Genomic DNA, 57,671 nt, shown 5'->3' with positions numbered 1-57,671 from the left:
ATTAGCAGGAATAAACTTCATCTTTCTAATTTCGACCTTGTATTTTTTTGGAGTGCCTTGAGCGATGGCAGGAATTCCGATTCCAAGAACAAATACGAATTGTAACAATCTTTTTGTTTTTAGTGAGATCATAATCCTTTTTATTTAAATTTCAATATCACAAGATTACAATTGTTTTTGTACCATTTCAGCGTGACCCAAATGTGCTTCTAGTGCCGGTAAAACAGCTTCTAGTAATTCTTTAAGCTCGTTGTTGTCGGACTCGGGAATTAGCAAGTTTTTTACTGCGGCAATAACTGCTTTATGATATTCCACTTCATTATCTATATAGAGTTTATCAAATTCCTTAGTTTTAGCTTGGCGTAGTTTCTTTTTAGTTTTTTCAGCATTTTCCAATAATGATTTACTTACTGCGTTATCTTTTGGCGTAACGCTGAGCCTTGTTACAAGATCAACTGCCTGTTGTATGACGGCATTATGATCTGTTATCATTCGATTTGCAAACTCCAGAATTTTCTTATTTTTTGACTTTTTAAGTGCAATTTCCGCGTAGTTAATATCAATTTGGTTTGCAACAACAGCCACCGAAGCTACTTCTGGGTCTGATAATTCATTTTTTTGCTGAGCAAAGGAGATAAGACAAGTTAATCCAAAGAACAGTGTACATACTAGTGTTTTCATATTAAAGTTTTTATATTTAGTGCCCTTTGGATGCCGAAAATGAACAACGGTTACAAAAAAGTAAAAAATTATGAAATAGTCTTTTTGTCAATATTGATAGACTTTTCCTTTAACCGCTGTCTGGTTTATATAAGCCCTAGTATCTTATGCACCATTTATTTGCTGAAAGATTTTTTAGGTTATACTGATAATGCACACAATAAATACACAATTAAAAATATCATTATCACAAAAGGATATTGATACCGTATTTATTTTTTAGAGATATTTTTGTAACCTAATTGTTCTGAATACATCTAAAGATAAAACCTCGAACATGGCAGAAGAGAATACAGTTAAGAAAAAAGACGTTATTATAGATAATTTAATGCCAGATATTGTTGTTATACAAAGAATTCTGGAAGGTCAAACAGAAATGTTTGAGATATTGATGAGACGCTATAATGAGCTTCTATATAGAACCATCCGAAGCTATATAGATATTGATGCGGATGTTGAGGATACTATACAGGATACATACGTAAAAGCGTTTCAAAAGTTATATCAATTTAAAAATGAGGCTTTGTTCTCAACTTGGTTAATAAGGATTGGAATTAATGAAGCTTTGCAACGTATTCGAAAATCCAAAAAACATAAAACAGTGGATATTACTAATGAAAATGGCACACTTCAAATTGCCGATATGTCTTTTATGAATCCAGAAAGCAATTCTATTTATAAGGATTCCAAGGCTTTTATTGAAAAAGCCGTTGATGCGTTGCCACATAAGTACAAAATAGTATACATGCTTAAAGAAGTGGAAGGAATGGAAATTTCTGAAATTTCAAAAGGTCTTGACCTGTCCAATAGCAATGTAAAAGTAAGACTCCATAGAGCGAGAAATATGATGAAAGATTATATTCTAAACGCTACAAACACGCAGGATATTTTTGAATTTGGGAATTCCAAATGCGATAGAGTTGTCGAAAATGTAATGCGCCGAATACAAAACCTAGAAACCAATAAATAATTCCTTTACTATTTACTTTCTCGTTTTCATTTTACTTCTTACAGAGAGCGAGTTTTTTTATGATAATGTAAATTTTGTGACATTCTTGTTCAATATTTATGGTTCATAGGCTATTTTATTTTTCATTCTTCATATTTACGCTGATTCAAAATGATCTGGAATTAAAGAGAGTAGAGAAGAAAATAATACTAAAAACTTACTCTAGAAATGATAATTAAGGTTTATTTAAATAAACATTTAATATGGCATCATCTCTAATATAATTGAAAGAATTATTAAAATGTTTTTAGTTTTCATTTTATACACTACTTGCAAGATGTATGGCGCTTTGGATTGAAGGGTCTATTAAAATAATTTTAGTTTCTATCTTTAAAACCTTTTAAATCATCAAGAATCATATATGGTGAATCTGTGATTTGTAATTAACTTAAAGATTCTCTTTAAACTTGGCATTTGCTATCAGTCAAATTCTTAATTGCATCAACCACTCAAGGATTTGTATTCTAAATCTATCAATAAACAACAAGGATTGTTTTATAAAAAAGTGGAGCTACTAAATATAGCTCCACTTATATTTTTGCGTAAGGAAATGGAATTATTAATTTTTTACAAACCGTTTTATAAAACTGTCACCTTTGGTATTCTGGATAGAAATAAAGTAAATGCCACTTTCCAAATCTTCTACTTTAATTTGTTTTTCTGAGAGATTACCCATTACTCGTTGACCTTTAGCGTTATAAATATCGATAGATTTCACTTTATCGCCGTTTTCTTGAATTTTTAATATATCCTGAACAGGATTAGGGTAAACAATAAATGAGTTTATATTTTGTGAGGTGTTCGACATACCTAAGGTCATTAAATCAATTGTGTGTTTAACGAGGCCTAAATCTATTGTTGCCATATAAACATTCACACTACTTTCATTAAATTGATAGCCCATACTAAAGCTTCCTACATGCTTAGTAGCCTCTAAAGGAACTTCATTCCACGACATTCCGCCATCTGTAGTATATATAATTTGTGCATCTATGGAATCACCAAACAATGGTTGTCTGGTCATTCTAGATGCTACTGCGTGTAATTCATTATACTGAGAATAAGCTATCTTTTTTAAGTGAACTCCTTGATAAGTTTGGAACCAATTTTCTCCTTGATCAATCGTTTTAAAAATACCGACTTCGGTTGCTATCGTATATTCATTTGTATTAAAAGGACTTTGTTCAATATCGTAAACAATATTGTTTTCTGGTAGCCCATTACTTCTTTCAACCCACGAATTACCATAGTCGTTAGACAGATATACTTTAGGCCCTAAAGCAATAAAAACCAAATCTGAATTAATATCATCAAAAAGAACATCAAGTACGGGTTCAGATCTTGGAAGAATTACTTCTGTTTGAATGACATTATTTAGGTCCGTAAAATCTAAAATTACAGTACCTCCGTTTAAAAATGAAGCCCAAACGACATTTGAATTTCTCAGATTTTGATTTATACTCATTATATCATCAAAAAAATTGGTGAATAGTACGTCATAACTCCTTCCAAAATCACTACTTACACTCAAATCTGAACCTATGAAAGAAGAGGTGTATCGGTAAACTCGCCCCATCATTGATTTATGAATATGGTAAAATGGAGGAGGGTCATTACTAAAAATGCCTAAAGGTATAATGTCCATAGCCTCAACCTCATTGGTTTGCATATCTTGATGAATCAACCCTTGTTGGGCTCCGTAATATAGATGAGTTTCTGTATCTTCTTGTATCTCAGTAAAATTTGACGGGAAAAATGGATTTAAAAATTGAATAAAACTTGCACCATAATCCGTAGACCATAATGGGTAAAAATCACTGTTTATAAATACTTCCCCCTCCACAATAGGATTAAATGAAGCATGTAACCCGTAATAATAACCGGTAGAAGAACCAATTGGATGTAGGTATTTATTAAATGTTTGCCAGTCATCTCTCGTAACTACTATTTCATTTTCCTCTAAAACTATAGTGGTAGTAGGATTTTGAGGATTAATTACAATAGCGTTTATATTATCAAGTATACCGTTCTCCCAAGAAATTGGTATAATGTTCCAGGATGTGCCTCCATCTACTGACTTATATAAGTTCTCTGAATGGCTACTATTCCTGCGTCCAATAGCAGTTCCTAAAAAAATTGTATCGCTGTTTTGTGGATGAAAAGTGATAGGATTAAATGTAATGCCAGGCATTTTTTCTTCCCAAGTTAGGCCGGCGTCATGCGATATAAATAACCCCCCGAAAGTTTCATTCGGACTCTGGCCACGAGCGATAAATAGATTTTCAGGATCTGTAGGATTAATTGCTACATTATTTACAGCTACGAGATTATAGCTATCGGCTGAGTAAATTTCAGACCAGTTTTCACCACTATCGCTAGTATAATATACTAGCTTGTAACCTGTGCCATACAATCTATATTCCAAAGACAACATTGCAATAGACGGATCTTGTTTATAAATAGAATAAGAATTTAAAAAAATATTTTCTGCATCAGAAGGTACAGGCGCAAGGTATTTTGAGACAGCGCCATTTGCAATATCTAATAGATAGATACCATTGTCTTCAAGGAAAGTTGGTGACTCTACAAGAAAACTAAGCATACCATTTAGTGTGTATTCTAAACGCTTAAAATGATTAGAGTTCCCTTCTTGACTATAAATAATTTCCCAAGTTTCTCCTTTGTCATTAGATTGTAAAATATGATTCATTTGTGAAAGTGCATATATCCTATTTTCTACCGTAGGATCAAAAGTGATATCGTATATCCTTCCGTACTCGCCAACACTCTCCAAAGAAATTTGTGATTGGACATTTTTGCTGCAGAAGAATACTGCAAGCATCATAATAACTGCCGTAAAATTTTTCATAATAGTTTATTTTAAGTTTGGTTCAAAAGAAACTATTAGGCATATGAAGCACAAATTATAAAACCTAAAAACTGTGACCCTATGAAATAATAGTGTGACTCAATTATAAAAGCCTGATATGTAGTCATATAAAGTGGAGCTGTCATTTAAATTCATTTTTTTGGAAATACGTTCTCGTCGTTTTCTACATGCTTCATAGGTAATATTAAAAACAGTAGCTATTTCTTTATTTGTTAATTTCATAAAAACATAGCTTATAAATCGAAGATCATTCACGTTCAAATTTGGATGCTCTTTTTTGATGGCACTTATAAAATTATGGTTTACTTCTTCAAAATGGTCGATAAAATCTTTCCACTCTTCCTCAGATTGTACGATATTCTTTAATTTAGTAATGTAATCTTTCAAATTTCCTGGTTGCTGTCCATTCTGTACTTGTTGTTCCAAGTCTGTAATAATAGATTGAAGCAATTCATTTCGTTGAATTAAATGAAGTGCCTTAACTGAAAGTTTTCGGTTGCGGAAATCTATTTCATTTTTAAGACGCTCTTCTTCAAGCAGCGATCTGACCTCTTCTTCATTTAACTTCTTTTCTAAAAGAAGTTTCTCATTTTTCTCTTTTTCAAGTTCTAAAGCCATAACTTCCTCATTTCTAGAATGTATAATTTTTCGCTGTTTTCCTTGGATATAAGTTGTGCGTAATGCCAAAGCTATTAGCAGAATTATTAATACTGAAGCTACCAATAAAGTTTGAAATTTTTTTTTGCTTGTCTTCATTTCTTCTTGATTAGCCTTTAATTGACTCTGATAGTTTTGAACTTCAAATTTAATCTGATTTGTTTCAAAGAGACGACCATTTTTAATTTCATTCCATCGATTTGAAACAGATAAAACAGAATCTTTCGCAATAAGAGCGAGCTCCAATTTGCCAGTTTTGGTGTAGATTTTTGATAACTGCATATAGGCATCTAAACGAGATTCAATTTGGTTAGAATATTTCAGCATAGCATCAGCGCGCTCTACAGCTAAGAACATATTATTTTGATTATACGCAATATTTGAAAGCAATAGCAAGACGTCTGTAACCAAATCTTCATTACCATGCATTCTTAATTCAGGTAAAATTTGCAGTAGGTTATTCTTTGCTTCTTTATACAAGCCCAAAAGGCTCAATGTTTCTGCCTGCCCAACTAACGCTTGTTGTAATATTCTTGGATTTTCATTTAATAGCGGAATTGCCTCCTGAAAATATGCCAGCGCTTTATCTAACTCGCCAGTTCGGTTCGCAACCAAACCTAAATTTACAGCATACAATCCTTTCTTTTTAACCTCTTTATTTTCGATTGCTATTTTATATGCCTTATTAAAATATTCGTACGATTTGCCATATTTTTTTTCCTTTGAATACAAAATTGCAATGTTGTTGAGAACGATCATTTCATATTTGCTACTCAATTCATGAATGGCTATAGAGTAGGCTTTTAAATAGTTATTTAAAGCTTCGCCATAGTCAAACAGAGAATAATAATTTGCTCCAATATTATTGAAAGCCAAAAATTGTTGTTTGTCCCATTTATTTTCGGTTGCTAGTGATTTAGCTTCTATGAGTAATTCAAGTGATTGAGTATACTTGCCTTTATTAAGTAGACTTACTCCATTTTTTATCAGATTATCACAATATGATAAATTTCCATCCTGTCCTTGAATAGTTCCATACATAATCATGAGGAATAGGAACATCAATATTTTTTTGTACATATTTTATTGATTAAAAATAGAGTTTATACCTTCTAGTTAGTATTGAAGAAAATTATTTTGATTTGGTATCGTCAAATTTCAAATCCTTACATCTGAATTATTTGAACGATTTATATAACTTCATTAATTTCTTTTGAAATCCGTTTCGCTGAAGGGCACAAGAGACCTTAAAAATTTATTCTTACATAAAAACACTTACAATATTTTAATTGAGCCTGGTTAATTATATTGTTCTCTTTAGAGAAAAAAAACTTATTAATGTTACAACTGAGTATAATTATTGAAATCTGCTGTTGTTATAGATAAGTCATCTGCTATAAATAGGAAGCAATTAAATTGTAACCTTACTTCATTTTTTTAATCCAATAGTAAAGCATTTCTGGTTGTATACGGAATCATAAAAGCTAAGAGAATCCAAAACTTCGCTTTTATAGTAAGCTATAACAATAGGTGCTGTATTATAAAATTGTATATAATCAAAATATTTATGAAAAAGTTCTGGATTCTAACAGCGGTGGCTTTTTTGGTAGTTCTAGGATATAGCTATCTATACAAAGACCATCAGAATATAGAAGTTGAAGCCGCCGAAATTTCATTGTCAGCCCAACAAATTCATTCAGAATTGAGCCATGAACCTTTAACTTCAATAAATACTTATGAGAATAAAGTTATAGAAATCTATGGCTTTGTATCAGAAATAAGCGAAACCGCAATCACGATAGATGACAGGGTATTTTGTCAATTTTCAAAGCTGATTTCCCAACAGGAAATAGCGCTACATTCAAAAGTTACCATAAAAGGACGGTTTATAGGATATGACAATTTATTAGAGAAGGTAAGACTTGACCAGTGTATTATTAATTAATTTAAATATATAACAATGAAAGCAAAATTATTATTTCTAGCCTTTTTGGGCTTTTTAACAACAAGTGCACAAAACACCTACAACCTAGATTGGCGAATGGGTATGGGCAGCAATGTAAATTTAACTATTGATCAGGGGGACACCGTTATTTGGACTTGGAAAGATTCGTCGCCCCATACAGTAGAGAATGAAGTGGGAAACTCTGTAGAAACATTCAATAGTGGAGTTATTTCCGGAATGGGAGAAACCTATGCCTATACATTTACGGTAGCAGGCGATAACAGATACTTTTGTGGAGTCCATGGAGCCAATAGCATGTCGGGCACAATTACGGTTAATGAAGTTTTAAGTATAGAAGAAAACGAACTAAATAAAATACATATCTATCCAAATCCTTCGACATCAACTTTAAATATAGTACTTCCAAAAAGTATTGAGACTGGACACATAACTGTATTTGACATAACAGCTAAACAAATTTATTCAAAAGATTTTAATACTAATACGGATGTTTCAATAAATATTGTGAATTGGAGTCCTGGAAGCTATTACGTGAAGGTTATTTCAGGTGATCATACGTTAACTAAGAACTTTATTAAAAACTGATCCCTTTGCAAAAATTTTTACTACTAATTTTGTGGATACCGCTTTTTGGCACTGCCCAAGAAGAACTCCTCGCCGAAATTGACACCAATTCAATTACCGATGATGATGCGACCGCCGTGTTTAAAGGACTTAAAATTGTAAATTTTGAATCCACAAAATTAGTAGCTAAAAAAGAATTCACCCTTGTAATTTCACATAGGTTTGGAAGTATTGAAAATGGTTTCGACAGCTTCTTTGGCCTTGATGATGCCGTTACCAGAATAAATTTTATTTATGGCATTGCAGAAGGGTGGAATATTGGTGTATCACGTAGTTCCTACCACAAAATTTACGAAGGTTCCTTAAAATACAGATTGGTGAAACAACAGAAAAATGGATTTCCATTTAGTATTGTTGGATATAATTCTGTGATGATCAATACAGGTTTAGATTCAGAAAACCTTCCACAATTGAAATTTAAACACCGCTTAGCGTATGCCACACAAATATTAATCTCCCGAAAAGTTAATTCCCGTTTTTCTATGGAAATGATGCCTACTTATTTTCACGATAATTATGTGGTGGTTAATGAGCAAAGCAACGCCCAGTTTGCTATTGGACTTGGAGGTCGATATAAATTGGGAAAGCGATGGTCTCTAAATATGGATTACGGCCTGCATGTAAATCGAGCTAGCAATTCACCCTTCAAAAACCCACTATCGATAGGCGTCGATCTTGAAACGGGAGGTCATGTTTTTCAGATGCACTTTACCAATGCCCAACCTATGAATACCAATGGATTTTTGGGCCAAGCCACAGGCGATTGGACCAATGGGAATGTCTATTTCGGGTTTAATTTGAGCAGGGTATTTTAACGCAATAAGTATGAAAAATAATTTGTTTCTAATAACACTACTAAGTTTAACAATGCTTATAATTAGTTGTACTAGTGCTAGTGAAGACGATTTAATTAATACAACGCCAATGCCCGAAGTAATAACTTATGAGGCAAATGTAAAGTTCATTATAGACAATAACTGTATAGTATGTCATTCCAATCCGCCACAAAATGGTGCGCCTAAGCCTTTAGTTTTTTACGAGAATGTAAAGGAAGCAGTTGAAAACAGAAATCTCATCGGGAGAATTTCAAGTGAAGATCCTTCATTTTTAATGCCGCTTGGAGGCCCTAGATTACCTCAAAATTTGATAGATATTATCATTCAATGGAATGAAGATGGATTAATTAAAGAATGAAAATTATGAAAAATACTGTCATTATCTTTTTAATTTTTACCTCCATTGCAATTGGTCAAAATAAATTTATAACCAAAACCGGAACAATAAATTTTGAAGCTTCCGTACCCTCTTTTGAAAGGGTGGCAGCAACTAACAATTCGGCAACTGCAATAATTAATAGTGAAAATGGCGAACTTGCCGTGCTCGCATTTGTAAAAGCTTTTCGATTTGAAAATGCTTTAATGGAGGAGCACTTCAATGAAAATTATGCAGAATCAGACAAGTTTCCAAAAGCTACTTTTAAAGGTAAAATTCTCGATTTCATTTTTGATAATCTCAATGGCACTACCAATTTACTTGTTCAAGGTGATCTTGAATTTCATAATGAAACCAAACACTTCGCACAAATTCCAATTAGTCTAAAATTAAAAAACAATAAAATTTATTTATCGGGAAGATTTAGCGTACTAGCTTCAGATTTTAAGATTAAGATTCCCAAGATTGTACAAACTAAAGTTTCAAACACTGTTGAGGTAGTCTTCAATTTCGAACTTTATAAAAAACAATAATTTCAGTTGCATAGAGCGATTACCATATTATTAGTTATTTGTTTGCATTTACAGCCTCTCAATAATGTATGTGTTGTGATTAATTATATAATTAATCAAGACTATATTAAAGAATACTTATGTATAAATAGAGACAGAGAAGACCTGCAATGTAATGGAAAATGTTATTTAATTAAGCAACTGAAACAAACTGAGTCCAAAAATGAAACAGATGGCCAATTTCCTTATCTGAAAATTACTAAAATGGAATATGTTAAATTCTCATTTTTGAGTGATAACTATTTACACAAAGTGATTCCATTATTTGAAAATAAACACAGTCATTATTTTCTAAGTACTTATTTTCAGATAAACGGGGAAATCTTCCACCCACCAAGAGTTTAATTCTATATATCAGTAAAAATACTTCAACCCTCGGACATTTTTTTAAACCTAATGTACTACCGGGCTAATTTTTAATATAGACTTAAACGATGAAAACAAATATATTGGCAACCCTTTGGGTATGCATATGTGTACAGTTTTGCTATGCACAAAAGTTAACGGGTACCGTTACAAATGAAGACGGTACTCCTCTAAAGGACGTAAACATTTCAATTCTTGAATCAAATAAAGGAACCACCACAAATGAAGATGGATACTTCGAATTAAATTTAGTAAAAGGAAACTATGATGTATACATTTCTTTTATTGGTTACAAGTCTCAAACTTTTACTAAAACTATTACAAATAAAAATCTAAGTGTTAAAGTTCAGCTGGAACGTGACTTTTCGATTTTGAACGAAGTGGTGGTTTCGGCAAGTAGAGAAGAACAACTGAGGACGGAAGTCCCGGCAGCTATCGGAATCATAGATGATAAATCCATCGCAGAGACAAAAGCGTTTGGTATTGATCAATTGGTCAATCAAGTGTCGGGTGTATTTATGTCTACCTCGCGCGCAGCGAGTAACGAACAACATTTTATGACTGTACGTTCACCTATTTCAACAAAAGCGCTTTTTCTCTATCTGGAAGATGGTCTTCAAATTAGGCCGACATCCGTTTTTAATCACAATGCTTTGCTTGAAATGAACGATATTTCATATAAGAGAATTGAAGTACTAAAAGGGCCTGCATCAAGTATTTATGGAAGTGAAGCTATAGGTGGTAGTTTCAATTTTATAACAAAATCACCGACGCCAGAGCTTACTGCCACTTTAGGATATCAAGTCAATGACATCGGTTTAAGTCGATACGAGATTGAAATTTCGGATAAAACCAGCGAAAAATTTGGTCTTTATCTAGGTTCACATTTTGTGAACCGGACCGACGGCCCCATTGAACATAGTGATTATGAAAAGTTCGCGGTGACTTTTAAAACGGTTTATGATATTTCGGATAGATTAAACTGGAGACATGTTTTTGACCTTATTGATTATCGTTCAGACATGACCGGTTCACTTACAGAAGACGATTATTTTAAGGGAAACTTTGAAAGTGACCAAACGTTTACCGAGAGAGATGTACTTTCGTTTAGAATGCGCAGTACATTAACCGCAAGATGGAACGACCATCAAAAAACCACCTTCAATACTCTTTATCGAAATAACAAAATTGATCAAAACCCATCCTATCGCATTCGTCAATTTCGAGAAATGGGGCAATTAACGGGTTTGGGTTTAGGTGAGATAAATTCTAATCAATTCAATAGTTATATGGCTTTGGTACAACATAAAGTACGATTGGGTTTCAAAACCTCATCACTAATTGTCGGAGCTACAATAGATTATTCCCCACAAGATTATGTTGCAGAAAATATAGATGTTATCGTTGATACAAAAACAGGGCGAAATATTGATTTCAGTATACGCGAAAATGATTTTATTCTAAACTACAAAGCTGATATCCTGAACTATGCGGGGTTTTTTCAATATGAAATCGAACCTTTGGAGCATTTTAGGGTTACTGCCGCATTGCGCTATGATGCATTTAAGTATGATTATCAAAATCGTTCCGAACATTTAGGTGTACCCTCATCTAAAGACACTTATGATAATTGGGCACCAAAATTAGGAGTTAATTATAATTTTGAAAACGGTAACGGCTTATATGCGAACTACTCACGTGGTTTCACACCGCCACAAGTTTCCACATTGTACCGCAATAGAAATGGGCTCATAGATATAAAGCCAAGTATCTATGACAACTACGAAATTGGAGGTTACTTTAGATTCAATGACAAATGGAAGTTGGATGCTGCCATTTATTTATTAGAGGGAAAGAATACGCTAATCACGCTACGTGATGAGCAAGATAACTTTTTCAATACCAATGCTGGTAAAACAAGATCCTATGGTATAGAGTACGGTATCACTTATTTCCCATTTAAAAAATTGTCTATCTCACATAATGGAAGTTATGCCATCCATCGCTATGTCCAGTTTTTTGACGCCGGTGTAGAATATTCGAATACTGATAGGGAGTCTGCACCCAATTTATTGGGTACCTCATTGATAACATACAGACCGTTCAAGGATTTCAGTATAGCCACGGAGCATGAGCTGGTAGGCAATTATAATACCAGTTTTGAAAACCAGGTAATTAATGATAAAGAAGTTAGGAAAACAGCAACCTATAATGGTCATAACATTTTTAATATTAGAGCAATCTATAGATATGGGAAAATAGAAGTTTGGGCACATTTACTCAATGTTTTTGACAAACTCTATGCAACAGAAGCATCCTATAACCAATTTAGGCAAGGAAATAATTATACCATTGGTAACCCTCGTGCTTTTCATTTAGGTGTGCGATTGCACTTGTAAAAAAGGAACATATTAAAAACTACTTATCTGTAAAATGTAGGTTTAATACTTTAAAAAATGAAAAACAAAAAGTTAAATCAATGGCTCTGGAAATGGCATGTAATCGCAGGTCTTATTTCAGCACCTTTCATCGTATTATTGGCAATAACAGGAGGCATCTATTTGTTTAAAGATACTTATGAAAAAGGAGGGAAAGATAACATAGTTAAGGTAATACCTTCAAATTATGTTCATTCATATGAAGAACAGCGAAACGTTGCGGATTCAATTTTAGGAAAAGCCCATTCAGCAATGATAGTTTCTTTCAACGATTCGCTTGCTACACAATTTATATCTGGAAACTTTGGAGATAGAAAGAGTATTTATATAGATCCTTATTCGAATAAAACTACAGGTATTATCGCTGACACTGAAGGTGTTATGTACAATATTCGAAAAATGCATGGTGAACTATTATTGGGTACAGTGGGTACGCTAATTGTAGAACTTATTGCAAGTTGGATGGTCGTTCTTCTAATTACGGGAATGTTTGTATGGTGGCCTTTGCGAAAGTGGAAGATACAGGGTTTTTTAGTACCTAGATTCAATATGGGAAAAAAAATTTTGTTCCGTGATTTACACGCCATTATAGCATTTTGGATTTCTACTCTTTTACTACTTGTTCTAGCTGGCGCTTTTCCTTGGACGGAGATTGTGGGATTTAATTTTAAAAAAGTACAGGAAATAACAAATACAGGATTTCCTAAATCTTGGATGGGCAATGAGCTTTCCAAGCCTTCAAATCAAGATATAATTCCATTAGATAAGATCGTTTCAATAGCGAGTGAATTAAACTTGCCAGGTGAAGTAAAAATAGACTTCCCAAGAGGACCAGCTGGTGTCTACAGTATAGGAAACACCTATTATACCGATTTAAGTTTACAACAAAAATTTCATTACAATCAATACTCTGGCGAACTTATATTGCATCAAAATTGGGAAGATGTTGGTATTCTTATGCGAGGAAGGATGTGGGTTATGGCATTTCATCAAGGTCAATTTGGCGCGTGGAATTGGTGGCTGATGTTATTTATAGCAGTTTTTCTTGCATTAACGACTTTGGCTGCAATTCTATCTTATTTCTCAAAAAAACCAAAAAATAAATGGATTATCCCTAAAGTTCCGAGAAGTTTTAACGTTACGCCGGGGCTAGTGGTTCTTATCGTATTACTTGGTTTACTTTTTCCATTATTCGGAATTTCCGTACTTATAATTGTTTTTTTAGAGAAAATTAAAAAGTTTAGACAATCTAATTTAAATGGAGAAAGGGCATTGTAAATACTAAAACTGTAATATGCAAATTTGCCTAGTCATTTTGAAATTTTCTTTATCTAGTAAAACTAAAACGACTGGGTTATAGTCCGCCGGATGGACTCTCTTCTTGAATTGAAATTTATTTCAGCGGCCAATGAATAAGGAGTGACATATTATATGCTAGAGAATTCTTCCGATTCTACCATAATTAATATAAAATGGTTTATAATTTCGGGCGTGTGACTTAATAGCTTTATTTATCCTTACACTTACCACTAGTAGAAAAGAGATAAAGAATACCCTTCAAAATTTTAAGATTGTTAAAGTGCCTAAAATTTTCTAATTTGGAAACTTTACCAACAAATACCTAAATCCCTGAATGACAAATCAAGAGCTTAAAAAACTGAATGAGAATTTATGGAGTGCTGCAACAAAAATGCGTGCAGATTCAGATTTAAAACTCAATGAGATAGATACTCCTCTCCTAGGACTGATTTTCTTAAAGTTTGCAGACAATAAATACTCTCTTATTGAGAGTGAAATAGAAGCAGAACTAAAAGCTCAAGAGGATAGTAGACGGCAACGGCCCGTTCACGAAATAGCAATAGAAAAGTGTGGTTTTTACCTTCCTAGAAAAGCACGGTACAACTATCTATTAAACTTGCCTGAAGAAGAAGACATTGCCAAAGCAATAAAAGAGGCAATGGATGAGATTGAAAGTTATAAACCAGAGCTTAAAGATGTCCTTCCGCAAGATGAATATTTTGCTCTTTCTAGAATTGATAGTTCCTTATTAAAGACACTGCTTAAAAACTTTTCTGATATTCCCGTTACTGCATCTGGAGATATATTCGGAAAAATCTATGAGTTTTTCTTAGGCAAATTTGCAATGTCTGAAGGTCAAGGAGGTGGTGAGTTTTACACACCTACTTCAGTAGTAAAATATATGGTGGAGGTTCTGGAGCCTTATGAAGGAACTGTTTTTGATCCTGCCTGTGGTTCTGGGGGAATGTTTGTTCAATGTTCCAATTTCGTGGATAGAAGAAAAAACGGCCAAGCAATGGGAGCAGAGAAGAACCTGTTTGTCTATGGCGCAGAAAAGACCTTAGCGACTGTTAAGTTAGCAAAAATGAATATTGTGGTAAACGGCCTGCGCGGAGATATAAAGCAAGCCAATGCCTACTATGAAGATGCCCACGACTCATTTGGAAAGTTTGATTACGTAATGGCTAATCCTCCTTTTAATGTTAAGGATGTGAATTATGATCGAATTAAGGATGATAAGCGGTTTAATACTTACGGTATACCACAAAACAAATCGGCTAAAGCAAAGAAAACCAAGGATGGGGACGTAAACTTTGTGCCTAACGGAAATTATCTCTGGATAAATCTTTTTGCTACTTCTTTAAAGCCAAACGGAAAAGCTGCTTTGGTTATGGCAAATTCGGCTTCTGATGCCAGACATTCGGAAAGAGATATTAGAGAGACTTTGGTTAAAAAGGGGTTGATTTCCCAAATGGTTACAATGTCATCTAATATGTTTTCTACTGTTACACTTCCAGCTTCATTGTGGTTTTTTGACAAATCCAAGGAGGTATTGGATTTCGAAACTGAAAAAGAAAATATCAAAATCCTTTTTATCGATGCTCGCAATGTTTACCGGCAAGTAGACAGAGCACATAGGGAATTTACTCAAGAGCAAATCTGGAATTTAGGGGTTATCAGTCGCTTATATGAAGGCCAAGAAAACAGATTTATTGAACTTGTTGATTTGTACTTGAAAAATGTCAATGATCTTTTACCAAACTGCTTGAGCAGTTTTCAAACTGTTATTGATTCTTATAACACATTTTTTAGTTCATTTAAGAAGTGGTTTGAAAGCAAGGAGTTTAGTAAGGAGGAAGCTCTTCACGATGAATTTGAAGGACTGTTGGATTTTTTCACTTCAGAAGGATTACCTAAAAATCATTTTGTTCAACAATACGAAAGGGTATTTACAGCTCTTAATACTTATTTTGAAAAAGGATTGTCAACTAACAAAGCGCAGAGCGAGGTTGAGTTAGTTTTGAAAGATTTTGAAGAAGAAAAACGCACTGTAAAAAAAGCAATTGAAAAGGCATTTCGAGCTTTAGAGAAAAATTATAAAATTGCAGATAAGGGTTTTAAAGAGAAAGATGAAAAACTCTGGAAAAAGATTGAAAACTTTAGAAACCTCACTACCAGCTTAGAAAGGTTTATTGAGCACACGAACGAGCGTATAAATTCAGAACCCGTTTTTACAGAAGACACGGAAGGTAAGTCTGCTATTTATTTTATCAAACAAATCCAATGGTTGCAAGAACGTTTTCCAGAGGGGAAATATGAAGATGTAATTGGGCTTTGTAAAGTAGCGAATTATGAAGAAGTTAAAGAACAGGATTTCTCTCTTAATACTGGTCGTTATGTAGGAGTAGTTATTGAAGAGGATGGGATGACAGAGGAAGAGTTTGTTGAAGAAATGATTCGACTGAACACTGAACTCAATGTGGAAAGTGTAACTTCCTTAGAGTTGTTAAGTACGATAAATAAAAACCTGGATAATTTAACTGATGCTTATGAGGTATAATGACCAATTTAAAAAGTTAGATGATGTTGGATTTATAGGGAGAGGAAAATCCAAACACCGACCTAGGAATGATGAGAGTTTGTATGGCGGGAATTATCCATTTGTTCAAACTGGTGATGTTAGAAAAGCGGAATACTATTTAACAGAATACTCCCAGACTTATAACGATAAAGGGCTTGCCCAAAGTAAATTATGGAACGAGGGAACCCTTTGTATCACCATAGCAGCTAATATAGCTGAAACAGCTGTGTTAGGAATAAAAGCCTGTTTTCCAGATAGTATAATTGGTTTTATTCCAGATGAAGAGAAAGCAGATGTAAGGTTTATAAAATACTGTCTTGAAACGTATAAGATTCAAATGCAATCTATCTCGCAAGGTGCTACACAGGACAATTTAAGCCTTGAAAAACTTCGCTCTATTAATTTTTCAATTCCAGAGCTTAAAATACAGCAGGACATTGCCGAAGTTCTATATTCTTATGATAAACTAATTGAAAATAACACCAAACGCATATCCATTCACGAACAAATGGCAGAGCAGCTTTATAAAGAATGGTTTGTTAGAATGCGTTTTCCTGGTTATGAAAAAGCAAAGTTTGTTAAGGGGATTCCTGAAGGATGGTTTTTGAAGAAAGCAAAAAGTATTTTCAATATAAATATAGGTAAAACACCACCTAGAAGTCAACCTAAATGGTTTACTAATAATGGTCAAGGGACTAAATGGGTTTCCATTAGTGATCTTAGTAAATCATCGTTATTTGTGTATTCAACTAATGAAGAAATTACAAGTGAAGGTGTTGCGAGACTCAATATGAGAAAAGCAAAGAGGAATACTGTTATTTTAAGCTTTAAGCTTTCTGTTGGAAAGGTTGCTATAACTGCGTGTGATATGGTTACCAATGAGGCTATAGCACATTTTAATAAATCGAAAGACTATGGTTATGTCAATAAGGAATACACCTATTTGTATCTTAAAAATTTCGCCTATGCTGAATTAGGAAACACTTCTTCCATAGGAATTGCGTTGAACTCAAAGATTATTAAAGATATGCCCTTTGTAATTCCAGCAAGAGAATTGTTAGAGGATTTTGAAAGAATTGTATTGCCGTTATTTAATAATATCGATCAACTCAATTTGCAAAACAACAATCTTCGAAAAACAAGAGATCTATTGCTTCCGCGTTTAATCAGTGGCAAACTTCAAATTAATACCGAAAGTAAAAAGTTAAACCAAGAAGCAAATACCTAATGGCAAAAGAAATTCGATTGTTCAATGATTATCATACCAAGGAAAACATTCTTTCCAATCATTGTGGTGTAATGTTGAAAATGCTATATGAGGAAAATCCCAAGAGTTTTGAGGAGGTGATTTCTGTATTGTCGGGATTGGATTTTGCAGTTACGCCATCCTTTGAACAACAGATAAAAAAGAGTAATAGCTATCCAGACATTGTGATAGAGCAACCTTCATTTGCGATATTTTTTGAAACTAAAAGAACCAATTGGTTTCACGATCCTCAAATAGAGAGACATTTAAAAAGTCTTCATAAAAACAGAGATCACAATATTCTATTTCTCCTTTCCAACTTTGAAGAAGATAGGCCGGAAGAAATTTTTAAAATGCAAATTGCAGATGCTTATGAGAAGTATGACATTCATATTGTACCCATTACTTTTGAGCAATTGGTTGAAACTTTAGAGACCACTGAGCATTCTGATAATTATAATCGATATTTGGATGAGTTTCGAGATTTCCTCGATCGGAATAATTACTTGCCTACTTGGAAGTATATGCTTGACGTAGTTAACTGTGCGAGTACAATTAATGAAGTCCACGATTATAATGTATATATGTGTCCAGCTACGGGTGGTAAGTATAAGCACCGACGCGGGAAGTATTTTGGGGGGTATAAGCAGAAAAATGTAAAATATATTCACGAAATAAAGGCTTTGGTTATTGCCGAGGAAGGTGGGGAAAATGCAGTGGTGGAATGGAACAACTTTAATTTTGATGAAAAGGAACTTATTACAGAGGCTTTGGAAAAAGTCAATTTACTACGAAAGGAAGAGGTTATGAATCGAAATATGCAGGTTTTTTTATTACAAAACCCTGCTGAGGTTAATTTTAGAAAGGACTCTGATGGTGGGTTATATTCGAGTAAGAAATACTTTAAAAATATCGCACAGAAATTTCCTTCTGAAAGCTCAAAAGAATTAGCTGAACAGCTACAGGGAAAAACTTGGGAAGAGGTTGAGAAGATGATTTGATAAACAATGGATATTAGAGTGGATTAGTATGAGAAATTTTTTATCTGAAGATGACATAGAAATTGCAGTAATGCAAACATTGGGAAATCAAGATTCGCCTTGGCGCCAGCTTAATTGCTATACTGCCAATGCGGAAGATCTTAATGATAGGTCCAATCGATCAGATAAAAGTGAGGTGGTTTTTAGGGATATACTATTGGACCGCTTACGCTATCTTAATAAAGGTATTCCGGAAGAAGGCATCCAACAAGCTCTGTCTGTGCTCACAAGCGGGAAACGGGCGATGAGTTTGATTAATGCGAATATTGAAATCTACAACTACATACGAAACGGGATTCAAGTAACTTTCGATAATGCCACGGGAAAAGAGGAGAAGGTCACATTAAGAGTAATCGATTTCAACAAATCTTCAGAAAACGATTTCTTGGCTGTACAGCAACTTTGGATAAAAGGAGAGTTAGGATACAGAAGACCAGATGTTATTCTATATATCAACGGTCTGCCTTTGGTTCTTATAGAGCTTAAAAACAATAATGTTTCTATTAAAAATGCCTATTCAGATAACCTTACCAATTATAAAAAAGAGTTGCCACAACTTTTTTGGTATAATGCGATCACGATATTATCTAATGGAAAAGAAACCCGGCTAGGATCTTACACAGCTCCTTGGGGGCATTTTGGCGAATGGTTACGGAAAGAAGATGAGAAGGAGCGCCCAGACAAGAAGAGTATAGCTCAGAGCGGTGTAAGTTTAAAATACACGGTAAACGGATTGTGTACCCATTCAAACCTTTTGGATTACATAGAAAGTTTTATAATGTATTTTAATTCAGCCTATAAAATTTGTGCTAAAAACCACCAATTTTTAGGGGTGAATAAGGTGATAGATTCTTTTACCGAAAGGGAAGAGCGGGATGGGAAATTAGGCGTTTTCTGGCATACACAAGGAAGTGGAAAATCTTATTCGATGGTTTTCTTTACCCGTAAGGTGTTTCGGAAATTCACAGGGAATTTCACGTTTTTGGTTATTACCGATCGCAAGGATCTAAACACTCAGATTTACAGAAATTTTGTTGATATGGGAGCGTGTAAAGAAGCAGATACTTCCTTGCCAAATAATAGCACCGAATTACGTGACGTATTAAAAACGAATAAGAAATATATTTTCACTCTAATCCATAAGTTCAGATATGACAAGGGAAAAGAATATCCCTTAATATCTGATAGGAATGATATAGTAGTTATTGTAGATGAAGCTCACCGTACTCAATACGCTTCATTGGCGGAGAATATGCGAATAGGGTTGCCTAATGCTCAATTTATCGCTTTTACAGGTACACCTTTATTGGGAAAAGAACGAAAAACAAACGCTTGGTTTGGGGAATATGTTTCCGAATACAATTTTGCCCAGGCTATTAGTGATGGAGCCACGGTACCTCTATACTACGATAAGAGACTACCGGAAGTGCATATAGTGAATGACGATCTCGACGAAGATTTAGCGGAAATACTGGAGGACGAAAACCTGGATGAGCAACAACAACAAAAACTTGAAAATAAGTTCTCTAAAGAGATGGAGGTCATTAAAAGAGATGACCGTTTAGAAACCATTGCTCACGATATTGCCTATCATTTTCCGAGAAGAGGTTATTTAGGGAAAGGGATGGTAATTTGTGTAGATAAGTTTACTGCTGTCAGAATGTATGACAAAGTTGACAAGCATATCAAGGAACAATTAAAAAGACTTAGAAAAGAACATAAGGATGCATTATCCAATGAAAAGAAACAGGAACTAAGGAGGGTAATCGACTTCTTGAATAGGCTTGAAATGGCGGTGGTTATCAGTGAAGATGCAAATGAGAATGAAGTCTTTGATGATAAAGGATTGAATATTCAGTTTCATAGGGACAAATTAAATTCACTAGATGAGCACCAAAACAGTGTAGAAGACAATTTTAAAAATGAAGATAATCCATTACAATTAGTTTTTGTGTGCGCAATGTGGCTAACTGGCTTTGATGCACCCACTGTTTCGACACTTTATTTGGACAAACCAATGCGGAACCATACGCTTATGCAAACCATCGCGCGAGCGAATCGAGTAGCGCCAGCGATAGATGGAGTAGAGAAGCGAAATGGGTTGGTAGTGGATTATTACAACGTATTTCGGAATATAAAAAGGGCACTTGTTGATTACGGAAATGGAGAGGATGCAGATGGGGACCAAAATCCAGAAGGAGAGGATCCTGTACAGGATTTCGCACAGCTTTATGTATTGTTAGATGAAACTATAGCACTATGTGAAAGCTTTTGTTTGTCGCAAGGCATTAATTTGCGAACCATTGTTGAGAGCGGAGAGACATTCTCTAAATTAGAATTGTTTGATGACTTCGCAAATATTTTGTTGGGCAATGATGATTTAAGAAAGGAGTTCAATGTTTATGACAATACGGTTGTTGGGCTTTATGAGGCCTGCCGACCAGACATTTTGAAATATCGCGCAAAATATGCTATTGTTGAGGTGATTCATTATTTGCGAGGCGTTATAGATTCCCATATTGGCTTTGCCAATATTGAAAGAGCTGAGGATAGGATTTCCGAGCTTTTGGATCAAAGTGTATTAATAAGCGAAGATGCTAAAGGTTTGTATCCCTCAAATGAAGAAGGTGCAAAGTATCAAATCAAAGCTTATAAAAAGGAACTCAATTTATCGACGCTCAATTTTGAAAAGTTAAGAGAGGAGTTTCCAAAGACAAAGCATAAGAATATTGAAATCGCAGATTTAAAGTCATTTTTGGAGAGTAAGCTTGTTGCAATGCTTGATGATAATGTAACTCGAATTCCTTTTGCGGAACGATTTCAAGCCATTATTGAACGATACAATGCAGGCGGTAGAATGACTGAGGATTATTTTGAAGACTTGATGAATTTTGCAGAGAATCTTAGGGCTGAAGAGGAAAGAGCTATTCGAATGGAGCTCAGCGAAAGTGAATTGGAACTTTTTGATCTAATTCAGAAAAAGAAGTTGACTAAGAAGGAGGAGCAGGATGTCAAGAATGCCGCAAGGCAACTATTAAAGCGCTTGAAAGAAAAAAAACCTTCAGTGCTCATTCAAGACTGGTATAAGGATACGGTAACTCAGTTGAGGGTTAAAAGTGCTATAGAGGAACTTTTGGATACGGACTTGCCTAAGAGCTATGATAGAAAAGATTTTTCTAATGTTTGTAACCGGGTTTATAATCACGTTTTTTTACAGGCTTCGAAAGGGAAGGGATGGGTAGCGGCTTAGGTGAGGGTTGGAGTTTAAATTTTATTTTAACTTAGTGACTATGCTTCCCAAATTAGGCTTATTATTGTTTTATACTGCTTTGTAGGAATACAGTACTCATAAAAATCAATATCGTCTTCCTGATAGTTAAGTTTGAACCAAGTGGATTTACTTATTAACTGTGCTTTTTCAGCCCCCTTGTATATAAAGTCATAATCGGCTTCTAGATACTCCATAGCTACAGAGTTTTCGGGTGGTGGAAGTTTTGTTATATCGGGTATCCAAACTTTTAAATCATTTGATTTTCGCCAATAGTGAATTTTGCCATTAGAAATAAATACCACAAAAACTGGTACAATATCTAGAGTTAAAAGCCTGAAAATAACAGAGGTTATACTTGTTTTAAATCTGGTGCTAATATCTTTTATTAATTGTGGACTAAAGGGTTTATTGATAATATACTTTCGAAATGCGTTTTCCGGCATTAATAGCTCACTAGCAAAGTCATTTGCTTCATACTCTTGGACTCCTTTTTGAGCTTGTTTTTCAATATTGAACCAATTAAGGGTCTTTGCATTATCGTTATGTAACTCTAGTTTTTTATGTAAGAAATGGTGACCTAATTCGTGAGCAGCCACAAATCTTTTTCGTTGCTCACTTATAAGAGATTTATTGACCTTTATTAAAGTTCTGAAATTTCCTCTTACAATTTTGCCATCAGAATTATGTAGGTCTTCTTCCTTGTAGATTATGTCAAAACCACTCATTAAATCTTCCATTGAAATATCGCTTATATCCTCACAACCGATTAAATCCAGGATTTCTTTGGCTTTATTACTTCCCTTCTGATTCACTCTCAATCATTTCAATTATTTCGATCAAATTATGATCTTTGATTATCTCTTTTATCCCTTCTTCATTGATTTCCTTCAGTTTACTGTATTGAAATTTAACCTTGTTCTGATTAATTAAATTATTTAAAAAAGCAATTGGTTTATCTAGGCCTTTGTTTAACGCATCTTGAAAATATTGCGTAGCAGTAAGTAATAATTCTTCCTGTTTTTCACGGTTAGCTTTTGCCCTTAATTTAAATTTTAATTGTTTGATAAATTTGTCTTGATAAGCATTTCGGGTATCTAAATCGACACCTGCTTCCGCAAGAGATTCTCTTACAGCCTCAATAGGATAAGACTGCTCAAAGTTCCTGATGCTATCTTTTATTGTTTTTTTAAGCTTATCCATTGTGTATCTAGTTTAATTGTTTTTCTTCTCAATCTTTTATAGATATTGTTGATTTCTTTTATGGGTAGACTCATATATTCCGCTACCTCTTTGGGGGTTTTAATACCGGCAGTCCAACATTCGAAAACTTCTATCTCCAAATTGTCCGAACCTTGCTCTTTCAGTGAAGATATCCACCTTTGAATATTAGTGTCGTCATCAATTTTGTCAAAGCTTTTATCGATAACACCTTGCTCTATATCCTCGGAATAATAAACGTCTGTTATATAGCTTTCTTCCGAATATTCAGAATCATCTTCCTCATTGTCGTCATCATCCGGTCTAACCTTACCTTTTTTGAAAAAATAATTCAGATCACTTCTTAAGGTTCCGAATATAAAATTTTCAAATGAACCCTTTCCCATATCCCATTTTCGAGTTCCATCACACGCTTTCATTAAAACAGTTTGACAGAAATCTTGGAATTGTAGACCGTTTTTATTTTGATCAGTCTTATCATAAAACCTTCCACGAACGTAATCCTCCATCTTATCTAAAAGATCTTTTAGATCAAGATTTTCAAGAGTTTCTAGTATTTGAGAAGTTGTTGCGATGGCCATTCAATGTAAATATGCTTAAAAAAACTAAAATTTTGCCATATGGTGGCAAAAAATATTAATAAAAGAGCATATAACATTAGTAACACTAAACTTTAATATATGGCAACAAATAAACCAACTGGAGACAATGCTCGAAAGGGAGCTGTAAAACAGAGGTCACAAGTACTCAATCCAAAGACTAACTTGTTTGTGAAAAGGGATAACGAAACAGGACGCTTTATGGATGTAAAGACAACTGGAGGAAAATTTAAAGGAGTTCGTAAGGAAAAATAAATATTATGATGACCACATTTCAAAATTCACCATCCCTATTTGCTGGTGACGTGCTAGTAGCAAAAAAGCGAAAAGGGCTGGGGAGAATCCTTAACCATTATATCGTTTATGCTGGGATGAACACTTTTGTAGGAAACCTTTTTGATGGCGTTAAGATTTTGTCTGACCGAGAGCTAATGGAATTATTAAGAGAATACGAGCCAGTCAGTGTACGAAGGTTTATAGGTTCGTTTCATCAGCGAAATGAAGCTGTCAATAGAGCATACTCTATGTTAGGAGCACGGTATAGTCTCTTAAACTTCAACTGTGAGCACTTTGCAAATTGGGTGCAGTTTGGAAAATGTGAAAGTGGTCAAGTGAAAACTGGATATGCTCTACTTGGAAGTTTAATTTTATTAAAATTACTTTTTTCCGATGAGTAATGATTTAAAAAGATTTTTCGGGTATTGTGCTCTCTTTATAGTGGCATTGGGATATCTCGTTTATAGGTATGTTTTTTTGGAATCTGTAACAGTACTCCATACGGAATTATTAGTGCCCATATCGGTGACCTTAATGACGACTTGTGCCATAGGTGTTTATGAAACGATAAAATGTCAAGGTAAATACTTTTGGACTGCTGTAAAGTGTTCTCTATTTATTCCTAATAAGAAAACCTATGTGTCCCTAAGTTATTTATTAAGGATAAAGATTTCAGGATCCGAAGGGTATTTCTTGGTTAAGGGATCCAAGGTTGAGCAGTATCAGCCAGTTGGCGGGGTTTATAAACTAGTAGGTAACAAGGATATCTACAAGGAATGGGAAGCTCATCCAAAACCAGATAAAAAAAATAGTAAGGATTTGCGTTTTTTTGTTAAGGCCAAGCACATTCCCGATATAATAAGATGGTTCAAGTCGCGGAAAGATAGGGAGACTGGCGCTTGGAGGGAGTTTTATGAGGAAGTTTTGGAAACGGAAATTTTAACAAAAGAAAATTTCCAAACCATTCGCACTGAATACTTGTATTCCCACGAAAATATCCTTAGTAAACAAAATAGATTCGAAGATGAACAGTACCACACTCTGATCTATGACATATTTCAGATTGAGTTAAATATGAATCAGCTACGGGAGTTAAAAGCATTATTCGCAAGGGATACGTTTACGAACCAGTATGCATTTGTCACCAAAGATGAAATTGAAAAGGAATGCTTTCAGGATCACAAACTAAGAATAGGACAACACACTAAATTTATAATATAGATGAACTTTCAAGAATACTTATACAATCACGGCTTCCAAAGGGAAGATTTGCTCGCCAGGCTAGCGGAATCACTGGAGTTGGGCGAAACACGCTCCAAGAAAATGGAGACTGCATACAATGCAATTTATGACCTTTTAAAAGGAGATCCAGTTTTTTTCTCAAAGATTGATTTTGTTGTCTATCCCCAGGGATCGAAGGCTATTGGAACTACTACAAAGCCTATTGGAAAAGATGAGTTTGATTTGGACATTGTAGTACAGATTAGAGATCTGTATTATAAATATAGTTCGTCAGAGATTTATAATCATTTAATTCGAGTGTTTACTGAAAACGAAGTTTATCGTATTAAACTGGAACCTAAGAACCGTTGCGCTCGTATAAATTATTCGGGGGATTTTCATCTTGATGTACTTCCCGGATGCATTATCATCGAGAATGGAGACAGATTGAAAGTCCCAGATAGAGAGTTGGCATCTTGGACTTCTTCATTTCCAAAGGGCTATTCTGGCTGGTTTTTAGATAGGGCTCGAGATGTGAGACAGCCTATTTTATTGAGAAAGGCCTTTAGTGATTTTGTTTCCTTAAATGAAGCGAAAGCAGAGCAGGAAGATTTGCCCAGTGAGAATATTTATTTAAAAGAGCCTTTGAAAAGAGCTGTTCAACTTACAAAGCGTTATCGTGATGTATATTTTAGTGAGAAGCCTAAGTATAGAACGTCAAGTATAATATTGACAACTATTTTTGCACAGTTTTATCAAGGGGAAGCTTCAATTTATGAAACCATCGACAATGTTCTTAATCGTATTTTGGAGCATTATTCTGAATATCAACAACTTTTTGAAAGCAGAGGTGTTTACAAAAGGATTAAGGTGCTTAATCCAGTTGATCCTGAAGAGGACTTTACTGATAAATGGGACAAGGATAATGAATATTATATCCAGTTTATAGCTTTTGCAAAAAGCTATAAAGAGAAATGGGAACGTCTTAAAAAGGGGGATTTTGGAATTGCTGAAGAATTGTTTGGAAGCACAAGAACCAAGACTATTTTAAAAGCGCAAATGGAAGATTTTTCTAGAGGCCAAGGCGATACCCTTGAAAAAGCGGGTCTTACGATATTGACAGGGAATAACTATGTTGATTCCAGAGGTAATATAACCGAAAATAAGGGCTATAAGAGTGCGCCAAACCGTAATTACGGGGGTCTTGAATTAAAACTTAACCAAGGCAACCTTATCAAAGACTCCAAAAACTATATTGCTGCGCATATACAAAAACAGTTTATTGAAGATAATTTTCCTTGGTTGTGGACTATGGTGAAAGACGGTAAACTATTAGGTAAAGGAAAAATAAAGCCAAATGGTTGTAAGAAAGAATATGAATTGTTGGTAGAATATGATATAAATAGAACAGGTAGAAAGGAAAGAGTTTTTGTTCTCAATGACAATAAAATACAATTTGGGAATACACCTCACTTATATCCTGGCAATAGTCTATGCCTTTACTATCCTAAAGATCTTCCACTTTTCTTGGATTTAAATTTTGTGGATGTTATTCCTTGGATTTCGGAGTGGCTTGTTATGTACGAGTTATGGAATAAATATGGGGTGTGGCTGGCGGATGAGGTTAAACACTAACTTTACTTTTTTGCTTTAGTTATTGTTTCCGATCCATAACGGAATTTAGATTGAAGGAGAGTAGCACTGGATGGAGACTACGACAATAGTTTTTCATACTAAAATTTGCTTGCTCGCCAGCGGTCAAAGTTCCTCCAAATACATTTTGAGTTCATAGAGCTCAAAAATTTCTTCGTCTTCAGGGATTTTTGAATGGACGATAAAATCTTCGATATAATGATTATACGTTGATTCTCCTAGGGTGTCGATAAGAACGATGCGCACGATTTGGCGTAATAAATCTGGATCAATGTTATCAATTGGGAAATCGAGAATAATTCCTAAAATGAATTGTTTTTTCTTTATATCGATAGATTCGCCCCAAAATTTGATGTTGGAGGGTTTCAAGGTAATTCCGTTTAAACAGTATTCCTTATCAAAATAGTCTGGATCATCTGCCAGCGAGGTTAAGGATGCAGCGATGATCCAGTTTTTGTATGTGGGAGCTTCTGCCATTAGACTTAGAATTAGACTACGCACTTCGGGATCGCCACAGATTGAAAAGGAGAGAGTGGGTTTTTCGATTCCATTTGGAGGAATAATAAGGCGGTGGCCAATTTTGAGGCTATAGTATTTGAGGTGTTGTGAGAGCCAGAATTGGAGTTCTGTTCGTTCCGAATCGGTTAGATTGTGAATGTTTCGGAGTTTGTTTTCGTTGGCGGTGAATCATTGCCAGAAGGATGATGAGGTCATATTTTTTATTTTAAGAGTTTAAAGGTTTGTGAGTTTTTAAGTTTAGGAGTTTATAAGTTTAAGAGTTGTAGATTTGACAATTTAAGGGGTTGGACTGCGCTCACCCTGACATTATCTTCTGTTTTGATTTTCGGTTAATTGTTGTCGATTTTTTGTTTTCTGTTTTCTGTTTTCGGTTTAAGGAGTTCAACTGCTCTTCGACGAGCTAAGGACAGGCTTTTCAGGGTGATACTTAGACAAGCTCAGCACGGGCTCTATTTTCTTTTGTCTTTTGTGTTTTTGTCGAAGCCTATTACGTTTACCATTTCGCGGAGGCGGCTACGAACTCTATTGCCATAACGCTCTTCAATTTCTTCGGCGTTGAGGTTTGTGGTTATGTGGGTTGTCCTTCGACTACCCTTCGACACTTCGACTCCGCTCAGGGCAGGCTGCTTGGGGACGGTCCTTCGACTGCCCTTCGACAGGCTCAGGACTGGCTGCTCAGCCCTTTGACTGCGCTCAGGAGGACATTGGGTAAATAATTCGTGGCGAGAGAGGAGGATTTCTCCCATTACATTACAGTCTTTTCCAAAATGTTTTCCTTCGGGTTCTACACCTAGGTCGTCGAAACAGTAAAAATTACTGTTGCCGTATTGTTCGATTATTGAATAGCCTAGATTATTAAAACCGAAAACAATATTGCGAGTGGGAATGATTTCATAGGGACGGTGGTGGGGAACGAGGTGGCGTAATAATTTCATGAGCGTCGTTTTACCACAACCTACAGGTCCACTGAGCATTATTCCTTTGTTTGGGTCGATATTGAATTTTTCACAACTGATTTCATCTTTTATAAAATAGACACAGAGCTGATAAAGAATTTCATGGTCTTCTTCGTGAATCTTGAATTTTTTCCCGAACAACAATTTTCCTTTGGCATCCAGATAGCGGAGCATCTTTGGGAAATCGTATAGGATTGTGTCTCCTTTCTTTTTTCCCAAATGAAATTCTATCCCGCCTTCGATGAGGATATGGGGGGTGGAGGGGTGGAATGTGGTTTCAAGTTTCATGTTGTCTGTTGTCTGTTGTCTGTTGTCGGTTTTCGGTTTTCGGTTGTCGGTTTTCGGTTGTGGTTTTAAAAGGGTTCGACTGCCCTTCGACAAGCTCAGGACACGCTACTCAAGGTGACGAAAAATTTATATTATAAGGGTTCACAATAGTTTTTTGATTTGGTGGTTTTTAGGTTGTCTTTGTTTTGGGACTGGGGGAGTGGGGTTTGTTTTAGTTGGAGCTCTTCGACTTTTAGCATCCAACTTTTGGCGGAGGCGTGCCAATCCATCATTTTTATTTTTCCGCCAATGCGCCATCCAATAGCGCTGTAATGGGCATAGAATTTTTGGCCCTCTATTTTTGGCCAATCATTTTCTAGAAAAAAGACAATTACTTTTTCTTCATTGCTCGGGAGCTCCCGTTTTAATAGGTTTTGATTTTGTTTTTTATTGTTTATATATGGTACTAAGGGTTGTACCTGATTTGGGACGGCTGAGTCCAAGGGTTGTTTAGAGGTTGTCCCGAAAATGAACAAGCTAACCCTACTGCCCTTAAAGGAATTGTGGGAAGGAATATACCGGATATATTTCCAGGCATCCAGTTGTTTTAGGCAACGGTGGTATGTTGACTTGGAACCGATTTTTGACAGCTTCATAATTTCATCGCGGATTATGATAAAGTCTTCTGGAAAGCGGTTGATATTCCATATGTTGAAGAGGGCCATATAAAGGCTTATGTGGGTTGGGTTAAGGCGGGAATCTTTGGCGATAGTCATAAAGAAAGCGTTTAGGTGTGCGATGTAGTTGACATTGGACATTGGTTTGTATTATAATAATATTCGCAAACTGATTGAGAGCGATTTAATAGCTTGAAACTTTATTTTCTTCCATTACCCGTTCAATTTCTTTTAATTCATATAGAATTATTCCTCCAATTTTTGAGTAGGGTAGCGTACCATTAATTCGGAGATTCTGAAGAGTTCCTGGACTGATGGAGAGCATTTCCATTACCTCAGCCGATTTGAGATATACTTTTGTTTCTGAAGGAGCAGATAGTTGATCTACTAATTTTTTGATTTCATCGAGAAGTTCGAGTTTGAATTCTATTAAATCTTCCGTTGTAATAATAGTAGCTGGCATAAAGATTAGATTTTAGATAAGAAAAAATCCCCGCTTGAAGGCGGGGATTCTAAAAAGCTACCAAAGGTTATGGCTTTTTAGATTGGTAACTTTTTCCACGATTTGACCTTCGTGGGACAAAGATTTAAAGATTGAGGAGATAAAATTCACAAGGTATGCCCAAGGTGGGTGTTTTTAGTAGTGAGTAGGTAGTAGTGAGTAGTGAGAAGTGAGAAGTGAGAAGTGAGAAGTGACAGCTTGTAGTGTGATTGTTATTTACTGATCTGCATCGGCCATTTTTTTCTCTAGATTTTTTTTCATTCGGTCCAGGAATTTGGTTTGGTTGATTTTGCGGGAGCGAATTTCTATGTAGGTGCGGTAGTATTCACCAAGGTCAATATTAAGAACTTGCTGAAATAGGTCTGCCAAATCTTTTATATCTGTACTGCCGTTGTTGATGCTTCCCGTTTCGTGGAGTGCATAAATTAATTCAATTAAATCTGATTTTGTTCCTGTCCAGTTCATATCTGATGCGATGGAAGGAGCTTCTGTAGTGATAGGCTTATTTAGATTTTTCAACTCATTATTGAGTCTTTCGATAAGCAACTTATGTGCGAAAATTTTTGCTGCAATAAAATCGTGGGAGGTCGAAAAACCTTCGTCGATACAATAGGATAAAGCATCTGGATGAAACTTTATTATGCCGTTGTGACGAAAAAAATATTCTATATCCCTATCCGTTCTTTTTCGTTCTAGATATTGATAGAATGCTTTATGTTCCATAAAATAGCTTTGATATAGCATTATGTGGTTTTCGATATGTTTTTTAATCATTTTATTACTGTTTTGTGGCCGGCTTGTTTGAAAGTTAGCCAGCATGAGATAATATATTAAGTATCCCAGGGGCTTTGGTTTTATGGTCTTAAAGAATAGGCATTCATCTTCAGGAGATAAAAATCCTTCAGTTGTGATTTTGGCACGTAGTGTTTTCAATGTTTTTTTACTGTGGAAGATTCCCAATTCGATTTCCTCAAAAACATTTTTGGAGTCGGAATTTATTTTTTGAATTTTCCGTTCCAAATTTGCTACAATTCGGTTACAGTATTTCATGGTAGGTTAGCGGTTGAAATATTTTTAGTTTTAGATAGTTAGGGAGTTCTATCAAAACTAAGATAGCAGGACAAAAAGAATAAACGAGAGGGCTTTTCCTTACAAAAAGTAAGGCGAAACCCTACTTCTTTTTTTATGAAAGTGAATATTATTATTGAACTGGAAAATTACAGTTTTGATAACCATCTATTCAATTTCTAACGATTCAAAACTTGACGGTTATATGTCGGAATTTTGTTTAAATTCTCCGGATTATAAAATGGTGGGCAAATCAATGGATTTGCATTGTTCCTTAGCGTCTCTAATGACTTATGATCCACGTATTATCCTGCTGGATTTGGATATTTTAGACATTGACTTTCAAGAAGAAAATATACTGAACAGTAAGTTTTTTAAGAGTGCCTGTGTTGTAGGTCTGACTTCCGATTATAAAAAGGCATTTTATGCTCTTAAAAAAGGTTTTACTGATGTTAGAATGAAGCCTTACTCAAGGGAAGCATTATTTGAATCCTTATCAATCTGCAGAAATCAAATTATTAAGAAGGATAGGATTTTGACAATTTCTTCACCAAAGGAGGCGTACTACCTTAATGTATCTGATATTCTTTATTTGAAAGCAGATAACAACAATGTTGATATCCATTTAAAAGATGGGAGGATACTACCTGTTTTTAATTCCCTTAAACATTTTGAAAATAGACTTTCGGCTCCATTTGTGCGGATTCAAAAGAGCTATATCATAAATGCTTCCCAGATTTTTAGAATTAATCACTGTAAACAGTTTATAATGTTGAAGAGAAGAAAGGAACGGATTCCATTTTCGGAGAAATATTTAAATAATATGGAAGTGTTGGAACGCTTAATAGGAAATCGTTCATTTTAAGTTTTACCATGAGAAATGGAGGTTATACCATGGGGAGTTATGGTTTCACAAAAAGCAGTTTAAAATTTACTTATTTAATAGACCTATTATTTTATTTTCGATTTAAGGAAGTTGCTCTCCTTGCTGGTATTCCCCGACCGGCTTTCCTTGTGCACAAGTGAATATAGATCATCAAAGCGGTGATCTGAACTATCTATTATTTCACTTAAATAATTTTATCATGAAAATTTTATCACTTTTATGTCTGATACTACTATTATCAGGATTATTTGTCTCGTGCACACCTACTGCATTAACTGAAACCAACGAAGTACGAACAGTTGTAAACACAGGAGATGATGACAGTGTAAGGCCCGATAACGATAAGGACTAAAGTATGACCTGCAAAGTAGAGCCTTTTCTTAAATGGAAAGGCTTTACTAAATTTGTGTTACCCCAAATATGAATTGTTTTGAAAGCGTATCCTTCTTTTCTTATTCGCGGCATAGCAGTAGTTACTTTAAGCACATTCATTTTAAATTGTAATGAAAGATCTTCTGGAGTTGTGCCAGCTACGACAAAAATAGATTCCCTTCTTGTTAAGGCAAAGGATTCAAGATTAATGCCCGAAGAAAGATTGAAAAACCTAAGAGCTGCCTATCACCAAAATATTTTTACTAAAGATGATAGTCTGCGAATGGCTTATTATAGCAAAATTTCATATTTGGCTGCTTCCCAAAGTGATACTGCGCTATTTTTAGATTCCGGTAAAAATGGAATGTTATTAGCCAAAAAGCGGAATGATTCCCTGGCATTAGGAAATGTTCATTGGAATTATGGAATTTATTTTTTGGAGAGAAATAAACTTGACAGCAGCTATTTTCATTATCGGAAAGCATACAGGTTTTTTCAAGATAGCAATGATTACTACGCTGGAAAAATGCTATATAATATGGCTTTTATCAGCGGACGATTGAAAGAGTACACTGCCAGCGAAAACTTACTATATCAGGCCATTGCTCTATTTGAAAAAGACAAGAAGTACACTCAATTATATTTATGCTATAACCATTTGGGGGTAGTCCATAAAAATTTAGGGGAATATGATGAGGCACTTCGGAATTATGATACTGCTTTAAATTATTGGGAAAAAACATCGCGTAACCCAATTTACTATTTTGACACCCAAAATAATATTGGGATGGTATATCAGAAAACAGGAAATCAAAAGGAAGCCATAGAGGCATTTGATCGCGTTGTTTCCAATAAAGAGATCGGAAACTTGGATCCTGCATTATATGCCAGAATTTTGGATAATAGGTCTATGAGTTTGCTATTATTAAGGGAGTTTGAAACGTTGCCAAGTCCATTCTATAAAGCGTTACAGCTACGCGATAGTATTGGAAATCAAGAAGGGCGTGTGATGAGCTATATCCATCTTTCACAATATTATTTGGCTGTAAAAGATACAGTAAAGGCCAGGGCTAATGCTGAAACTGCTTTTGATTTGGCGAATAAAATTGATTTAAAGCGGGACGCTTTGGATGCGCTTTTACTTTTAGCGAAAACGAATACGGAGGGGCGAAACTTTTATTTGAAAAAACATATATCGTTAACTGAAGAATTGAATCAAGAAGAAAGAAAAGTTCGAAATAAATTTGCTCGAATACACTATGAAACCGATAGTTACATTCATAAAAACGAGAGATTGGAACGAACACGATTGTGGATAGTTATTGGTAGTATTTTTTTGATAACAATTTTAATTTTAATTGTAGTGCTTCTTAGGCAACGATCTAAAAATAAGGCATTGGAATTTGAGGTTAAACAGCAACAAGCGGATGAACAGATTTATTTATTGACTTTAAAGGAAATAGCAAGCGCTGAGAAAGCGAAGCTTGAGGAAAGACGCAGAATTTCGGAAGAGCTACACGATGGGATTCTCGCAAGAATTTTAGGGATTAGATTGAATTGGGAGCGTTTAAAGCTAGAAGGGGAAAGGGAGGTTATAGAAGCGCATCTGAAGTTGTTAAATCATTTAGATTTGGTGGAAAGGGAAATTAGAAGAATTAGCCACGACTTACAAAATGAGATTATGCTGAGTGATACACGATTTATTCGATGGATGGAACAGTTAATTAAAGAGAGGGCCGATAGTGGCGGTTTTGAATATGAATATTATGCAGACCCTTGTGTAGATTGGGAGGGCTTTGATGATTATTTTAAAACCAATATTTATAGAATTTTGGAGGAGGCGTTACAAAATTGCATAAAACATGCGGAAGCCAAACTAGTTAGTGTTTCCCTTAGAAAAGAAGGTGATTTTGTTGAATTGAAAATAAGTGATACTGGAAAAGGTTTCACGAGATCCATTCACACTAGTGGGATTGGTTTGCGCAATATGAAATCCCGAACAAAAAAGTTAAAAGGAATATTTAATATTTCCAGTGAGGTAGGAAAGGGGACGGTTATCTCCGTAACAATTCCAAATGATGAAAAATTATGAGTACAAAAAACTTGAATACTATAATTATAGATGACCATCCATTGCTTATTGAAGCTTATAGAAATTCTTTAATGGATATTGAGGCAGCGAATGCTACATTGAACTTTACTATTTCGGAAGCAAATAGTTGCGATACTGCATTGGAACTTCTTGACAGGATTCAATCTACTGGACAGCATATTGATTTGGTTTTTTTGGACATAAAAATTCCAGAGTCGAAAGATGGGACTCATTTATCTGGAGAAGATATTGGTTTAGAGATTAGAGACCGTTTTCCAAATTCAAAGATTATTATAGCGACTACGTTTAATAATAATTACAGAATACACACCATTTTTAAAAGTATTAATCCGGATGGTTTTTTAATCAAGGGTGATATTAGTACGGGCATTTTATTACCGGCAATTTTAGAGGTTTTGAAAGATCCTCCTTTCTACAGTAAAAGTGTACTGAAATCCTTGCGGAAATCTATAAGTCATGATTTTTTACTTGATAAATGGGATAGGATGTTATTGTATGAACTATCGCAGGGTATAAAAATGAAAGAGCTACCGGAAATCTTACCTTTTTCTATTGCGGCCATCGAAAAAAGGAAGCGGCATATAAAATTACTTTTTGATATAGAAGAAGCGGATGATCGACAACTTTTATTAAAGGCCCGGGAGCTTGGGTTTATTTGAATTGTTCTATCGCAAATTTTTAAGGTTTAATAATATTTAGAATTGTGAATGTAGGACCCTTAGACATAAGATATAAGACTTCAAAAATTATTTAAGACTCCTTACTTTTTCGTTATCTCAATTTTACTTTTGGCGGAAATTCCTTACAAACTGAAAGGTTAAACCCTCTATATAGTAAGGCAGAAACAACCTATGTTCGTTCTCTAGTTGGTTAATTTTGTGGATGTTAAGTAAAGCATAGACTTAAATTCAAAAAATGACCTTTGTAAAATCCATATTGATATTTCTCAAAAAGCACTTCGTAGGTGGAGTATCTTATTTATTTGTCTTGTTGTTTGTTTATGCTGCAGTAAGTAAAGCTTTGGATTTTGAGACTTTTAGCGTGCAGTTGGCGCAGTCGCCCTTGCTCAGTGCATATGCCGGGATTATTGCCTGGGCAGTTCCAGGTCTGGAAATACTCATTGCCATTTTATTAACAATTCCCAAATATAGAATCCCTGCCCTTTATGCTGCCTTTACCTTAATGGTGATGTTTACGGCCTATATCTATATCATTCTTAATTTCTCCGAATTTATACCCTGTTCCTGTGGTGGGGTACTCGAAAAACTTAGCTGGACGCAACATCTTATTTTTAATATTGTTTTTATAATCCTGGCGGGGGTGGCGGTCTTTTTATCCTTGCAAGAAAAACCTAAAAAGACTTTGGTAATGCTGGCCACCCTTGTCATTTTTGGTATTGGTACTGTTACGCTATTGTTTGCCTTTTCGGAGAAGAAGATGCATCGGAACAATGCGTTTCAGCGGAGGTATCCGCATCAACCTGCAAATGAGTTGCAGCGATTTGATATTAAATATAATTCATATTATATCGCTGGAATTACCGAGGATAGTATTTATCTGGGCAACATCTCGGCACCCTTACATATTTTGGCGGTAGGTAAGGAATTGCGGGATACTGTGTTCCATCTGATTAAATTGTCCAACAAAGAACTCCCTTACCGTTCCATTACTACACTGGTTGAAGACACGGTCTTTTACACTTTGGATGGTACTGTGCCCATAATTTTTAAAGGCAAATCTACTGACTTTATTGCCTCTAATAATTTTATGGGAAAGGAACAATTTCTTAGGGCTAAATATCTTAGTGATAATCACTTTGCCATTCGTTTATTCAATCCAAAAACTACTGCCAATATTTTAGGAATGCAAACTATTGGAGACACGACCATAACCCATGTATATCCAAATCTTTTAGAAGCGGATGGAGATCCCTTTTTTGATACCGATGGGCTTCTACTCTACAATAGGCAATTGCAAAAAATAATTTACGTGTATTTCTATAGAAATGAATTTATGGTCGCAAATAATGATTTTTCCCTTGACTATATCGGAACGACCATTGATACCATTTCCCGAGCCCAATTAGATGTGCGTACTCTTTCTTCCAAGAATCAGAAGAAATTAGGTAAAAACCCAATTTTGGTCAATTTGTGGGCCGCCACATATGGCAATTTCCTTTTTATCCAAAGTGACCGTTTGGGGAAATATGAATCCGATGAAATTATAAATGTTGCCTCCATTATTGACGTATATGACCTTTCTGACCAAACCTATAAATTCAGTTTTTATCTATACCATCTGGGTCTAAATAAACTGAGGGAATTTGAAGTTAAAAATCTGCATTTGTACGCTTTAATTGATAATTATTTAATTACCTATAAACTGAAAGAAAAAAATTTTACCCTTGCTAAGGACGAATAGAAAATACTGTACGGTGACAGGGATGAGATCGAAAACCTGTATAAGAGAGTAGATCATAATTTTAATTCAAATATTTATATTATGAAAAAAATGAGAAACAAATTACTATTGCCAATTTTGGCCGTGGTAATTGCAGTTGGTAGTGCTTTTGCAAGCCAAATTGAAACCGAGGACACCCTTTGGGCTCCAGGTTACATTAGCGTTAATACGCCTTGTGATACCGAGGTACATTGTGGTATTTCTGGTACTCGTGGATGTACAGCCCCTAATGGAATGACAGCTTTTGAATTAAAAGCCACTTGCGGACTTCCGGCGTTTAAATTAAATTAATTTAATTTAAAACGGAAAAGGCTAGCCTAAATTGGGCTAGCCTTTTTTTAATGTACCTTCTTCATCCAAGGTGCTGCAGGTGCATCCTTTAAATAAAAATTAAACCAATCTTCCAATTTATGGGTAAGATCCAATTGATTCTTTGGATTTCCCATGTAGTGTCCCTCATTTGGATACAACAACATAATATTTTCTTTATCGAGCTTTCTTAGCGCAAGAAAAAACTCCAAGGTCTGTTCCCAATTCACATTTCCGTCCAATTTGCCCGCCCAACTCAATAAAGGGGTTGTAATATTTGGCGCATTTAGAATGGGCGAATTGTTATTGTATGCCTTTGGATTGTTAAAATACGTATCCCCCATTCGCCACTGTTGCTTTTCAAAACGCCAGGACTGAGGCCTATGCCAAACCCAGGCCATCGAAAAGTAAAAACTAAGCAAATTACTGGAACCTGCTCCCGCTACTGCGGTGGCAAAAATATCGGTTTGGGTAATAGTAAACATAGTTTCATATCCTCCAAAAGAATGGCCCTGCAATCCTATTTTTGTACCATCAATGAAGGAGTATTTCTTTACCTTTTCTACACCGGCTATCATGCATTCAACCGCCGACATCCCTGTATCCCCAATTTTATATAAAATATCGGGTAGAAAAATAAAATATCCTTGATTGGTAAAATTTGGAATATTGAAGCCCGTTGAGTCATATTCTGATGGATTATAGTAGGTGTAGAGTCCATCAGATTGTATTTCATAACAGGATACTATGAGGGGATATTTTTTTTTCGGATCAAAATTGGCGGGATAATAAAGTATTCCTTTAAGCGCAGTGCCATTTGGGGTATTAAAATGCACCAACTCTTCATGGCCCCAGCGATAATCAAAATGCTGTGGATTGGATTGATAAAGAACTTTTCTTTCCTTTCCATCAAGATGTTGCGAATAAATAGTACGCGGGTGGTCATACCGTTCCTCGGTATATACGATTGTGTTACCATCTTCTGACAAGCGTAAATTAGAGATCAAGGCATCCTTTTGAACAATCTTGTACATTCCATTCTTAAATGTATAGAAAGCATATCCTGTACTGCCGTCATCATTGTTTTGGATGTTCAGAATAATTCCTTCACTTAGGTCAAAACTATAACCGGCATGCATTGTTCCAAAAGGAATATTTTCGTAAAAATCATTGGTGAAGTTATGGATGCGATATTTTGTATTAGTTTCCCTTCCCTTGGTTAAACGCTTTATTATGGATCCCGTTGGGGATATGGCCCATACATCGAATTCATCATATAAGATTATTTCCTTTTCATTTTTGCTCCATCCAGGATTCCCGTAGGAACTATTTGGAATTTCTTTATTAAGAAGCGTATCTACAAAAGATACTCCCAAGCGTGAGGTTATATCGGTATAAGTATCTTTTTCTGCATCATAGATATTCCAATTTCCATTTTGAACATATGCCAAATATCTTCCAGAGGGCGATACCTTATACTCGGTTTTTGTTATCCTTTCAAGAACAGGTTTGCGTTTGCCAGTGAGAAGATCAGTAACAAATATTTGTGAGGGAACGTCTTTATCTACAGCAGCCATGATTGTCTCCTTAAAACTATAGGTATAGACGAAACGATTCCCATCTCCAAAGACAATCCTATTGGTCTCTGGGGTGCCTATGTGCTGCCATTTGTTTTTTTCCCATGCAACAGTAAGGCTGGTGTTATTTAAATTTTTTGTATAATTTTCAAAAGCCGGATGCAAAAACTCGTCCTTACTATTCCATATTTCTACCTCTGTTGGCACCCCACTTGCGAATGCCTTTTCGATGTCGGCTTTTACATTGGTCTGGAAGAATAACATTTTTCCATTGGCAGAGAACATAGGTTGGGTATGGGCGGTTTCATTGAAAAATAAATTCTTGGAAGTTGTTCCAAACTTCATTAAACTGCTGGAATCCTTAATATCGACCCACCAATAAACTTCATTGTTTCCATTTTCCAGTTTCTCAAAAAAGGCGATCCCCTTGCTGTCGGGCGACCAAAGTATTTTTGAAATGGAATTATTTAAATGGTAAACATTGATTGGTTTTTTGGTATTCATATTAATTATTGAAAGTTTATAGCCATCCAAATCTTTCTTAACGAGGGCCAAATATGCTGCATTTGGCGAAATCTCATAACTGTTAACCATTTCAAACTTTTCATTAGATCCATTCTTTAAATTTTCCAAAAAGAGGGTAGAGGTATTACTGGAAATTTTCTTTAAATAGGCAAGCCATTTGGAGTCCTTAGATATTTGAAAGTTGGATATTTTAGAGCTCTCTTCTTTTATTCTCTTTTCTAGATTCATTTTCACAAATAGGGAGTCTGAATTTAAGGCTACAAACCATTTGCCATCTCCGGAAAAGGTGTGTTTATAACAATTGGAAACCCTCAACTTTTCTCCTGTGAAAATATTTTGAACCAGCATATCATATTGGTCTTTAGAATCCCTGATTCCATAGGAAGTCCATTTTCCATCGAAGGAGATTTTATGGGGAAGTGCAGTTTCCCATAGCCCATAATCCTTTTTTTCTAACGCCCTTTGGCCGACTTGCCCCCAAAGGGGACAGGCCGACAGCAAAAGGATGAAAAAAATTACTGGGTACTTGCTAATCCAAAGTAATTTGATGTTTTTTATTTCTCTATCCATTTCAATATCCTTCATTTTGAGGTTGTAAGTTGGGGTTTAAAAGGATTTCCCTTTCGGGAATTGGAAGGAGCCGGTCATTGCTTTCCCATCCTGGCTTGAAGGAAAGGGCCGAATCTAGGTTTCCCGTTCTTTTAAGGTCAAAGAAGCGATGTCCATGTTCACTGAATAATTCGGTCATCCTTTCGTGGAGAATGGCTTCGAGCATTTCGCCTTGGGAAACGGCTGTGGTATTGCCAAGATCTGCACGGGATCGAATCTTATTGAGATCTGCTTTTGCCGTCTCCATATCACCCAACATTGTTGTTGCTTCTGCGCGTATTAAATATTGTTCTGCCATGCGAAACACTATTGAGTATTCCTGCGGATTGTTACCCCCTATGCCAATTTTATATTTATATGGAAAATACCAAGATTGTGTGCCATCAGAAATTTCCCCGACCCAATTCTCCTTGCGTAAATCGCCTTCTTCAAAGGCCTGAATTATCTGAGTACTGAGCACTCTTTCGTTGGGCGGAGCATAAGGGATTACGAAAATTTCACCTTCATGGGTTGGGTCTCCCTCCCTGTTGGGAGAGAATTGCCAAAGGGTGGAGGGGCTGCTTTTAATAAAAACATTCTCCACGTTAGGTTCCCACCCATTATTTTCTATTACCTCTGTAGCAAATTGTTGGGCTAAGGTCCATTGTTTGGTATAAAGGTATGCTCTGGCAAGAAGGGCGGAAGCAACATATTTTGTGGGTCGTACATGTTCACCCGTGGAATCGGTGAGGGGTAGCAAATCCCTGGCCTGTAATAAGTCCGTTATAATATGATCATACACCTCATTTGCGGGTGAACGGGACACCGATTTGTTTACCACATAATTGGTGGTAGTTATATAAGGAATATCTCCAAATAGGTTTAGAAGGTAAAAATGCACCAACGATCTTACAAAGAGCGCCTCCCCAGTATACAGATCGCGTTCCTCCTCGGTAAAATACTCAGCGTTTTGTACGCCTTCAACAATGGCGTTGGCGGCATAAATTTGATTATAGGCGCCATTCCATATTTCAAGTACAGTACCGTCATTGGCCGATAGATTGTTTTTATAGAAATTTTCATCCCCAAGACCATAAGGACTTACATATTCCAGTTCATCGGCATAATAGCCCATTAAATTGGACATTCCCCTTACCGAACCGGTAAGCAATACATTATCCCTTAAATTGGCATAAAGGCTTATTATTGCGGCCTCCACTGTTTTGGAATCTGTAAAGACGGTTTCGCCAGTCAATAAATGTTTAGGGGTGTCCACTTCAAGGCCATCACAGGAAAAGAGGAATAGCAAAATTGGTAGGAAAAAGATAATTTTTTCTTGTCTTTTAATGATATATGAGTTTTTCATAATAAATAAATTTGGTTAAATTTTAAATTCTACACCCATTGTGAGCACACTGAGTGGGGGAAGGTTTCCAATGGAAAGGGTTTCTGGATCTGGTCCCAAGTACTTGGTAATGGTAAATAGGTTTTGCCCTGTTAAAAAGATTCTGCAATCCACATTTGTTGCAATTTGGCTGGGAAGGTTATAAGAAAGGGCAATATTCTTAAGGCGCACAAAAGATGCATCCCCAATCGCTCCCGTTGCATTATAGGAATTTATATATGCCAGATAGGCCCCGTTGTTATAACCCGCAGAAAATAACTGTATCGATGCATCATCGCCTGGATTTTGCCATTGGTCCAGTATTGCAGTGGGTTGGTTCCTCATTATCCCTGGGAAGGGAGTGTCGGACAAATAGTTACGAGCCTCCTGCTTTACTAATTGAAAGAGAAAATCCAATTGAAACATTTTATATGTTATTGAATTGGAAAGGCCGCCATAGAATTTTGGTCCCACATCCCTTATTGCCTTTCTATCGTTCGGATTGGAAATAATGCCGTCACCATCAACATCCAAAAACGTATAAACTCCTGTTTGGGGATCTACTCCAGTGGACTGGTATAGCAATTGGATATCCAATGGCTGGCCCACAACATATTGGTTTGCATATGTTGAATTTTCAAGCTGGGGAAAGGAAAGCAGCTTGTTTTTTGGAATGGTCAAATTAATCGAGGTATTCCAAGTAAAACTATCCGTCTTTAGGTTTACCGTGTTCAATTCAAATTCAAGACCAGTATTTTGTACCGTTGCGTCCAGATTGGATTGGATACTTGTAAAGCCTGTTGTGCCGGGTAAAGGAATACCCACCAGTTGGCTGGAGGAGCGGTTTCTGTAATAGGAGGTGGATAACATTATCCTATCATTTAATATACCCAGTTCTATTGCGGCCTCAAGTTTACGATTCGTTTCCCAACCAAAATCAGGATTGTATAACTGTACTGGGGATAGGGTCTGATTTCCCTGATAGGAAAGGCCATTGGTGGTATAGGTATTCAAATAGCCATAATTACCAATTTGGTCATTGCCAGTGGTACCATAACTGGCGCGTAACTTTCCAAAGTTGATAAACGGAAATACTTTAGCCATAAATGGTTCTTCTGAGAAAATATATGCCGCACCCACGGCTCCAAAATTTGCAAATCTATTTTCCGCACCAAAACGGCTAGAGCCATCGCGCCTTGCTGTAAGGTTTACGATATATTTTTTATCCCAGTTAAAATTTATCCTTCCGAACAATGCCCGATAGCGGTACATTTCTTCCGTGTCGCTTTCAATGGTATGAATGGCCGCTGCAGCGGCATTATAGATAACCGTATTACTGGGAAAGTCCCTTGCAGATTGGAACAGTTGATCAGCATTATCATTTTGCAGGGTGGTACCCACCAATATATCCAGTACTCCTTTCCCCAAACCGAGCGTATAAGTAGCCTGTGGTTCGATGATCCAGGAGCTAAGATCTCCGTTATTTATGGTTAAGATGGAATAGCTACTGTCCAGACCGAAGGAGGGTTTGTATATGGTATGGGGAGCTGTTCGCGTTTCTTCAAGACTGGTGGCAAAATATCCGAGATTGGCCTTAAGACCAAACCCTTTAAAGGGGGTATAGGAAAGTACGGTGTTTGCGCGCAGATAATTGGCGTTGGATTTATATTTTGCATTAAGCGCTGCCAAGGGATTATCGAATGTATTGTCCTCCCAATTAAGTTCTCCATTTTCATTATAAAGGGCGGGTGCATTTGGTGGAAGGGTCAAGGCTTCCCGCACCAGATTTGTGGCTGGAAGATTATTTTTGTCAACTACATAATTACCACTTATTTGAATACTGAATTTATCATCTGCCGTGGAATGGTTGAGGTTTAGGAGAATTGAGCTTTTTTTATATTTATAATCGCCTGGTAATACTGTGGACTGTTCCCCATAACTACCCTTTACCAAAAAACGTGTTTGCTCGTTACCGCCCTGAACGGAGGCATGGGCGTTATTATAATAGGCAGTGCCCCCTAAAAGTTCGTCCTGCCAATCCGTATAGCGATTTTGGTCCCAGGTGCCGTTTATATCATAATCAAAGGATGGATATTCCGTTATTCCATCATTGGCAAATGCCTCTCTACGCATGCTCAAATATTGTTGGGTGTTTAGTAGCTCCATACGGTGTTTTATTTTTCCCACGCCAGTACTGCTACCAATTTCGAAAGTGGTCTTTCCCCCTTTTCCTTTTTTGGTGGTTATTAAGACCACGCCATTTGCGCCGCGGGAACCATAAATAGCGGTGGCATCAGCATCTTTTAATACTTCTATGCTTTCTATATCATTTGGATTTATTCCATTCAAAGGACTTTGGGGAACATAACCAAGTACGGTGGAAACCCGTGAATCTCCTAACGATTGGGAGGGGTAGGGTACGCCGTCCACAATATAGAGCGGTTCGCTACCATCGGCGCGGATGCTATTGCGTCCACGGATACGCACCGAAAACCCACCGCCGGGCACGCCAGTATTCTGAACAATATTCACCCCTGCCATTCTGCCCTGCATAGCGGCAAGGGGATTGGAGACGGGTTGGTTCTCAATTTGGGCAGCGGTAATGCGAGCGATACTTCCTGTTTTCTCCCTGTCAGAAACTTTATAGTATCCCGCATTGATAACCACCGCATCCAAAGCCTGCGCATCCACCTCCATAACAACGTTCATAATATTGTTGCTGCCAACTGCAACTTCCTGCAACTTATAGCCTACATAGGTAAACACAAGCGTATCGTTTGCGGCCGCAGTAACGGAATACCGCCCCTCCAGGTCGCTAATGCTCCCCCGGGCGCTGTTCTTTACCAGGACGTTGACGCCACCAAGTGGGCCATCGCCATCGGTAATAATGCCACTTATAGTTTTTTGTGGCTGGTTCTGTGAAAAAGTAGGGGAGTAGTAAGTGAGAAAGAGGGCAAAAGTTAGTGCTAGGGCATAGCTTCGCCGGTAGTAATTTTTCATACTTTTGTAATGTTAAATTAGACAACTGATTTAATGTTGGCCTTTCACACGTTGCGCAACAGGGTGTGAGGGCCTTTTTTTTGGTCCCCCCGGCCCCCGAAGGGGGTGAGGAGCCTTTTTTTTCGTGAGTCGTGAAGCGTGAGACGGTTTACATCCCTCTAAATCTCCCTTCAAAGGGAGACTTTTTAATGCTTCTTGAATTCACGATCCTTATTATTCATAAGCAATATCATTTATTTTAAATATTACTTGCGAAGCTTCTTGGTGGAAGAAACAGTTGCCTTGAAAGAAAGTTGAGGGAAGAAAAAACGACCAAGCCCAATACAAAAGGGCGTGGCGCTCAACCTATTGCATTAGAGGTACTGGTATACCCTGTGTACAGATAGGCGAGTCACTCACGCCCCGGGCCGTGAGCACTCTGCTTCTCTTCTCGTACACATAAAAATTACCAGTTTTCTAATGCGAGATTCAAAGCGAATGCATCTAAATTTTTCAATTAGAAGAATCGCAAATTTATATTATAAAAACAAATATAGTAAAAAATATTTAATGGTAAGATATATCATACCATAAATATTATTAATAAGTGAGAAATTTATCAATAGCTAAAGAGAATCAAGGTGACTGAGAAGGAAAAAATTGGTAATTACTTATTTAAATTAAGGGAGAAAATTCCCAGTAAAGAATATAATAAACCTCATATTTCTCAGCAGGAACTGGCGGATAATCATCCTGGGTTAACTAAATTTACAATTGGTTCTATCGAAAGAGGTGAAGGTAATCCTACTTTAGATAAATTAATTCTCTTTGCGAAGGGATTAAATTTAAAGAAAGTTAATCTTTTCGAAATGCAAATTGATGTCGAAAAATACATTAATGAGTTGAAAGAAAAATAAATTAAATAATATTAATTATTCTCCCCAATATTAAAACCCACTCTTACGGTTTTCCTTAATGAGTGGGTTTTTCTTTGTTTTATATTTGAAAAAAACTGTCATTATTGTACATTATTTAATATATAATATAAAAGTTTAAATAGCTTATAGTATGATAAAAGTTGAAGATAAAATATTAGATTATTTATCAAGGGTAGAAAATAATAAAGAAATATTTACTGGCTTTTCTGCTGAGTTTCATATCGCAAGCAAAATTAATGATATAATAAAAGTATCAGAAGCGAGAAATCTTTCAGTAAATTCTTTGAATGAACAAATGGCTTTTGATTTTTTACCTGACTATCCTAAAAATGAAACAAGTTGGGGAACATATTATGGGCCTAAATGGATTATGCCCAATGAGGAGGGAATAATGATTGAGTACCCCAGTATTCAAAGAATAAATGAGGATACCATAAAATATTGGACTAAACGAGCAACACAGGTAAATAATCCAATATTAAAATATCGATATTGCGACCTTCTTTTAGATTTTTCTAAAAAGATCTCGGGAAAAAATCCACCAATCTTAATATTTCAAAATGTTATTGATTCTGCCATCTCGATAGTACGTAATTCATTGACTTCAGAACTTGATTCCATAAAAAAACTAAAACGTGCGTTGGATATTTCATTAAAATGTAAAGATGATATACGTATTGAGTCCTCGGCACTTTGCATGATTGATCTTGAAAAGAGAATTGGAGTGGATAACAAACCAGGTCTTTGGGGATTTTCTCTTAAGTCACTTGTATTAAATAAAAGTAGAAAAAAGATTGGTCTCAACGATACTCAAACCGCACTTCTAATAAAAGATTTAGAAGCTCGTTTAGCGCGGTCAGAGGATATTCATATAATCAAATCTGCCGCCACACCCTTGTTAGAGTATTATAGTTTGATAAATGACGAAATAAACTTACGTCGAATACTATTAATTCTAAAAGGAACTTATGAATCTGATAAGCGTATGAATAGTGAAGCTTTAATCACTATTCATAATTATGAAGAGATTTTAAAGATTTATCAAAAATATGAAAACAAATTTCCAAGCTTAAAAAAAGATAGTGAAGATATTTTAAAAGAGATGAGCTCTCTAAATCTTGATTGGAAAAAGTCTATGAAAAAGGTTTCATCAAGTGTAACAATTGAGAAAAGTAAAATAGAGAATTACGTGAATATCGTTTTTGGCCAGAATAATCAATATTCTCAACGAATATTAATGGGTAGAATCGGCACAATATTTATACCTAATAGAAAAACGCTAGAAGAACGTTTAAAAGAAACTGCTAAAAAAACACCATTTAATTTTCTCATTACTACTCAGGTTATTTCTGAAGAAGGGTACCATGTAGCCACTATGAATTCTCTTGATGATGATTACGAAAAGCATTTTAACCATTTCGCAAATCAAGACCTAACTTTTCAATCCTTAATGATTTCATTTATTATGGAAGAATTACGAAAAAGGTTATCGGAAGATAAAGTTATTGCCTATTTTAAATCATCCCTTCTTTTTAAAAATGAAAATTCAGAATACATATCTAAATCGTTAAATGCATATTGGAGAGAAGATTATTTAATTTCTTCTCATTTATTTATTCCATTAATTGAAAGTGCAATAAGAATGCTGATTAAGATATCCGGGGGCATTACCATTAAAGCTAATGAATTAGGCGGATATGACAGTCTTCTTCTTCATCAATTATTAAAAAATGAACAAATCTTTAATGGTGTTTATGGAGTACTTGGGAAAAATATGTTATTTTATTTTAAAATGGTTCTTACTGAGAAGTTAGGTATGAATTTAAGAAATGATTTTGCCCACGGTTTAAATAAATCCAAATTTTTATCTTCGGCTGTATCAGATAGATTATTTCATATTCTTATTTGTTTAAGTTTGGTAGAAGATAGAAAAAATTAGTTGTTTTTCGGACATTGGAAATATGACTGTGAAATATTAGAAAGAGAATAAATTTTATACTTGGAACTCACTTTATAAAGATACACACTGGTCTTTTCTTCAGTGATTGGTGAGTTTGTGTTTGTATTATTTTTCTATAAATATGGCTCATTGGCAAATTAAAAGCAGATTAAGCATACTAGCTTTAAGGACGCCAGTAGTATATAGAAGTTAAAAAAGGGTATATAAAAAAGTTGTTCTCAATGTTAAAAGAAACTTATGGCTGAAATTGAAAACCTTAAATATTTTGCACTTTTGGAAGAGTTTGAAACTTCCGATAAGCTAATTAAATTAGGTTTCGGCGAATTACAAAATATAAACTTGAATAACAGTTTTTACTTTCTTCCCTTTCAGCTTTTATCGCAGGGTTTTGAAAGATTTATGAAAGCATATATTTGCTTAGGTCATTTCCATCTGCATAAAGAACTTCCGAATTTCAAGTATCTAAAAGAATTAGGGCACGATTTAGAAAAATTGTTGAGCGAAATAATTGATAATTATTATTTTGATTTTAATCGACCGCAATATGATTCAGACGAGGGTTTTATAAAAAATGATTCCGATTTACGTCAATTGCTGTTTATTCTTTCAGAGTTTGGCAAACTATCTCGCTATCATAATTTCGATATAATTACAGATAATACCAAAATTGGTGTTAACACAAATAAACTCTGGGAAAAATTTGAGAACAGCATTCTTACTTCAAAAGATTATGAAAATCTCATGGACTTTGATTTAGCTCAAGAAGTATATCACAAAATTTCTAATCACATAATCATCATATTTGAAAAATTTGTTTCCGCACTTTCAAGACAATTTGTATTTAAGTGTTTAGGTCAAATAGGATTAGCAGTAACGGCATCGACTTTTATGGATTTTGGATTGCTGTACGATAAAGATTTTGGAACAAAAGATTATAGAAAACAAACAACCAAATATATAGAGTCCCCAAAAAGAGTACATAAACGAACGGTTGTCGATGAAGTTCAGCGAAAAACAAATCCTGACTTCAAATGGAAAAAAATTAACAGATCAGAATATGATGGCGATTGGCCATTTTATGTAGATGATGTGATAATTGAGTGCCGGCAACGGCATTGGTGTATTATTACTATCGATGGATACGATTACGCATTAAATGGCGCTGCCAAAGGAAGATATCAATTGGAAAATCCTCATGATGCAGGAATGGCGATTATGGGAAAGAGTATTTCAGATTTCATAAAAATGGCATTGGAATTAAATCCCGCAATTAAGCATTAAGCACAACAAAGATGGTGACGTTTGCACAACCCCCTAATTTTTAAAAACCGAACCCATATAAACCGCTTTGAGCGGCTTTATTTTTTAGGTAACTTCTAAAAATGAAATAGATAACGGTTCTATTTATTAAAAAACTTTATATTTGGTAATCTCCCCGATTAAAATGCAGGCTGTTGCGGTTGTCCTTAATATCATTAAACTTATTTTACTTGTAAAACAGCAAACTTTATGTTGATAATTTTTAATTGTTTATTAATCTTGACAGTTGTAAATATGTTAATTTTACATCAAAAATAAACCTACAGGTTGATTTAATGAAAATAATTGATACATTTGCAATAGTAAAAGATAGTTTATATTCAGTTCAATATGAAACTGAAGACTTAAATGAATTTGCTAAATGTTTTGAATTATGGAACGATCCAATCTATCTAAGAGAGTTTTTCGAACAGCACAAAAAGGATTTAGACAACGAGTTTTGGAAAGGCCTTACAATTGAAGAGGCTATTATTAAAACTAGAGAAGACGCCAGACTTTTTGAAGAAGAATTACTATACGTTGCAGAAACCGGAAAAACTGAAAGACTTGAAACATTATCTACACTATTTGAACCTTTATCTGAAGGCAACATTGAAAAAAAGTTTGAAAAAGACAAAGCTAAAGGTGTGAAAAGGCCTAGTTGGCTTCGTATTTATGCCATAAGAATTGAAGCCAATCTATTTGTAATTTGTGGGGGAGGTATTAAGCTTACACCAACAATGAATGAAAGATCCCATTTGTTATTAGAATTAGACAAGTTGGAATTCACTCGTGATTACTTATTAAATGGAGAAGAGGAAAATTTAGAATTCTTCGAATTGAATTAAAAAAACCAAACGGATACCAATGAGTATTAACAGCATAAAAAATAGACTTAAGGAAAATTCAAAGCAAGATAATACTTGGATTGAAAGAGCAAAATATCGTAAAGAAAATAAAGCTTGGCTTGATATTTCTTTTGCTATTGCTGTAAAAGTAATGTCTGCACTAAAATCGAATAAGGCCGCTAATGTTTTTCCAAAAACCCAAAAAGAATTAGCTGAAGCAATGGTTTGCTCCCCACAGTATGTTAATAAACTATTGAAGGGGACGGAGAACTTGCAACTAGAGACTATTACTAAAATTGAGCAAATTTTAAGTATTAATTTAATTGAAGTTCCAGTATTTCAAACGACAGTTCAAATTCAAGTTGAGCAATATCAACATTATAATAAATCTGATGAATCAGTAAAAGTAGAGTCCAATCTTTCAAATTATGAAGAATTGTTTGGAGCATTTTCTTATGAAAACGAACCTGACTGCTATCTTAAATTAGTTGCATAATGGCTGAAGAAAAAAATAAAATAGGCTTTTCATTAAAAAAAATTACAACTGAACAGTTTGCAATTATTGAATCGTCCTATATAGAAGGTGAAGTTGTAGAGTTAAAAGCTGGTTTAAGATTTGGAATTAACTTTGAAAATCATATTATTTCAGTAGTTTTTTCTACTAATCTTATTCAAGAAAAGTCTCCCTTTTTAATTATAGAAGTTGGTTGTCACTTTAATATAAGTAAAGATGCTTGGGAGAGTTTCTACAATGAATCAAAAACTGAATTAATAGTTCCAAAAGGATTTATTGGCCATTTAGTAATGTTGACTATAGGGACCACAAGAGGAGTTCTTCATAGTAAAACAGAGAATACCCCTTTCAATAGCTTTTTGCTACCAACATTAAATGTGATGGAATTAGTTAAAAAAGATGTTGTTTTTAAGGTAGAAGGCGAAAAGAAACAAAACGCTATTTAACCAAGATAGTTATGGGTAAAATTTTAAATGAAAGAAACATTTTTACATTATCCTAATATACTGCATGATTTTAGCATTGATTTAATTTTTTCCCAAAAGAAAACATTGTATCTGGGATTCTCCCTAATTAAATGTGTGCTGTTATGGTTCTTCGTAAAGGGTGGGTTTGAGTTAGGGGTGGCTCGGTACATCCCTAAGTAAGTTCGGGACACTCGGTCACCGTAGTGATTTTAAGTGGATTTTAGGTTGAAATAGAGCTTAAAGCCTAAAGCTTATAGCAAAATGGCTATATTTAGTATTCTCTCAAATTAAAAATACTATCTTTTATATTATCCGAAAAAACTCTTTTTCAATAGCCTTACTGACTCTTGCTGGTATATCCAAATCTGTTGTAATAACTTCCCAATCATCTATTACAGTTTGAACCTCATTGATAATGCCTTTAGGGTTTTTTATGACATGTGTTTCGGCAATGGTCATTATATCTACTAAGGTAATGTTGTTTCTTTTATTGTTTATAGACAATGCTCTGGCAATATTTGTATAATTGAGATTGATGTTTAAAGGATATGTTAGATCATAAGCCGGAGCCAAATTCCAGGAGTCTGTATTTTTATTATATATAAAACTGTGGTTTTTTAAGTGATCGTCAATATTAGCAAATACGATATTAAACACCATTCTTTTAAACAGTTCTTGGATGTCCTTATACGGGACTTTAAGATCCAACGCCAGTTTGAAGACATTCTCGTAACTAGCATTTTCAGGTTTTTTAAAATCCCATCCCGTTAGGCCAGAAGTCGTTAAGACGTGTTGTTTCTCTCCATCTTGTCTATCATAGCGCAGGGTTGCGAAATGCTTATTTTCTATCAATTTTGAAGGCATCATTTGGATTCCAGCCTTTTGTGCCATCAAATAGTAGGCGTATTCTATTTTTTCTTTATTGTACTCTTTTTCATCTTCCTCATTGAGACAGAGTTTTACCAAATAATGATTGTAATCATTGCTATAATCCATATCGCCAGGGATAATAGCACCTGTTTTTTTATTTTCCGAAATTAGGATTTTAGGTCTGGCTCCTCCAGCTGAGGTTCCAATTTTAAAAATATTTAACAGGGCAAGATCACTCAATTCTTTTCCTGCGGTTTCATTTTTTAAATCCAACACTTTATTTAATACTTGGACTATTTCGGTGATATCTATGGTTGTTGATTTTGGTATTTCAGCCACTGGGCGATACTCTAAAGCTCCCATTCCTCTATTAGAAACATAGGTTAACTGTTCTAAGGGAGTGATTTTTTGAAACTCTTTATTTTTAGCTTCGAACCATTCCTTGAAAATAATATTACCAAACATATCAGGTAGGGAATCTGCAATCATAGGAGGGAGGCCCCGAAACGTTTCGCCTTCAAAATTTGTGAAGAGTTGAACCGGTTTTATACGTTTGAAGATATATGGAAAAACATTTGTGTATTGATTGGACTCCAAGAAGTCTGGATTGTACTGAAAATAGGAAGTCCGTTTGTCTACATCATAACCTATTTTGCCTATTTCCAGCCCGAACAAAACGACTTCTATGAGATTATTTTTAGCCATTTTTAATATAATGAGTTTATATCATTAGTGTTTTCCAAGTTTTTTAATGCTTGATATAATTTTTCTAACAAATTGAAATGATTGGCAATTTTAAGTACTGTATCTAGGGTTGCATTTTTACCATTTTCAAATTTCTGAATGGTATAGCGCGAGAGGCCTAGTTCTTGAGCAAGGTCTTCCTGGGATATTTTGTATCTTTGTCTTTGCTGTTTGCAAAGCTCACCGAGCTGTACTTTTACTTCCCAAATTGTAACTGCGTCAATCATTATATGGTTTATTATAATACACAAATATAATAAAAAACGAATAAATGTGTATTATAATAAACACTTTTCTTTATTATTAATGTATTAAGCTTTGGCAAAAAATGAAATATTTGCCAAATATTAATAGTAATGGGGGTACAAAAATTAGCAGATACTATTTCATAAACTATCCCGTTTTATTTTTAGATAATTCTTGATTTTGTAATACACTCCTAAGATTACCTATATCGTCGCTAATTCTCTTTTCAAGAACCCTAGCATAAACCTGTGTAGTGGATAACTTGGAGTGGCCCAGAAGTTTTGAGACGGTTTCTATAGGCACGCCATTGCTTAGTGTAACCGTGGTGGCAAAGGTATGCCGGGCACAATGAAAAGAAAGGCTTTTGTTTATTTTTAATTGTACCATAATCTCTTTTAAATAGGAATTGAGCTTTTGATTTGAAAATACTGGTAAGAGTCGATCTTGTGATTTCATTTCATTTTTATACTTTTCAATAATCTGTCCAGCTATACTTAGGATAGGAATTTTCACTGTTTGGTTAGTTTTTTGGCGAGAGGTGTAGATCCAATCGTTTCCGTCAATACCTTTCACGATATTGGCTTTCTTTAGGTTTTTTACATCAATGTAGGATAGGCCAGTGTAACAAGCAAAGATGAATATATCCCTGGTTTTGTTTAAATAACTCTTTTCTGAATGGAATTTTAAAATTTTCTCTATTTCAGAATGGGTTAAAAAATGTCGCTCCGTTTTGATGAATTTTAGGGAGAATTTTGCGAATGGGTCGCGCTCGATCCATTCTAATCTCAACGCTAGATTAAGGAGTTTTTTTAGTCTTTCCAGATGCTTCATTACTCCGTTATTTGTCAAGGGTCGTGATTGTAACTGAGCCACATTTCTTCTTAGGAAATTTTCAAAATCAATGATAAAGGCATAGTTGAGGTGTTCCAGATAAATGTCTTCGGTTTTACGTTCGATCTGGAGGAATCTCTTTATGTATGTTTCGGTAGTGAAATAGTTTTTTAAAGTGCCATGTTTTAATACGGATTTCATATTTAAGTTATGATACGTGCTCAACTGGAGTAAGGTTTTATTAATATCATCTTCGCCAAGATAACGAGCCTTAACCGATAGGGGTGTGATTAGTTTTTTTTCTTTTAAAAGCTCACGATAGGCTTCATTGATATCAACGTAAACTTGGTCTAAGTACTTATTGATTTGGAAAGTTTCAATACTTGAGCCTTTTAATCTTGATTTTGTTTTATCCCACAGGGTAGTGGTAAATTTTCGTTTTAGGCTGAAAAGGGTTCTTTTGCCATTTGTTGTTATTCGAACATACAAAGGTGATTTTCCTTTGGATTCTTTTTCGAATCTTGGTAAGAACATTACCGAAAAGGTAACCGAATTTCTCATGATATTTTCGTTTTCAAGTTGAACAAATGTTTGAAAACGAAGGTCAAATCAGGGCTGCCGTATTTTTAGGTTTTAAAAAAAGGGTAACCGATTAGGTATCATTTATAATGATTTTATATCAAAATTAAGCATTTTCTCTTATGGCCTAAAAAAGATAAAACCCTGTAAATCATATGATTTACAGGGTTTTGGTGTCAAATGGTTTTGACTTGGTCGGGATGACAGGATTTGAACCTGCGACCCTACGCCCCCCAGACGTATACGCTACCAGACTGCGCCACATCCCGATTGATATAATTTTATTACTTTTTAGGAAAGTAATAGTGGCTTTTTTTTTTCGAAAATTTCGTGTGGTGCAGTTTACACTAAGCACAGCGGAAGTGCCACATTCCGAAAATTGAACGGCAAAAATAAATAATTTTATAGGTTTGACAAATTGTTTTACCTTTTAAAATTTACCGATTATCTATTAATACTTCATAGAGAAAATAGTAGATAGTGGGAAGAAGTTTAATTTTGATTTAGGCATCTTAAAAAAAATGCCACAATAGCGAACAATGATAATAAAATAACAATTCTTCATAACTTTTCGGTTTTCATTCCTTTGAAAGTTGTTATTTTTACCATTCAAAAAATACAGAAGAACACAATCATGAGCGAAACTATCGAAAGAATTAAATGCCTTATTATTGGCTCAGGGCCAGCAGGATATACTGCTGCCATTTACGCCGCACGTGCCGACTTAAAACCTGTAATGTACACAGGAATGGAGCCTGGCGGACAATTGACGACAACAACTGAAGTTGACAATTTTCCCGGTTATCCTGAAGGAATTGACGGTCCAACAATGATGGTTCAATTGCAACAACAAGCGGAACGTTTTGGAACGGAAGTAAGAATTGGAATGGTTACAGCCGTTGAGTTTAGCGATGAAGTGGGAGGAATCCATAAAATCATCGTGGACAATGCCACAAAATTGGAGGCTGAAACAGTGATTATTTCCACCGGTGCAACCGCGAAGTATCTCGGATTGCCAAGCGAACAAAGATTGCGTGGTGGCGGCGTATCTGCCTGTGCGGTTTGTGATGGGTTTTTCTATAAAGGACAGGATGTTGCCATTGTGGGAGCGGGTGATACCGCTGCGGAGGAAGCTACTTATCTTGCCAATATTTGTAACAAGGTCACTATGCTTGTTCGAAAGGATTATATGAAAGCATCCAAAGCTATGCAACATAGAGTAAACAACACTAAAAACCTTGAAGTGCTTTATAACACTGAAGTGGACGAAGTTTTAGGCGGCCAAGTAGTGGAAGGTTTACGAATGGTAAACAATCAAACCGGTGAAAAGAAGGAGATAGCAATTACGGGCCTCTTTATAGCAATTGGCCATACGCCAAATACCGAAATATTCAAGGGACAACTGGATATGGACGATACGGGATATATTATAACTAAGGGCAAAACCACCAAAACCAATAAGCCCGGCGTATTTGCCAGTGGCGACGTGCAGGATAAGGAATACCGCCAAGCGGTAACTGCTGCGGGTACAGGTTGTATGGCGGCTTTGGACGCGGAGCGTTACTTGGCGACGATCGAAACTGAAGTGACAGCTTAAGGAGAAATTTTACAAACAAAAAATGCCGCAGTTTAGCGGCATTTTTTATTTTTTTTAAACTTCAATTTAGAGCTTGGTAAAGGTCAACAATTCAACATCTCCATCGCCACCGCTTATATCGGAAAGTTCAATTTGGGAATTGGTGACAGACACAATATCCCAATCGTCATTTATTTCGTCAAATGGTATTTGCTCGCTGAATTGGAGGACCAATTCCTCGCTGCTGCTGGACGAATTGTCATAAGCCCAGGTACCGTTTTCGGTAAACAGGTCATTTTTTGCCATTACCGTTCCGTCTTCCTTAAAGGTAAAGATGAAAGTTTCAAAATCTACGGTATGGTCTGATTGCCCGTCTATCAACTTGCTCACCTTCCATTCTCCCTGCGGTAGGGTGGTTATAATGTTCTCAAATTCGTTGGTGTTTACATTTCCGGAGTCATCATCAGAGCTGCAGGATGCAAACGTTACGATTGCCAATAATATCAATATCTTTTTCATAATTTTTCGTTTTTCCCAAAGATGTGGGTTTAGCATTTAAAACCTCTTAAAATTATGATAAATGACAAAAGGCCTAACAGTAATTTAGCGTACTGTTAAGCCTTTTTTAGCAATTCGGGGGCATTTTTTAAATGAATTCCTGTCGATAGCTCTACATTTTATTTACGCTTCCCGAATGGCTCTTGTTTGAATTTACGGATACAGGATTGCCGTAATAATTTATTTCGCCACCGCTACTTACGTGTGTTTCCAATTTATCCTGCACGTTTACGCTTACTTCGGCTCCACTGGAGGCTTCGGCATTACAATTTAGCACCAAGAGTTCCTTTGCGTCCAGTTCACTTCCGCTGGAGGCGTCGGCATTGAGGGACGACGCTTTTCCGGAAACTTTTAAATCGGCACCGCTACTGGATTTTGCTATTAGTTCCTGGGCAAAAACTTCTACTTCCAGTTCTGCACCGCTGCTGCTTTTTAGGTTCAAATTCTGGCTTTTTATTACAGAATTCCCTGTAACGTCGGCGCCGCTGCTGGCTTCTACCGTGTTGAGTTCCTTGAAAGTAACATAAACTTTTTTTGCTTTGGAACGCCCAATATTTTCAGAAGTGGTAACGTGGAGCTTTCCGCCTTCAATATCGGTTTCAATATATTGAAGCAAATTTTCGTCGGCTTCCACTACAATTTTATTTTCATCACCTTGGGTAAGGTAAACGTCAAGCCCCGCACTTCCACGTACTTCCGTGAAATCTGACGTCACTTCCCGTTCTTGGGTAACTACCTTTCCGTTGCCGTTTTCTCCGGTAGTAATATTTAAGTTACAGGCGCTCAAGATTAGTGCCGCACCCATTGCGATTATCAAGTTTTTTGTTTTCATATCGATTGGTTTTAGTTTTAATCTATTGTAATTGTAAGCGTCTCACTGGTATTGGCCGAAGCGCTATTTTTATTGTTGAAGCCTTCTTTTACCTCTTCCTCCCAGTTTTTATTTTTGATTGTTTTCACACTGTCAACAATCATTTCGGAATTGATGATTTCGGTTGAATCCGCTTCTTTCGTCATTTCTTCCGTTGCTTTGCAATCCAGGCATTGCACCTCGCTTTTAAGAATTCTGTAATAGTGAGTTTCATTGTCCCAATTGCTCAACTCATCAAATTCTGAATTATATCCATAATAGGAATTTGCATTCTCTTCAGAATAAATCACCGTGCCTTCGGGTACATAAACCGTTATTTCAATTTGCTGGTCGCGGTATTTGTTTTTTGTATCGGTTGTAAAGAACCCATCCAGCAATAAGCTGCTGTTATCAAATGAATAATTGTACATAATGGCTTCGGCACGCTTTTTTGCGTCCAGCTGATTGTTGCCCTCTGCCGTTTTTTCAATTACGATTTTTCCTATGGAATCTTTTGTAGGCTCAATATTCAATAAAATATCGCTTGAATAGATTACTCTTTTGTCATCTTCAGTATATTTCAATTCAAGACCGTTTTCACGACTCACTTCATAACTATATTGTTTATCGGCGCGCATCGCAATTCTCAGAGTATCTCCTGTGCGAACAGCAAGGGTCTGCTCTTCAATGAAATTGCCATCGTAAGCTTGTTCGGTTGCCTGTTTTATTCCCAAAACGGCCAAACCAATTACCGATAATGCCCAAACTACAATCAGTAGGATTTTAACGGTAGAGCTCATTGATTTCAGATTGCTAATTAAAAGTTTCAATCCTAAAATGAACAATACAAAAAACGGAATACCCACTGCAAACAGCGATAATAAAGCAATCAGCCACAGAGGAACATTGGTTGTATCAACCAGCGCGATATACTCTGTCAATTCTGAATTGCCCCAAAAATCGATTGAACCAAAGGTGAAAAACCCTACTACAAGCCCAATAATGGTAAAAAGTGAAACGATGATTATCAGTACGCCAATAAACTTGACGAATACTTTAAACAGGGTCATGATTACGTTTCCCAAGCCATCGAAAAAACTGGATGCGCCACTTTTCACTTTGTTGCCGTACTTGTCGTAATCCACGTTTTTTACGCGATCGGCAACATTGTCAAAACCTTCTTTGAATTTTCGCTCTATGTTCGAAATATTCACGGGTTGGCCCGTCATTTTCAATTTTTCCGAAGTGGTGAGCGCTGGCGGAACCAGTATCCACAGCAGGATATACACTACTATGGGGGAGCCCATTCCGGCTACGACCAAAAGTATCCATAAAAGTCTGATCCAGATAG

At 35.6% G+C, this 57,671-nt stretch carries 49 protein-coding genes and 1 tRNA gene (2 of these 50 running past the window's edge); 28 read left to right on the top strand and 22 right to left on the bottom strand.

All coding sequences use genetic code 11. The features are described 5' to 3' along the window. Together LS48_RS01290 and LS48_RS01285 are read right to left on the bottom strand one after the other, a co-directional pair. Positions 1-132 carry the 5' portion of a plastocyanin/azurin family copper-binding protein gene (locus tag LS48_RS01290; protein ID WP_078056357.1) on the bottom strand. 201 nt of this gene lie to the left of the window's left edge, so the window shows 132 of its 333 coding nt (coding positions 1-132); it begins with the start codon at positions 130-132; its stop codon lies off the left edge, out of view. A gap of 33 nt (positions 133-165) precedes the next feature. Next, on the bottom strand, positions 166-681 hold the full coding sequence (locus LS48_RS01285) for a DUF4142 domain-containing protein (protein ID WP_062619177.1): 516 nt from the start codon (positions 679-681) through the stop codon (positions 166-168). Positions 682-997: 316 nt separating this feature from the next. Between LS48_RS01285 and LS48_RS01275 the strand changes: the two genes are divergently transcribed. Then, positions 998-1,690, top strand: coding sequence for an RNA polymerase sigma factor (locus LS48_RS01275; protein ID WP_062619174.1), 693 nt, complete (start codon positions 998-1,000; stop codon positions 1,688-1,690). Between the two features lie 598 nt (positions 1,691-2,288). Here the strand turns inward: LS48_RS01275 and LS48_RS01270 are convergent. Both LS48_RS01270 and LS48_RS01265 read right to left on the bottom strand, forming a co-directional pair. Next, positions 2,289-4,598: a T9SS type A sorting domain-containing protein gene (locus tag LS48_RS01270; protein WP_062619171.1), complete on the bottom strand. Its 2,310-nt coding sequence runs from the start codon at positions 4,596-4,598 to the stop codon at positions 2,289-2,291. 99 nt (positions 4,599-4,697) lie between these two features. Then, complete coding sequence (locus tag LS48_RS01265) at positions 4,698-6,356, bottom strand: tetratricopeptide repeat protein (protein WP_062619169.1); 1,659 nt, start codon at positions 6,354-6,356, stop codon at positions 4,698-4,700. Between the two features lie 487 nt (positions 6,357-6,843). Between LS48_RS01265 and LS48_RS01260 the strand changes: the two genes are divergently transcribed. The 11 genes from LS48_RS01260 (at position 6,844) to LS48_RS01205 (ending at position 21,870) form a co-directional block, all read left to right on the top strand. Then, complete coding sequence (locus LS48_RS01260; protein ID WP_062619166.1) at positions 6,844-7,221, top strand: OB-fold protein; 378 nt, start codon at positions 6,844-6,846, stop codon at positions 7,219-7,221. A 15-nt stretch (positions 7,222-7,236) separates the two neighbouring features. Beyond that, positions 7,237-7,827 carry a T9SS type A sorting domain-containing protein gene (locus tag LS48_RS01255; protein WP_062619164.1) on the top strand — a complete coding sequence of 197 codons (591 nt, stop codon included), beginning with the start codon at positions 7,237-7,239 and terminating at the stop codon, positions 7,825-7,827. Positions 7,828-7,832: 5 nt separating this feature from the next. After that, positions 7,833-8,681, top strand: coding sequence for a DUF5777 family beta-barrel protein (locus tag LS48_RS01250; protein WP_062619161.1), 849 nt, complete (start codon positions 7,833-7,835; stop codon positions 8,679-8,681). 109 nt (positions 8,682-8,790) lie between these two features. Further along, positions 8,791-9,060, top strand: coding sequence for a hypothetical protein (locus tag LS48_RS01245; protein WP_235810992.1), 270 nt, complete (start codon positions 8,791-8,793; stop codon positions 9,058-9,060). A gap of 5 nt (positions 9,061-9,065) precedes the next feature. After that, positions 9,066-9,611 carry a YceI family protein gene (locus LS48_RS01240; protein ID WP_062619752.1) on the top strand — a complete coding sequence of 182 codons (546 nt, stop codon included), beginning with the start codon at positions 9,066-9,068 and terminating at the stop codon, positions 9,609-9,611. Between the two features lie 473 nt (positions 9,612-10,084). Continuing rightward, positions 10,085-12,415 (top strand): TonB-dependent receptor, encoded by a 2,331-nt coding sequence (locus tag LS48_RS01230; RefSeq protein WP_062619154.1) that lies wholly within the window; start codon positions 10,085-10,087, stop codon positions 12,413-12,415. Positions 12,416-12,472: 57 nt separating this feature from the next. Beyond that, the gene (locus LS48_RS01225) at positions 12,473-13,732 is read left to right on the top strand and encodes a PepSY-associated TM helix domain-containing protein (RefSeq protein ID WP_076692391.1); all 1,260 of its coding nucleotides are present in this window, start codon (positions 12,473-12,475) and stop codon (positions 13,730-13,732) included. A gap of 355 nt (positions 13,733-14,087) precedes the next feature. Next, on the top strand, positions 14,088-16,313 hold the full coding sequence (locus tag LS48_RS01220) for a type I restriction-modification system subunit M (protein ID WP_062619152.1): 2,226 nt from the start codon (positions 14,088-14,090) through the stop codon (positions 16,311-16,313). After that, a complete protein-coding gene (locus tag LS48_RS01215) occupies positions 16,303-17,562 on the top strand; it encodes a restriction endonuclease subunit S (RefSeq protein WP_204376462.1) in 1,260 nt (419 codons plus the stop codon). The genes LS48_RS01220 and LS48_RS01215 overlap by 11 nt, the downstream gene beginning before the upstream one ends. Continuing rightward, a complete protein-coding gene (locus LS48_RS01210; RefSeq protein ID WP_062619148.1) occupies positions 17,562-18,581 on the top strand; it encodes a hypothetical protein in 1,020 nt (339 codons plus the stop codon). The genes LS48_RS01215 and LS48_RS01210 overlap by 1 nt, the downstream gene beginning before the upstream one ends. Positions 18,582-18,609: 28 nt before the next feature. Next, positions 18,610-21,870: a type I restriction endonuclease subunit R gene (locus tag LS48_RS01205; RefSeq protein WP_062619145.1), complete on the top strand. Its 3,261-nt coding sequence runs from the start codon at positions 18,610-18,612 to the stop codon at positions 21,868-21,870. Positions 21,871-21,908: 38 nt separating this feature from the next. Here the strand turns inward: LS48_RS01205 and LS48_RS01200 are convergent, their stop codons facing one another. Genes LS48_RS01200 through LS48_RS01190 form a run of 3 tightly spaced genes read right to left on the bottom strand, consistent with a single transcriptional unit; the run spans position 21,909 to position 23,690 of the window. Further along, on the bottom strand, positions 21,909-22,703 hold the full coding sequence (locus tag LS48_RS01200) for an ImmA/IrrE family metallo-endopeptidase (RefSeq protein ID WP_062619142.1): 795 nt from the start codon (positions 22,701-22,703) through the stop codon (positions 21,909-21,911). Next, positions 22,684-23,091: a hypothetical protein gene (locus LS48_RS01195; protein WP_062619140.1), complete on the bottom strand. Its 408-nt coding sequence runs from the start codon at positions 23,089-23,091 to the stop codon at positions 22,684-22,686. Before LS48_RS01195 ends, LS48_RS01200 begins: the two co-directional genes overlap by 20 nt. Beyond that, positions 23,067-23,690 carry a sigma-70 RNA polymerase sigma factor region 4 domain-containing protein gene (locus tag LS48_RS01190; RefSeq protein WP_062619138.1) on the bottom strand — a complete coding sequence of 208 codons (624 nt, stop codon included), beginning with the start codon at positions 23,688-23,690 and terminating at the stop codon, positions 23,067-23,069. Before LS48_RS01190 ends, LS48_RS01195 begins: the two co-directional genes overlap by 25 nt. Positions 23,691-23,789: 99 nt before the next feature. On the opposite strand from LS48_RS01190, the gene LS48_RS15465 reads away from it, so the two are divergent. The 4 genes from LS48_RS15465 to LS48_RS01175 are packed head-to-tail and all read left to right on the top strand — an operon-like array spanning position 23,790 to position 26,840. Beyond that, entirely contained in the window at positions 23,790-23,963 is a 174-nt protein-coding gene (locus tag LS48_RS15465; RefSeq protein WP_193392780.1) for a hypothetical protein, read from the top strand. 5 nt (positions 23,964-23,968) lie between these two features. Further along, positions 23,969-24,385: a lecithin retinol acyltransferase family protein gene (locus LS48_RS01185; protein ID WP_062619136.1), complete on the top strand. Its 417-nt coding sequence runs from the start codon at positions 23,969-23,971 to the stop codon at positions 24,383-24,385. Next, on the top strand, positions 24,378-25,205 hold the full coding sequence (locus LS48_RS01180) for an SMODS-associated NUDIX domain-containing protein (RefSeq protein ID WP_062619135.1): 828 nt from the start codon (positions 24,378-24,380) through the stop codon (positions 25,203-25,205). Before LS48_RS01185 ends, LS48_RS01180 begins: the two co-directional genes overlap by 8 nt. Beyond that, on the top strand, positions 25,206-26,840 hold the full coding sequence (locus LS48_RS01175; protein WP_062619133.1) for a nucleotidyltransferase domain-containing protein: 1,635 nt from the start codon (positions 25,206-25,208) through the stop codon (positions 26,838-26,840). Positions 26,841-26,963: 123 nt separating this feature from the next. On the opposite strand, the gene LS48_RS01170 is transcribed toward LS48_RS01175, so the two are convergent. The 5 genes from LS48_RS01170 to LS48_RS01150 all read right to left on the bottom strand — a co-directional run bounded on the left by LS48_RS01170 (position 26,964) and on the right by LS48_RS01150 (position 30,829). Next, positions 26,964-27,335, bottom strand: a complete 372-nt coding sequence (locus LS48_RS01170; protein ID WP_062619132.1) for a hypothetical protein — start codon at positions 27,333-27,335, stop codon at positions 26,964-26,966. A gap of 491 nt (positions 27,336-27,826) precedes the next feature. Continuing rightward, on the bottom strand, positions 27,827-28,621 hold the full coding sequence (locus LS48_RS01165; RefSeq protein WP_062619751.1) for a P-loop NTPase family protein: 795 nt from the start codon (positions 28,619-28,621) through the stop codon (positions 27,827-27,829). A gap of 131 nt (positions 28,622-28,752) precedes the next feature. Then, a complete protein-coding gene (locus LS48_RS01160) occupies positions 28,753-29,376 on the bottom strand; it encodes a hypothetical protein (protein ID WP_235810991.1) in 624 nt (207 codons plus the stop codon). Positions 29,377-29,461: 85 nt separating this feature from the next. Beyond that, entirely contained in the window at positions 29,462-29,740 is a 279-nt protein-coding gene (locus LS48_RS01155) for a helix-turn-helix domain-containing protein (protein WP_062619131.1), read from the bottom strand. 255 nt (positions 29,741-29,995) lie between these two features. Further along, the gene (locus LS48_RS01150; RefSeq protein ID WP_062619130.1) at positions 29,996-30,829 is read right to left on the bottom strand and encodes an RteC domain-containing protein; all 834 of its coding nucleotides are present in this window, start codon (positions 30,827-30,829) and stop codon (positions 29,996-29,998) included. A gap of 175 nt (positions 30,830-31,004) precedes the next feature. Between LS48_RS01150 and LS48_RS01145 the strand changes: the two genes are divergently transcribed. From LS48_RS01145 to LS48_RS01125, 5 genes are all read left to right on the top strand, one after another. After that, the gene (locus LS48_RS01145) at positions 31,005-31,712 is read left to right on the top strand and encodes a LytR/AlgR family response regulator transcription factor (RefSeq protein ID WP_131807677.1); all 708 of its coding nucleotides are present in this window, start codon (positions 31,005-31,007) and stop codon (positions 31,710-31,712) included. Between the two features lie 451 nt (positions 31,713-32,163). Further along, positions 32,164-34,197 carry a tetratricopeptide repeat-containing sensor histidine kinase gene (locus LS48_RS01140; protein WP_062619125.1) on the top strand — a complete coding sequence of 678 codons (2,034 nt, stop codon included), beginning with the start codon at positions 32,164-32,166 and terminating at the stop codon, positions 34,195-34,197. Next, positions 34,194-34,877 (top strand): response regulator, encoded by a 684-nt coding sequence (locus tag LS48_RS01135; RefSeq protein ID WP_062619123.1) that lies wholly within the window; start codon positions 34,194-34,196, stop codon positions 34,875-34,877. Before LS48_RS01140 ends, LS48_RS01135 begins: the two co-directional genes overlap by 4 nt. A 256-nt stretch (positions 34,878-35,133) precedes the next feature. Beyond that, positions 35,134-36,639: a MauE/DoxX family redox-associated membrane protein gene (locus tag LS48_RS01130; protein WP_078056356.1), complete on the top strand. Its 1,506-nt coding sequence runs from the start codon at positions 35,134-35,136 to the stop codon at positions 36,637-36,639. Between the two features lie 90 nt (positions 36,640-36,729). Further along, complete coding sequence (locus LS48_RS01125; RefSeq protein ID WP_131807676.1) at positions 36,730-36,969, top strand: DUF6520 family protein; 240 nt, start codon at positions 36,730-36,732, stop codon at positions 36,967-36,969. Between the two features lie 47 nt (positions 36,970-37,016). Here LS48_RS01125 and LS48_RS01120 read toward each other — a convergent pair whose 3' ends face one another. From LS48_RS01120 to LS48_RS01110, 3 genes are read right to left on the bottom strand one after another with little or no spacing between them, the layout of a single operon-like run. After that, positions 37,017-39,674, bottom strand: a complete 2,658-nt coding sequence (locus tag LS48_RS01120; protein ID WP_062619118.1) for a S9 family peptidase — start codon at positions 39,672-39,674, stop codon at positions 37,017-37,019. After that, positions 39,661-41,043, bottom strand: a complete 1,383-nt coding sequence (locus LS48_RS01115; RefSeq protein WP_076692389.1) for a RagB/SusD family nutrient uptake outer membrane protein — start codon at positions 41,041-41,043, stop codon at positions 39,661-39,663. The genes LS48_RS01120 and LS48_RS01115 overlap by 14 nt, the downstream gene beginning before the upstream one ends. A 15-nt stretch (positions 41,044-41,058) precedes the next feature. Then, complete coding sequence (locus LS48_RS01110) at positions 41,059-44,061, bottom strand: SusC/RagA family TonB-linked outer membrane protein (RefSeq protein ID WP_062619116.1); 3,003 nt, start codon at positions 44,059-44,061, stop codon at positions 41,059-41,061. A gap of 620 nt (positions 44,062-44,681) precedes the next feature. On the opposite strand from LS48_RS01110, the gene LS48_RS01105 reads away from it, so the two are divergent. The 6 genes from LS48_RS01105 (at position 44,682) to LS48_RS01080 (ending at position 50,045) form a co-directional block, all read left to right on the top strand. Beyond that, positions 44,682-44,957 (top strand): helix-turn-helix domain-containing protein, encoded by a 276-nt coding sequence (locus tag LS48_RS01105; RefSeq protein ID WP_062619115.1) that lies wholly within the window; start codon positions 44,682-44,684, stop codon positions 44,955-44,957. 151 nt (positions 44,958-45,108) lie between these two features. Beyond that, complete coding sequence (locus tag LS48_RS01100) at positions 45,109-46,917, top strand: DUF4209 domain-containing protein (protein WP_062619112.1); 1,809 nt, start codon at positions 45,109-45,111, stop codon at positions 46,915-46,917. 258 nt (positions 46,918-47,175) lie between these two features. Next, positions 47,176-48,219, top strand: coding sequence for a hypothetical protein (locus LS48_RS01095; protein WP_062619109.1), 1,044 nt, complete (start codon positions 47,176-47,178; stop codon positions 48,217-48,219). Between the two features lie 314 nt (positions 48,220-48,533). Beyond that, positions 48,534-49,085, top strand: a complete 552-nt coding sequence (locus LS48_RS01090; protein ID WP_062619108.1) for a hypothetical protein — start codon at positions 48,534-48,536, stop codon at positions 49,083-49,085. A gap of 19 nt (positions 49,086-49,104) precedes the next feature. Beyond that, positions 49,105-49,581, top strand: coding sequence for a helix-turn-helix domain-containing protein (locus LS48_RS01085; RefSeq protein WP_062619106.1), 477 nt, complete (start codon positions 49,105-49,107; stop codon positions 49,579-49,581). Beyond that, positions 49,581-50,045 (top strand): hypothetical protein, encoded by a 465-nt coding sequence (locus LS48_RS01080; protein WP_062619104.1) that lies wholly within the window; start codon positions 49,581-49,583, stop codon positions 50,043-50,045. The genes LS48_RS01085 and LS48_RS01080 overlap by 1 nt, the downstream gene beginning before the upstream one ends. Before the next feature lie 324 nt (positions 50,046-50,369). On the opposite strand, the gene LS48_RS01075 is transcribed toward LS48_RS01080, so the two are convergent. From LS48_RS01075 to LS48_RS01060, 4 genes are all read right to left on the bottom strand, one after another. Beyond that, the gene (locus tag LS48_RS01075; protein WP_062619102.1) at positions 50,370-51,641 is read right to left on the bottom strand and encodes a type II toxin-antitoxin system HipA family toxin; all 1,272 of its coding nucleotides are present in this window, start codon (positions 51,639-51,641) and stop codon (positions 50,370-50,372) included. A 2-nt stretch (positions 51,642-51,643) separates the two neighbouring features. Beyond that, a complete protein-coding gene (locus LS48_RS01070; RefSeq protein WP_062619100.1) occupies positions 51,644-51,907 on the bottom strand; it encodes a helix-turn-helix domain-containing protein in 264 nt (87 codons plus the stop codon). Between the two features lie 166 nt (positions 51,908-52,073). Beyond that, positions 52,074-53,318 carry a site-specific integrase gene (locus tag LS48_RS01065; protein ID WP_062619097.1) on the bottom strand — a complete coding sequence of 415 codons (1,245 nt, stop codon included), beginning with the start codon at positions 53,316-53,318 and terminating at the stop codon, positions 52,074-52,076. A gap of 210 nt (positions 53,319-53,528) precedes the next feature. Continuing rightward, positions 53,529-53,605: transfer RNA gene (locus tag LS48_RS01060), tRNA-Pro, on the bottom strand. A 365-nt stretch (positions 53,606-53,970) separates the two neighbouring features. Between LS48_RS01060 and trxB the strand changes: the two genes are divergently transcribed. Then, positions 53,971-54,933: a thioredoxin-disulfide reductase gene (gene trxB / locus LS48_RS01055; protein ID WP_062619745.1), complete on the top strand. Its 963-nt coding sequence runs from the start codon at positions 53,971-53,973 to the stop codon at positions 54,931-54,933. A 66-nt stretch (positions 54,934-54,999) separates the two neighbouring features. On the opposite strand, the gene LS48_RS01050 is transcribed toward trxB, so the two are convergent. The 3 genes from LS48_RS01050 to LS48_RS01040 form a co-directional block, all read right to left on the bottom strand. Continuing rightward, positions 55,000-55,431, bottom strand: a complete 432-nt coding sequence (locus LS48_RS01050) for a hypothetical protein (protein WP_131807675.1) — start codon at positions 55,429-55,431, stop codon at positions 55,000-55,002. A gap of 151 nt (positions 55,432-55,582) precedes the next feature. Then, the gene (locus tag LS48_RS01045) at positions 55,583-56,302 is read right to left on the bottom strand and encodes a head GIN domain-containing protein (protein ID WP_045079959.1); all 720 of its coding nucleotides are present in this window, start codon (positions 56,300-56,302) and stop codon (positions 55,583-55,585) included. A 17-nt stretch (positions 56,303-56,319) separates the two neighbouring features. Next, positions 56,320-57,671, bottom strand: partial view of a PspC domain-containing protein gene (locus LS48_RS01040; protein WP_062619093.1) — the 3' portion only. Its footprint extends 412 nt past the window's final position; 1,352 of the gene's 1,764 nt are visible here — the last part of the coding sequence; the start codon falls outside the window, past its right edge; the stop codon is at positions 56,320-56,322.

Origin of the sequence: Aequorivita aquimaris (genome assembly GCF_001573155.1) — a bacterium.
In the GTDB taxonomy this organism is placed as follows: domain Bacteria; phylum Bacteroidota; class Bacteroidia; order Flavobacteriales; family Flavobacteriaceae; genus Aequorivita; species Aequorivita aquimaris.
Note: the sequence above shows the minus strand (reverse complement) of the source record. Positions and strands in the feature narration are given on the sequence as shown.

Bases quoted from the DNA above. Each gene is read 5' to 3' on its own strand.
- LS48_RS01285 (WP_062619177.1), bottom strand. From the start codon at position 681: ATGAAAACACTAGTATGTACACTGTTCTTTGGATTAACTTGTCTTATC.
- LS48_RS01275 (WP_062619174.1), top strand. From the start codon at position 998: ATGGCAGAAGAGAATACAGTTAAGAAAAAAGACGTTATTATAGATAAT.
- LS48_RS01270 (WP_062619171.1), bottom strand. From the start codon at position 4,598: ATGAAAAATTTTACGGCAGTTATTATGATGCTTGCAGTATTCTTCTGC.
- LS48_RS01265 (WP_062619169.1), bottom strand. From the start codon at position 6,356: ATGTACAAAAAAATATTGATGTTCCTATTCCTCATGATTATGTATGGA.
- LS48_RS01260 (WP_062619166.1), top strand. From the start codon at position 6,844: ATGAAAAAGTTCTGGATTCTAACAGCGGTGGCTTTTTTGGTAGTTCTA.
- LS48_RS01255 (WP_062619164.1), top strand. From the start codon at position 7,237: ATGAAAGCAAAATTATTATTTCTAGCCTTTTTGGGCTTTTTAACAACA.
- LS48_RS01245 (WP_235810992.1), top strand. From the start codon at position 8,791: ATGCCCGAAGTAATAACTTATGAGGCAAATGTAAAGTTCATTATAGAC.
- LS48_RS01240 (WP_062619752.1), top strand. From the start codon at position 9,066: ATGAAAAATACTGTCATTATCTTTTTAATTTTTACCTCCATTGCAATT.
- LS48_RS01230 (WP_062619154.1), top strand. From the start codon at position 10,085: ATGAAAACAAATATATTGGCAACCCTTTGGGTATGCATATGTGTACAG.
- LS48_RS01225 (WP_076692391.1), top strand. From the start codon at position 12,473: ATGAAAAACAAAAAGTTAAATCAATGGCTCTGGAAATGGCATGTAATC.
- LS48_RS01220 (WP_062619152.1), top strand. From the start codon at position 14,088: ATGACAAATCAAGAGCTTAAAAAACTGAATGAGAATTTATGGAGTGCT.
- LS48_RS01215 (WP_204376462.1), top strand. From the start codon at position 16,303: ATGAGGTATAATGACCAATTTAAAAAGTTAGATGATGTTGGATTTATA.
- LS48_RS01210 (WP_062619148.1), top strand. From the start codon at position 17,562: ATGGCAAAAGAAATTCGATTGTTCAATGATTATCATACCAAGGAAAAC.
- LS48_RS01205 (WP_062619145.1), top strand. From the start codon at position 18,610: ATGAGAAATTTTTTATCTGAAGATGACATAGAAATTGCAGTAATGCAA.
- LS48_RS01195 (WP_062619140.1), bottom strand. From the start codon at position 23,091: ATGGATAAGCTTAAAAAAACAATAAAAGATAGCATCAGGAACTTTGAG.
- LS48_RS01190 (WP_062619138.1), bottom strand. From the start codon at position 23,690: ATGGCCATCGCAACAACTTCTCAAATACTAGAAACTCTTGAAAATCTT.
- LS48_RS15465 (WP_193392780.1), top strand. From the start codon at position 23,790: ATGGCAACAAATAAACCAACTGGAGACAATGCTCGAAAGGGAGCTGTA.
- LS48_RS01185 (WP_062619136.1), top strand. From the start codon at position 23,969: ATGATGACCACATTTCAAAATTCACCATCCCTATTTGCTGGTGACGTG.
- LS48_RS01180 (WP_062619135.1), top strand. From the start codon at position 24,378: ATGAGTAATGATTTAAAAAGATTTTTCGGGTATTGTGCTCTCTTTATA.
- LS48_RS01175 (WP_062619133.1), top strand. From the start codon at position 25,206: ATGAACTTTCAAGAATACTTATACAATCACGGCTTCCAAAGGGAAGAT.
- LS48_RS01170 (WP_062619132.1), bottom strand. From the start codon at position 27,335: ATGGCAGAAGCTCCCACATACAAAAACTGGATCATCGCTGCATCCTTA.
- LS48_RS01165 (WP_062619751.1), bottom strand. From the start codon at position 28,621: ATGAAACTTGAAACCACATTCCACCCCTCCACCCCCCATATCCTCATC.
- LS48_RS01160 (WP_235810991.1), bottom strand. From the start codon at position 29,376: ATGACTATCGCCAAAGATTCCCGCCTTAACCCAACCCACATAAGCCTT.
- LS48_RS01155 (WP_062619131.1), bottom strand. From the start codon at position 29,740: ATGCCAGCTACTATTATTACAACGGAAGATTTAATAGAATTCAAACTC.
- LS48_RS01150 (WP_062619130.1), bottom strand. From the start codon at position 30,829: ATGAAATACTGTAACCGAATTGTAGCAAATTTGGAACGGAAAATTCAA.
- LS48_RS01135 (WP_062619123.1), top strand. From the start codon at position 34,194: ATGAGTACAAAAAACTTGAATACTATAATTATAGATGACCATCCATTG.
- LS48_RS01130 (WP_078056356.1), top strand. From the start codon at position 35,134: ATGACCTTTGTAAAATCCATATTGATATTTCTCAAAAAGCACTTCGTA.
- LS48_RS01125 (WP_131807676.1), top strand. From the start codon at position 36,730: ATGAGAAACAAATTACTATTGCCAATTTTGGCCGTGGTAATTGCAGTT.
- LS48_RS01120 (WP_062619118.1), bottom strand. From the start codon at position 39,674: ATGAAGGATATTGAAATGGATAGAGAAATAAAAAACATCAAATTACTT.
- LS48_RS01115 (WP_076692389.1), bottom strand. From the start codon at position 41,043: ATGAAAAACTCATATATCATTAAAAGACAAGAAAAAATTATCTTTTTC.
- LS48_RS01110 (WP_062619116.1), bottom strand. From the start codon at position 44,061: ATGAAAAATTACTACCGGCGAAGCTATGCCCTAGCACTAACTTTTGCC.
- LS48_RS01100 (WP_062619112.1), top strand. From the start codon at position 45,109: ATGATAAAAGTTGAAGATAAAATATTAGATTATTTATCAAGGGTAGAA.
- LS48_RS01095 (WP_062619109.1), top strand. From the start codon at position 47,176: ATGGCTGAAATTGAAAACCTTAAATATTTTGCACTTTTGGAAGAGTTT.
- LS48_RS01090 (WP_062619108.1), top strand. From the start codon at position 48,534: ATGAAAATAATTGATACATTTGCAATAGTAAAAGATAGTTTATATTCA.
- LS48_RS01085 (WP_062619106.1), top strand. From the start codon at position 49,105: ATGAGTATTAACAGCATAAAAAATAGACTTAAGGAAAATTCAAAGCAA.
- LS48_RS01080 (WP_062619104.1), top strand. From the start codon at position 49,581: ATGGCTGAAGAAAAAAATAAAATAGGCTTTTCATTAAAAAAAATTACA.
- LS48_RS01075 (WP_062619102.1), bottom strand. From the start codon at position 51,641: ATGGCTAAAAATAATCTCATAGAAGTCGTTTTGTTCGGGCTGGAAATA.
- LS48_RS01070 (WP_062619100.1), bottom strand. From the start codon at position 51,907: ATGATTGACGCAGTTACAATTTGGGAAGTAAAAGTACAGCTCGGTGAG.
- LS48_RS01065 (WP_062619097.1), bottom strand. From the start codon at position 53,318: ATGAGAAATTCGGTTACCTTTTCGGTAATGTTCTTACCAAGATTCGAA.
- trxB (WP_062619745.1), top strand. From the start codon at position 53,971: ATGAGCGAAACTATCGAAAGAATTAAATGCCTTATTATTGGCTCAGGG.
- LS48_RS01050 (WP_131807675.1), bottom strand. From the start codon at position 55,431: ATGAAAAAGATATTGATATTATTGGCAATCGTAACGTTTGCATCCTGC.
- LS48_RS01045 (WP_045079959.1), bottom strand. From the start codon at position 56,302: ATGAAAACAAAAAACTTGATAATCGCAATGGGTGCGGCACTAATCTTG.